Genomic DNA, 57,239 nt, shown 5'->3' with positions numbered 1-57,239 from the left:
AAATATTTGCTCAAAATCTCATATGTCACTCTTCTTATAAAATTTGTAAGAAATAAATATTGATAAATAGGACTTACACATAGCCCCCTACCCCCCTTAATCCCCCCTTATAAAGGGGGGAAATTGAATTTACAATTCCCGAACAGTTGGATTACCCCCCTTAATCCCCCCTTATAAAGGGGGAAACAAGAAATCTAGTTCCCTCCCCTTTATAAGGGGAGGGCTAGGGTGGGGTAAGAAAATCAGGTGTATGCAATTATTATTTTGACTCAGTGGCTCAAATCAGTTCGGATTGGCGTCTTTTGTCCTGTTGACGCTGATGCGAACGCGAAAAACAAGTAGACCTATACACACGGATATTAGCTGATGACACCGGATACCCTCATGACCCCGGATAAAATTGTTCTGGACGGAAAAACCTTTGTTCCTGCTGACCAAGTCCCTATTTCAGAGTGGCCCTGCGTAATCAGTGAAAAACCGCAGCCAACGTTGACGGTTAAAGACGATGATTTATTTTTTATAACAGACACTCTTGGAAATGTCTCTGGTTGCGGGTTAAATGACGGTCCGAGTTTGGGGCTGTTTTGCAGTGATACGCGATTCCTCAGCCGTTTGGAATTGCAAATTGAAGGACATTCCCCCGTACTCCTGAGCAGTACAGCCGACAAAGGATTTTCACTGTCAGTCTTATGTACCAACCCCAGAATAGACGATCGCTTGAGACCAGACACATTAGGGATTCGTCGGGAATTTGTACTGAATGGCGCTCTCTTTGAAGAATTGGAAGTTTCAAATTATAGCACAACTTCTATTTCTGTTGAACTCAGTATCAGCTTTGAAGCAGATTTTGCCGATCTCTTTGAAGTCCGTGGCTATAGCCGCGACAATAGGGGAAAACTTTTGCGGCAGGTAGAGGACGCACAGGAGGAAACATCGTCTCTTGAAGGCGTTCTTGCACAAACTCAAAACCCAACGCATAAGGAACAATCACTCTCACTTGCCTATCAAGGTCTTGACAATTTGGTGATGGAATCCCGCATTCAATTCCAGCATCGGCAACCAGACACTTTCAAAGGGTATACTGCTATTTGGAGATTGGAATTGGCTTCCCACGAAACCCAAAAGTTGGGCTATCGAGTGAATTTATTAACCAACAACCAATCGAGTTCTACAGTCAGTGCTGCTATCACCTTAGGACAGGCAAAAGCTTCTGAGTTGATGGAAGAGCAAAACTGGGTGCATCAAATTACACAAATTCGCTCGGATAAAAGCTATTTTAATCGAATTATTGAGCGTGCCGAACAGGATATGTATTTATTACGCCAATCTTTTGGTAAATACAAGACTGTTTCCGCAGGCGTACCTTGGTTCTCCGCGCTGTTTGGCAGAGACTCCATCATTACGGCTTCTCAAACCTTGATGTTGAATCCTCAGATTGCTAAGGAAACTCTATACATACTGGCAAATTACCAAGGAAAAGTACACGACGATCGCCGAGACGAAGAACCGGGTAAGATGTTACACGAGTTGCGTTTTGGAGAATTGGCACGCTGTCAGGAAATTCCTCACACACCTTACTACGGTACGGTGGATGCCACTCCCCTGTGGTTGATGCTATATGCTGAGTATTACGCTTGGACTCATGATGGAGAGACTTTAGAACAGCTTTGGTCAAATGCACTCCAGGCAATGGATTGGGTTGACCGCAGTATGAAAAACACGGGTTATCTCAGCTACTATCGCAAATCTAAAAAGGGGCTTGCCAACCAAGGGTGGAAAGATTCTGGAGATTGTATTGTTAACCGCAAAGGAGAGTTGGCTAACGGACCGATTTCCCTTTGTGAAGTACAAGCTTATGTTTATGCTGCCAAAATACGCTTAGCAGAAATTGCTAGGATGAAGAAGCGCATAGATTTATCAGATCGATGGATGGAAGAAGCCAGAAATCTCAAGCTTCGCTTCAACAGAGACTTTTGGATGGAAGACCAAGATTTTTGTGCTTTGGCTTTGGATGGGGATGGCATTCATGTAGATAGCATCACCTCAAATCCCGGTCACTGCTTGCATTTAGGAATATTTACTCACGAAAAAGCATACAGTGTTGCCGAACGATTGCGCGGTCCGGATATGTTTAATGGTTGGGGTATTCGTACTTTAAGTAGCTTATCACCTGCTTACAATCCCATGGGCTATCATATTGGTTCGGTTTGGCCCCACGATAATTCCCTCATTGCCATGGGTTTGCGTTCCCTCGGTTTGATTGACCAAGCCTTGGAACTTTTTGAGGGCTTATTCGACATGACTAACCAGCAGCCCTATGGTCGTCCTCCAGAGTTATTCTGCGGCTACGAGCGCAACGGGGATAATGCCCCAGTGCAGTATCCTGTTGCTTGTACGCCTCAGGCTTGGGCTACTGGCAGCATTTTCCAACTGCTGCAAATGATAGTCAACTTAGTGCCGGATGCTCCCAACAATTGCTTGCGAATTATCGACCCTGCCTTACCGGAGTCGATAAATCGTCTGTCCCTACACAATTTGCGCGTTGGTGGTACAATCCTCGATCTAGAATTTGAGCGTTCCGGAAGTACAACAGCTTGCCGCGTTGCTAAGAAACGCGGTAACCTTCGAGTCGTAATTGAAGCCTAAAGAATTATGAATGATAAATTATGAATTATGAATTTTCAAAAATTTCATAATTCATAATTCATAATTCATAACTTATTCTTCTTTCTCAATTTTTTGTCCTGGGGATGCTTCGTAAAGTGCATCAAGTTTTTGACGGGCGTCGTCAACGTTGATCGATCGCATGACTAACAATGGTTCTCTGATTAAGTTACCTGACGCATCCAGTAATTCTGGGTGCGGTGTAAAGGATTTATGAGTGTTCCGCTCTCCTAAAGATACTGATTTTGGTGGATACACTCGCTCTCTATCAAAACTAAATAAAATCAAATTGCGAATTAAATTTGCAACCGCTATGAAAGCTAGTAAGGTAAAAGCAAAAATGTAAAGTAGGTGCAACATTGTTTTTCCTCCAGAAGTAGCTAATTTTAATGATGAGTTTTTAAATGCAGTCCGTGAATGCCAAAGATGCCAAATGCTTGACGCACTTTAGGTGCGCTAGTATTCATAAAAATGAGAATTTTTAACTCAGAAAAAAGAAAAGTAGCATAATATACACATTGCCTTGACCAAAATGTTAAGGAATCTTGACTTATATGCTGTCTCTATGCTGTTCATTATCTCGCATTTGACGGAAGCGCATGGCTACATTCCAGCATTGCGAGACCAATTGATGCCAAGGTACTAACGTTGCCATATCAATTCCTACTTTGCTGTCAGTTGCTGTAAATAACATCTTAGCCGTGTTTACTTCCGCTTGTGCTTGCTTGACTTTCATCAGTAAGTCTGATTGTTCAGTTGGACTCATAAATGAAAGCTGCTCTGTTTCCAAAAAGTTGCGCGATCGCGCAAACCAATACTGAAAATCTTCTAATAGTGGTTGCAAAACCGTTTTGAGCAACTCCGATTCCGATAGATTAGAGTCTTGCATAAATGAGAAGCATATTCTTAACTTTCATACTAATATTAACTCTATTTAAGATTCTTAACATTTTTTAAATCTCTTTCATAAGTCGGAGATTTTCCAGAATCTGTAACATTAGCTACAGTTGTTCTATTATATAAAGTCTTAAAGGCAGTTGTACAGATTCCGCAGGGGGATCTTAAAAAAACCATGAATACTCCGGGCAAGATTGCCAGCAATTGCCGCATATACCTATCTCATAAAATACACAGTATCAGTTCTTTAAGGGTTTTAAAAGTTTGAAAATATTTTACTAATTCTCAGAAAACTGAGAGTTGCGGGTTAGTCAAAACCCTGGCTTCCTTAAAAAGTTGGGGGTTTGACAGCTAGATCTTGCCGCCATTTCTCCCCAGCCCTGAGTCTCAGCCCCCTAATACGGGGATAAATAGCCTTATAATTATTAGTTAACAATAAGTTAAGTTAAACTTATATATAAACGATGAAAACTTACCAGAACCGAGAGGGCAGTTGAGTGGTTGACTCCTGTTAATAGTAAAATGTTGTAAAAATCTAAAATTAGTCAGAACCATTACTTATAACATTGTGTTAACTCTTTATTAAAAATCAATCAAGCAGTTGGGTTTATAAAAATAAACCCACAGCTATTCAACCAGTCATATTTAGCTTGCAAGCTTACAAATCAGGAGAGTGCATAGCATACTTATCAAGTTGAGCCAGCTCGATAGGGGCTGTGTTGATAATGGGAAAACTAGAACATCTACCCCACTATTATCAGAGTCACGAGCGAAAAGCAACTATATAGGGTTAGATTCTATGAATGACTTAATAGTTGTTAAACAATGAATGAAAGCACTCAAAAATGGTTATATTGAGATACTAAGGTTCGCAACTGACAACAAATAAAAGCTGACAAGAGGAAAATAAAAGTGTATTATAATTAGTAATATTTGTTATAAATTTAACTCATAAGTTAACAGTTCGATCGTTTCGCCAATTATTTTATAGCCGATGCCGCCAGAATCATCTAATAAACTGGAAAAACCTGAGAAGATAGTATATTTGCCGCGTACCAGCGAGTCAGAAACTCTCAAAAAAATTCGCCACACTGCCTCTCACGTTATGGCAATGGCTGTACAAAAGCTGTTTCCTAAGGCGCAAGTTACAATCGGTCCTTGGATTGAGAACGGCTTTTATTATGACTTCGACAACCCCGATCCCTTCTCAGAACAGGATTTGAAAGCCATTTATAAAGAAATGGTAAAGTTAATTAATAAAAAGTTACCAGTTATTCGGGAAGAAGTTAGCCGAGAAGAAGCTGAACGCCGTATTAAAGAAATTAACGAACCATATAAGTTGGAAATCTTAGCAGACATTAAAGAGGAACCGATTACAATTTACCATCTAGGAAATGAATGGTGGGATTTGTGCGCCGGACCTCACGTGGAAAATACAAAGGAGCTTAACCCAAAAGCAATTGAATTGGAAAGTGTTGCAGGTGCTTATTGGCGTGGAGATGAAAATAGAGCACAGTTACAACGGATATACGCGACAGCTTGGGAAACACCAGAACAACTCGCCGAATATAAGCGGCGTAAGGAAGAAGCACTACGACGAGATCACCGGAGACTGGGTAAAGAACTGGGATTATTTATCTTTTCTGACTTGGTGGGACCGGGGTTACCATTATGGACGCCAAAGGGAACCTTGTTGAGGAGTCTTTTAGAAGAGTTCCTGAAACAAGAGCAACTAAAACGCGGGTATTTGCCAGTAGTGACTCCTCACATCGCTAGAGTTGACTTATTTAAAACCTCCGGGCACTGGCAGAAGTATAAAGAAGATATGTTCCCTTTGATGGCGGAGGATGAAGAAGCCGAACAACAAGAGCAAGGTTTCGTCCTCAAGCCGATGAATTGTCCGTTTCACATCCAAATCTATAAGAGCGATTTGCGTTCTTATAGAGAACTCCCAATGCGGTTGGCAGAGTTTGGAACGGTTTACCGTTACGAACAATCTGGGGAATTGGGTGGTTTGACAAGGGTGAGGGGTTTCACGGTTGATGATTCTCACTTATTTGTAACGCCAGAACAGTTGGATAGTGAGTTTCTCAATGTTGTGGATTTGATTTTGTCTGTCTTTAACAAACTGCAACTGAAAAACTTTAAAGCTAGACTGAGTTTCCGCGATCCGGCGAGCGATAAATATATTGGTTCGGATGATGTTTGGGAAAAAGCAGAAGGTGCCATTCAGCGTGCTGTGGAACAGTTAGGAATGGAGCATTTTTTGGGAATTGGAGAAGCGGCTTTTTACGGTCCCAAGCTTGACTTTATTTTCAGTGACGCTTTGGAACGAGAGTGGCAGTTGGGAACGGTGCAAGTAGATTATAACCTGCCAGAAAGGTTTGATTTGGAATATGTGGCAGAAGATGGAGTCCGCAAACGCCCAGTTATGATTCACCGTGCGCCTTTCGGTTCCCTAGAACGGCTGATCGGTATCTTGATTGAAGAGTATGCAGGCGATTTTCCTTTGTGGTTGTCCCCAATACAAGCTAGATTGTTGCCAGTGGGAGAAGGACAACTGGATTATGCAAAGGATGTGGCAGCAAAAATGAAAATGTTGGGTATTCGTGCAGAAGTGGATACCACTGGCGATCGCCTTGGTAAACTGATTCGCAATGCTGAGAAAGAAAAAATTCCCGTCATGGCAGTGGTGGGAGCAAAAGAGGTAGAAACTAATACTCTCAGTATCCGTACTAGAGCTTCAGGAGAATTAGGTAGTATGCCTATGCCAGAAGTATTAGACAAGATGAAGGATGCCATTGCGAAGTACGAAAACTTTTAACAGAATGTAGATTGAGGGTAGGTTCTTTGCCTACCCTTAAAAAATAATTCATATAAATTTACTAAAAAAAATGCTATGAGTACTACAAAGGAAAAAGTCCAATCTCTGCTGAGCAAACTACCAGACGATTGTTCTGTTGAGGATGTTCAGTACCACCTGTACGTACTTGAAAAAGTGCGTCAGGGGTTGTTGGCAGCTGACAGTAAGGACACTATTTCTCAAGAGGAAGCCGAGGCGCTTTTACGTAAATGGCTTATCGAGTAGTTTGGTCTCCCAAAGCGCTTGAAGATGTAGACGCGATCGCGGCATACATATTTCGGGACTCCGCTTCCTACGCTGCCACAGTAGTTCAGAGAATACTTGATTCTTCTCGTAAGTTAGGCAAACTCCCAAATTCTGAACCAATTGTTCCAGAATTTAATGACGGTAGCATTAGGGAACTGTTTGCTTATACCTATCGAATTATTTATCAGATTCAAGGTAACACTGTGACGATTGCGGCAGTTATTCATGGCAAAAGGCTCTTACCACAAGCACATTTGGAAACGGATTAACAAGATGACAGAAGATGATAGACCATCAAAAAAGTATGAAGCATAAAGGATAAGGTACCAAAAAATTTCATTCTTTATCCTTTTTCTTCATCCATTCTTTACATATCACTTTCAAACCCGGCGCGTCTGTCGTCGGGTTTGCTCATTATTTTCATTAAACAAGGAAATAATTAACAGTAGGTAGCTTATACCAATTTAATATAAAGTTGCACATTATTTTTACCCCTCCTAACCTCCCCTTATAAAAGGGAGGAAAATTTATTTCCTGTTTCCCCCCTTTATAAGGGGGGGATTAAGGGGGGTAAGGAGAGATGCTACAGATGGTGGAGGTTTTTTCTATGCATCTTCATCTGAAAACGGTATTAATAGTAGGTAGGGCTAAAGCCCACCAATAGCTACAAGATCCCCGACTAGCTTTTTCTTATGATACAAACTGAGAATAAAGTGATGTTGCATGATATGCAAGTCATCACTACGTAGCTAATGCACCTACAGTCACACCTCACCAGCTCAAGAATTCTCCATCTGGATGTAAAGTATCACTTGCACGCAAGAACTGAAACTCAAGATTTAGTCACAGTGTGGTTACGCCAAGCTTGGACGCAACTCGTTTCAGTCCTTCATCAAGAGTTGCAAGAGGTAATCCTTCACGGAGCGCAAGTTCTAAATATGCTGCATCGTAGGAAGTTAGTTTATGGGTTCGTGCAAGAGTCAGGATGTCGGTAAATGCTTTCTCTTCAGTTTTTGTATCAACTGTGATGGGAAGACTATTTAAGAGTCCGAGAAATTGAGAAATCTTTGCTTGATTGCTTCGCCCTTTTCGTTCGGCGATCGCAAGAACATTTGCAACTTCAAGAAACCAGATGGAGGGAACTTTTGTACTTCCTTCTGCTAGTTCCTCTAGTAATGAATCGGTAAATTCTGTTGCTTCATCCTCAAAGCACCACGCCATTGCTATTGAACAGTCAAGAACAAATTTCATTTTCTACCCTCATCAATCATCTCTCGTACTGAAAGACCCCCTAGGGTATGTCCTTTTCGGAACTTCTTTAACTCTTCAATGACCGATCTAATATCACGCTGTTGCTCTTTTTCTACAGGAACGAGTCGTGCAATCGGAACTCCATGCTTTGTAATCGTAAATTCCTCTCCTTTTGCCACTCGTTCAAGAAGGCTGGGAAGGTGTGTCTTTGCTTCGTATGAGCCGATTGATTCCATAAAGTTTTAGTCTAGTTTTAGACTAGTCTAAATATTTTTGTGTGAATTTTCCAGTGTTCGACCGCTTCTAAAAGTTTGGACAAAGTTACCCACAACCAATATGCATATTTGTTGCTCAAATAGGATTGCTATATCAATTCTTGCAATTTAGCTAGTACCGTCGCCCCATGCCCCTTAGCTTTGACTTTTGCCCAAGTATATGCAATGGTTCGATCGGGTGCAATCAAAAAGGTTGAACGTTCCACACCCATATACTCTTTCCCCATAAATTTTTTCAATCGCCATGCACCGTATGCATCAGCAACTTGATGTTCGGGGTCGCTTAATAATGTAATTGACAAATTATGCTTGTTGATAAACTTACAATGAGATTTTTCTGAGTCTACACTGACACCTAGGATTTTTGCATTCAATTTGCTAAAGTCTTGACTTAATTCAGTGAAGTCCTTGGCTTCTGTCGTACAACCAGGGGTATCATCTTTTGGGTAGAAGTAAAGAACAATCCACTGACCGGAAAAATCGCCCAAACTCACTTGATGACTATCTTGGTCTGGTGCGGAAAAATCAGGCGCTTTTTGTCCTACTTCAGGTATACTATATGACATAAGGTTGTTTAGTTAAGATATATCGAGTCACGAAAACTCGTTCTTCTCTCTCAGTATATTGTAGTAAAGTAACCATAGCGCTGAATTTTTGGAACAGTATTGGGTAAAAATTTACCATTTGCTCAAGTTCAGTGATATTTAGTCTTAGTCGATATTGTTGGAACCAAAAGTTACAATGGAATTTCAATAAAAAACTCTGTACCTTCGCCCAAAACAGAGTTACACTTCAATTTACCATTATGAGTTTCTTCAACAATTTGACGAGCGATCGCCAACCCCAAGCCCGTTCCTTTTCCCACACCTTTAGTGGTAAATAAATGGTCAAAAATCCTTTGTTGGACTTCTTTGCTCATACCGATTCCATTATCAGCAATAATAATTGTTATCCATTTCTTGTCCGATTTCGTTTTGATTATAATTCGATTAGGTAAGGCTTGAATTTCTGCAAAACTCCGTCCAGTATTTGACTCATCCAATGCATCAATGGCATTCGCCAATATATTCATAAAAACCTGATTTAATTGTCCGGGAAAACAAGATATTTGAGGTAAGTTACCATAGTCAGTTATCACTTCAATAGCTGGACGTTGTTCGTTAGCCTTGAGACGATGTTTTAGAATTAAGATTGTACTATCAATACCTTCATGGATGTGAAATGGCACTTTATAGTCTCGATCGGCACGGGAAAAAGTCCGAATACTAGTACTGATGTTCTTAAGCTTGTTGCACGCCATTGTCATGGAATCAATTATCTTGGGCAAATCTTCTAAGGTATAATCCAAATCAATTTCCTCAGCATGGTCAAGAATTTCCTCACTGGGTGATGGTAAGTTTTCTTGATACAATTTCAGATGTTTAACAAGATCGGCAATAGTGGGCTTAGCTTGTTGGAGACTTGCCGAAATAAAACCGAGGGGATTATTCATTTCATGAGCGATACCAGCTACCAAATTCCCCAGTGCAGACATCTTTTCACTTTGGACGATTTGTAATTGTGCCTGTTGAAGTTCTTGTAAAGCAGTTTCTAGCTCCTCTGCCTTTTGTTGAAGTTGGGCTTCGGCAACTTTTTGCTTGGTAATATCATCTGCTAGCGAAGCAACTCCAATTAACTCGCCATCCGTACTCACAAGCGGATTGTTATACCAAGCACAAATAATAGTTTTGCCATCTTTTGTCACATTTTCATTGATACTGTAATTGCCACCTTGGTGTGATAAAATATTAATGCCAATTTGCTTCATTTGTGCTTGAATTCTTTCAGGAATGAGAAATTGGAAGTGACGACCCAAAGCCTCCTGTTTAGTGTAGCCAAAGATTCTTTCTGCCGCAGGGTTCCAGTCAGTAACCTGAATATTGGTATCCCATTCTACAACCGCTAATGGAGTTTGTTGAACCAATAGCTGTAGTCGTTGTTGGGATGCCTGTAGCTGTTTGGCATACTCTAACGAACGCTTGTAAAGTTGGGCATTTTCTAGAGAAATTGCTGCCTGAGCACATAGCAAGTTGAGCAGCTCGACGCGATCGCTAGTAAACACTCCAGTTGCAAGACTATTTTCCAAATATAAAATACCAATCAACTTACCTTGATGTAAAATTGGGCTACACAGAATGCTCTGAGGCTGTTGCCGTTGAATATAGGGGTCATGGAGAAATTGCGGATTTATACTGGTATCGCTAATCACCATTAGTTGTAAGCTACGTTTAACAGTGTTAATTAAACTGACTGGTACATGCGGGCTGTCTTCAAGCAATTGTGGCTTCAGCAGTACAGGGCAAAAATCTTTATAGGTAACAGCTTGAACCATCAAGTGCTCCTCCTCTGCCAAAAGCAGTACGCATTTTTCAGCTCCGGCATTTTCGATGACAACTTGCAACAGAATGTAGAGAAGTTTGTCTAATTCGATTTCGCTAGAAATGGTTTGCGAGAATTTGAGAATGGCTGCTAAGTCGATTGAATTGGAGATATCGCTGCTAGAATTGTTTACAGTAACACCACTTAATTTGAAGAGAGTTTCTTTTACGGAGATAGGAGAATAGGTTTGTTGAAGGATAGGGGCGAGAAGTTTGGGGTAGCAAGTTTCTAAGTTAGCGATTTTGGCTTTTGCTCCCCAACGAGCATAGCCATAGTAAGCTTCTGTGATATATTCCTGGGCAATGCGTTCTTTGTTCCATTTGAGATAAAATTTAGCCGCTAGTTCGTTGGCTAGTGCGGCTTCTTGGATGTAGTTATTTGCTTTGGCTTCAGTGATGGCGCGATCGTATAAATCTGTTGCTTCCATACGTTTGCCAGAAATTTTTGCCATTTCAGCAGATAGCAACAAATATCGATGTAGAAAGTTGGCTGGGCAATAATGCGCCCATTGTTGGGTTATTTGCTGATGCTGTTGCAACACCTCCCAATACTGGTTTTTTTCTTCTGCTGTAGCATTGTCATAGAGTGCTGCCAAACTGAGTGGATAATAGAAATGGTATTGAATAATTGGGAAAAAACCAGCGTTGGATGCCAGTGTTTTTTGTGCTTCCTCTGCTGCCATCACAGCATCAGCATAGTTACCATAAAGGTACGAAAGTTGTAGTTTGAGAAAGCAGTACCAATTAATTCCATGTTCAAAGTTGTTCTTTTGTCGCCAAATGTCTATGTATGAAATTTCACCGTTATGGCGATCGCCTAATAAATCCGTTTTTTTAGATGGCTCTTGCAAATGCAAGAGAAACTCTCGCTGTAACGTAAATGCATAGAGCATATTCACATCGTTCACTTGCTGAACATAGCTGAAATATTTTTCGGTTTCTGCATAGACATCAGCTAAACGATCGCCTTTAATTAACATTGCCCAAATCAGAAACGAAACTGCCCAAACACCAAACACCACATCTCCTGCTTCTTGACTGGTTTGAAACGACTGCTGAGACAGAGATAAATTGGTATTCAAATGCTGATTATAGGGGTTAATTGTGTGTGCAAAAATATTATTAGTTTTATAAATAAATTTAGTGCTATTGAAATGGCGGTCAAGTTTTAAAGCTAATATTCCGAACTCATAAGCTGTTTGATAATCTCCTTGATTTGCCAAACTCATTCCATAGAGACAGTAAGCAAAACCAGAGCTTTCAGCATTACCATATTTCAACGATAAATCGAGCATCAGTAGAGAACTCAAACCTGCAAGGTATTGGTGACCTGCCATATATGCCACTGCCCAAAGGTCAACTAGAAGGCTCATACAGATTTTCTTTGATGGCTCTGTCATTTCAGGTAGTTCAAATAAATCAGATGGGCTAACTGTTGCTAGTTTAGTTTTCAATTCTTCCAATTTAGTTTTAATGGCGGTTTGCTGCTCTTCTTCTGTCAGTGGTAGTTGCATCCCCATAATACTCAACCCTTGCAAGCCAGCTTCGCAACCCGCTTGGATATTCTCACCCTGAGTCATTTTTAGATACATTTGAATAGCATAAATATCTGCTTTTTCAAATTGATTGTGAGCGTGCTCTAATGCCACATTAAACAATTCTTCTGCCTGTTCTAAATGACCAGTTAAATATTCGCACTCAGCCCGTTCTCGATATAATCCAAAGGTAAGCTCGTAGGTTGTTTCCCAGTTCTTCTGTATCAACAATTTCATGCCTGAGGCTAAGTATTTAACTGCTGCTTTATATGCTGTAGAAGCTTTAGCTTTCCTGCCAGCCATTAAATTGAGTTGAGCGATTTCATCTTTTTCCCTACGCGTGGTAATAATGTCAATTCCCTTATTGAATTGATTGACAATATCAAAAATCTTAATTTCAAGAAGATCGAGTGACGTATTTTTTAGCAGCAATCGTCCAATTTTGAGATGTGTTGCTTTTTTCTGAGATTCCGGAATTAGGGAGTAAGCAGCTTGTTGAATGCGATCGTGCAAAAACTTGTAATAAACTGTGCTTTGTCCTTTGTCATTGGTCATTTTTTGTTGAGCACTTATCAATGGCAAATGACCAATGACGAATGACGAATCCTGAGAAAACTTATAAACTTCACTTTGTGGCAAAATTAACCCTGACTGTAAAGCATTCCATAAATCCGATGCAGTATCCACCTGAGATTGTTCGCTGACAATCGCTAATGTTTCTAAATCAAATTGATTGCCAATACACGCTGCTAACTGCAAAACTACCTGAGTTTGAGGTGATATTTTTTGTAGTTGTAATGCCATAAATTCAACTACATCATCAGTGAGAGCAAGCGCTCGCACTTGAGACACATCGCACTGCCAAAACCGGGCATCAACATCAAAGGTAATCAATCTATCTTCGTAGAGTGCTTTGAGAAATTGAGTTGTGAAAAAAGGATTTCCTTGAGCTTTTTGATAAACTAATTCAGTCAAGGGCAAGGCGCTTACTAGGGTACAACTCAATGTGTCTGCAATTAGATAATTTACATCTGTTGGTGTTAGGGGAGCTAGTGTAAGGGTGTTGACAACTGCCTTTGTTTTGTAAATTTCCTCCAAAGTCAGCATCAACGGATGAGTAGGAGAGACTTCGTTATCGCGGTAAGCGCCAATGATGAATAAATAACTCGTTTCTGTTTCACTTATCAACAGTTTCATTAAATTCAAGGATGCTAAATCTGCCCACTGCAAATCATCCAAGAAGATTGCCAGAGTATGCTCCACTGTCGCGAATACCTGAATAAACTTTTGGAACAGCAAATGGAAGCGATTTTGGGCAGCAGTTCCTGATAATTTCACGACCGCCGACTGTTTGCCAATAATAGATTCAAGTTCGGGAATCACTTCAATTATCGCTTGCCCGTTTTCTCCCAACGCCTCCAAAATCCTGGTTTTCCACTGTTGTAATTGACTATCAGTTTCACTGAGCAATTGTGTCATTAAATTCCGGAATGCCTGTACAAAAGCACTAAAGGGAATATTTCGTTGAAATTGATCGTATTTGCCTTTGATAAAGTAGCCGCGCTGACGGACAATGGGTTTGTGGAGTTCGTTAACAACTGCCGTTTTGCCAATCCCAGAGAAGCCAGCAATCAGCATGAGTTCGCTACGCGGCGAAGAATCTAACCCGATTCCGGAGCCACTAACACGCTCAAACGCTGCTAACAAAGCAGCAACTTCTTTTTCCCGTCCATAAAGCTTTTCGGGAATGAGAAAGCGATCGCTGATATCCTTTTGTCCGAGTTGAAAGTTGACAAGAGTTCCTGTTTGGCTTAGTAGCATCTGGCATTTCTCTAAATCGTATTTGAGTCCGATGGCACTCTGATAGCGGTCTTCAGCATTTTTCGCCATTAATTTAATGAGAATGCTTTTAATCACAGGCTCCATCCCCAGCCCCGACTCCCCAATCAAAGGAGGTTGCTTGGCAATATGGCAGTATACCAATTCCATCGGATCGTTCGACTCAAAGGGTAGTTTCCCTGTCAGTAGTTCAAAAAAAGTTACCCCTAGGGAATAGAAGTCGCTACGGTAGTCAATACCTCGGTTCATCCGTCCGGTTTGTTCTGGGGAGAGGTATGCTAAAGTTCCTTCTAAGGTATTGAGGCTTTGAATTTGCTGAATTTCTTTGGGGAGCAGTGTTGAGATGGAAAAGTCAATCAGCTTAATTTGGTATGTGTCAGGATGAATCAGGACGTTGGCAGGTTTAATATCCTTGTGAATGACTCTCTGTTGATGCAGTTGGTGCAAGGTTTGCGTGAGTTGAATCGCAATCAAGAGAAATTGATCTAATGGCAGTGGTTTTCCTTGAGTAAATTGTTGCAAGGAAATACCACCAAAGTCTTCCATCACTAGGGCATAGCCATTTTGATAGAGTTCTAGGCTGTAAGGTCTAACTATACTAGCTATCTCCAGGTTTTTGGCAATAATGTACTGATTGCGAAACTGCAATAGTTCGCTGAAAGTGGGATAGGGATTTTTCAGTAGTTTGATTGCCACCGCCATGGAGTCAGTTTCTCGGTACCCGCGATAAACAAGGGTTCTAGAACCGTTATAAATCTGTTCGCTGACTTGATAGCCGGGAATGTTGATTTGGGGAGTGACCATACTGCTGAACTTTTGAAACTGCCAGATTTAGTGTTCCCAGAGATATGCAGTTGTTTACCAACAACAGAAGAATGGAAAACAGAATTACAGCAAATAGCCCAAAAATACCCCTCAAGCTACCAAAAAAACCGACGCTGCTGAATAAAAATTTACATTGGTATTTTTGGATGGGGATGATGAAGCGATCGCACACATCCCATCTGGCAATGTTAAAACTCTGAATTTCACCAGTTTCTTTTAGCTGAGCCAAACAATTTTATAAGTCAAATATCAAACCTAATGCACTTAGAAAACTTTTAAAACCTTTGTAAAGACGCGCTATGGCGTGTCTTTACATTGTTCGATTATTACTTCAAGCGAACTTTTTCATTTTCGCCAACTTTGGCTTTCTCACCTGTGGCGATCGCTTTCACCAGACCAATCGTGTGTGCGACAAAACCTGAGGGCGCATCCCAGTACTCCGCTTTTTCGACATTCACTTTTAGTAAAGCAAGATCGGGTTCTTCTAATTCTTTAGGAAACCAAGCTTTGAGCTGGGGTTTCCATAGCTGCTGGATTTTGTTGCGATCGCGCACCAACCGAGCTGTACCTGACATGGAAACATAGGTTTGCGCTTTAGGGTCAGAAAAGCTCACGTTAACCTGTTGGTGCTGCTCAATTTCTAGAACTTTGTGAGAACTGGCGTAAGTGAAGAACCAGAGATCGCCATCAAATTCTACTTCAGAGTTAGTTGACATGGGACGGCTGTGCAACGTTCCGTCGTCATCGATTGTAGTCAGCATTCCAATGTCCATATCCTTTATGAGTTCGCGCAGCTTCTGAATTTTTTGATTGCGGTCTTGAGAATCTGTCATTTTCTTACTCTCTACATCATGAACAGTGACCAGCGATCGGTGACCAGTGACCAGTGACCGATAATAACTGGCTCCTGCTATTAGTGTTAGCGTCTCTACATATTGGATGCTTGAGTCCAGAGATGGAGTTACACCTTATTTATTACCACTGACGTATACGAGTCGTCATTGTCATTTTGGTAGTGCATAAATACAACAGGAATTCTTATAAGCCTCTTCCCCAGTTGTGATACACCAAACTTTCGTTTGATGGATGGCGGTAAATTCTCAAAAGCGACTGGAGTAAAGCCAAAGCGGCTGTAAAACTGGGCTAATTGCTGACCCAAGCATTCCAAATAAAGTGGTAAAGTTGCTTGATGAATCAGATATTGTGTTAACGCACTTCCCAAACCGCGACCTCTCCACGCTGGTAAAACGACTAAACTCCCAAGTTCTTGTACTCCAGAAAAGTTGCGGAGTTGTCCGCATGCCACTATTTGCCCGTCGCATTCTATGACCCAAAATTGCTCCCATCTGATTTGAGTAGGATCGAGTGCTGCTCTCAGTACCAGTAACCGGATAGACCAAATATCTTCAGATGTTGCTTTGCGAAGAACACATTCTGCTGGTAAAGGAATCATAGTGGTTAGTGGTTAGTTGTTGGTTGTTAGTGGTTAGTGGTTAGTTGTTGGTTGTTAGTGGTTAGTGGTTAGTTGTTGGTTGTTAGTTGTTAGTAGCTAGTGGTCACTGGTTAGTGGTTATTTTAACTAATAACGGCATTGAAATATTAAAGAATGTAAAAATTGTCGGACAATGTCATAAAAGGTCATAGCCTTGTCAATCTTACTTTAACCTTTGCGAAACGGTTCTACTTGCAGATGAATTCAGGTATAGAGCCAAATCGAAACAGAAAATTCCAAACAAATCAAAGAACAAGTCAAGAATTTAATTTGGAATTCATAAAAATTAAATTTATCTGGCAAGGAGATGAGTATCATGAAATTGAATGAATATTTATATTACAAAGCGACTCCTCAGGTTAATGAAAGCATTGAAGAGGTCTTTGCTCAAAATGCAAGCACTTCAAATCTCAATTCTGCTGATACCAAGAGCAAGAGACCTACTGTCGTTGCTAGATGGTATAGAGAGAATGGCAAAATGATTTGTCAGTGGGAACTTATTTAGAAAGGTCAATGAGTTTGTAGTTGGAATGCATGCGCTAAAGCGCTACTACAAACAGAATATAAAAATTTTACCTTTTGTTAAAAAGTTTATATTTTCTTTACTAAGATTGCACGGGAGACTTATCTTATGCGCCTCAATTATCGTGGTTTATCATACACTTCTACTTCCCAAAATATCGAAACTGTGAATTCTCAAATTTCAGCCCAATTTCTCGGACAAAGTTATCAAATTCGTCGTGTAGTTCAACCTTCTAGTTTTCAATCGAGAGTAAGTCTTCAGTTTCGTGGTTCGTTATATTTCAGATCTGAATCATGAAAGTGGGAAATGGGCAATGTAAATTGAATAACTTTTAACAATACTCATTGCCCGATTCCCTACCCCCTACTCCCTACTCCCTACCCCCTATTGATGAAACCACAGGAATTGCGTGTTTGGTATACTAGCGATCGCTTGGGGAAACATTTGGTGGAGTGCTTACGATCCCACAACAGATCGCTCTATCCACAATATATCTGAGGAGGAAATTTTGGTTTGGATAGAGCACCTTTATAGCCGAAAGGAAGGATTTTAAGAGGTTTTAATGAAGAAAAAATTTATTTTATTTACCTTGTCTCTGCTCATCATAATTGGGTTGTTAACATACCCTACTAAGCTGTATGGTCAAGCGATGGCAAACGAGCCTGGTAGCATTTCTGCTCAAAGAACTCATCCCTCAGTACCTCTTCTCAACAATATTGGCAATCACCACCATCCCATATCAACTAGCTCAAAACTTGCCCAACGCTACTTTGACCAGGGGCTTGTTCTAGCTTATGGATTCAATCATGCTCTGGCAGTACGCTCTTTTCAAGAAGCAACAAAGTTAGATCCTAATTGTGCGATGTGTTACTGGGGACTTGCACTTGTTCAAGGACCGAATATTAACGCACCGATGGATGCAGAAGCTATCCCATCAGCATCTCAAGCGTTGCAAAAAGCAGTTGAGTTGAGCAAAAATGCCAGTGAGAAAGAACAGGCTTACATTAACGCCCTAACAAAACGTTACTCGTCACAACCCATTGAAGACCGCAAGCCTTTGGATCTTGCTTATGCTGATGCAATGCGAGAGGTACAAAAACGCTATCCAGATGATTTGGACGCTGCAACTCTGTTTGCTGAAGCTTTAATGGACACAATGCCTTGGAATTACTGGACTAGGGATGGAAAACCCAACACGGGAACAGATGTACTTCTTGCCACTTTAGAGTCTATCTTAAAGCGCAATCCCAATCATCCTGGTGCTCTCCACTTACATATTCATGCTGTTGAAGCATCTGCCCATCCAGAACGTGGGGTTACGAGTGCAGATCGTCTCCGCAATTTAGTTCCAGGTGCTGGACATTTAGTACATATGCCCGGTCATATTTATATCCGAGTTGGGAGATACCATGATGCTGTTGTAGCGAACCAAAAAGCTATTGCTGCTGACAAACAATTTATGTCCTTGGCTCCATGCCATATCAAAGGACTTTACGAACTGGGTTACGTACCCCATAACTATCACTTCCTTTTAGCAGGGGCTGTGATGGGAGGAGAAGGTACATTAGCAATTCAAACAGCCCGTGAAACATCGGCAATTGCAGATCGCAAAGTGATGCGGCAACCCGGATTTGGAACTTTACAGCATTATTACGCATTACCACTGTATGCTTTAACAAAGTTTGGTAAGTGGGATGAAATTCTGAACGAGCCAGCACCAGATGCAGATCTGACCTATCCCAACGGGGTTTGGCATTATGCAAGGGGAATGGCGTTTACTGCAAAAGGTCAACTGAAGCAAGCTGTAGAGGAATTGGAAAAGGTAAGAGCTATCGCAGCCGATCCTGCTTTGGAAAAGGTGACAGTTTGGGATATTAATTCCACTGTCAGTTTAATGAAAATTGCCTCCGAGGTTTTAGCTGGTGAACTCGCAGCAAAACAAAAGGACTATACACAAGCGATCGCTCACTTGAAAACTGCTGTTTCATTAGAAGATAATCTCAGATACGATGAACCTGCAAGTTGGTCTTCTCCTGTTCGGCAATCATTAGGAGCCGTTTTGCTAGAGGCTAACCGCATACAAGAAGCTGAAACTATATACCGGGAAGATTTAGAACGCTATCCTGAAAATGGTTGGTCGCTTCTGGGGCTGGCAAAAAGCTTAGATGCACAAGGTAAGACAAAAGAAGCTCGCTTGGTGCAAAAGCGATTTGAGAAAGCTTGGAAGTATGCTGATATCAAGCTTATTGCTTCACGAGTTTGAGTTTTGAAAGAGACTTTGTACCGCCTCGTACCCAGCCTCCACCTGACCACCTCGTACCCAGGCTCCGCCTGACCACCTCGTACCCAGGCTCCGCCTGGGAATGCCTTACGGGAGGCTCCGCCTCCTCCATGCAGTTAGCCCAGCGAGACTCAGCCTTGCATAGCAATCCTATCGGTTTAACTTTCCATGAACAAGCTAGATAGTACACAACACCTTAACGGATTTTATTATTCAGCACTTAACCCTGACTTTGTTTGTATAGCTGCTAGCTGAATTTTGAGGATTTTATTTTGTTCCCTAAGTACTCCAGGTGAATCAATCTGACAATCGTCAAAAGTCACAGAGTCCACATCTAGGAATTGAGCGATCGCCAACTCAATCACTAATTCTGGGGAAAGTTGGTTTTGTTTGGAGTATTCCTCTATTGCCTGCCTAATGCGCTCTGGCAAGTAGTCTAAGATATTTTTAAGTGAGTTTGTTTCGGTTCTTTGCATAGTACTTACTTTAAAGAACGTAGGAACTAGGGAGTAAATTAAGCTGTATATCTCGCATTACCACCAGCAGCAACATCAAGAACTGCACCAGAAATATACTGAGCATCATCTTTTGCAAGGAAAGCGATCGCAGTCGCAACATCACTGGGTTCAAGAGCTGGTATTGGCAGGGCATGATAACTCAGAGTAGCCTTATCTTGGTCTTGGACGGTGTTCGCGGAAGTCGAGCGACGTTGTCCTTCACTCCGATAAAGCGGTGTGTTAACAGCACCAGGCGCAACGGCATTCACTGTAATGTTATCTTGCCCCAGTTCCAGAGCGACAGATTTAACCAAACCTATGACACCCCACTTTGTAGCCGAATAGTTAGCCACTCCAGCAACACCCATGCGACCACCAATTGATGACACGGCGATGATTCTACCACGCTTCTGCTTTTGCATTTGTGGAATAACCGCCCACATGGAATTAGCTACGCCTGTCAAGTTAACATCAATAACATCGCTCCACTGTTGAGAAGTCATTTCATCAAAAGGACTCCAGATGGCAATGCCAGCATTAGCCACAAGAATATCAAGCCCATCGAGTTCTCTCACGGTCGTTTCAGCGGCTTGCTTCATGGCTGCCAGGTCCCGAACATCTGCCACAATTGGCAATGCTCTGCGACCTTCAGCTTGAACAAGGCGCACTGCTTCTTCTAGTTCTGTACGATTTGCCAACCGATAGCTGTGGATATTCTTAACACCTTGTGGTTGCGCGATATCAAGCAACGCGACATCTGCACCTTGCCGTGCTAACTCAACAGCTGTTGCAAGACCAATTCCTCTCGCCGCACCTGTCACTAAAGCTACCTTACCAGAAAGTGGGAGGGAGGATGGTGCGGGTGATTTTGCAGTTGCTGGTTTTTGTGGTTGTGCCTCTGCTTTTTTAGGAGATAATCCCGCACCGACTCCCACTCCTGCAACTGCCAATGCTGCGTTTTTAATCAAGTTACGACGGGTTTGATTAACTTTTTTGCTCCTCATCATTTTGCCCTCAGAGAAATCTACCGTTGAAACGCTTATCTGATACAAAATTACGATGGGAGCCACTGGGCAAAATTGTAAATTCTTGCTCTTGTTGTGGAATTAAGAAGCGAGAGGCATAAATGAGTATGCGTGTAGTTTTGAAAAGCTTTTTGGTAAAACACCAACAATTTGCTTAAAAGCTTTCGTGAAATGTGCTTGGTCGTAAAAACCGACTTGTAGACCAATATCTGTTAAATTGGGGTATGGAGAGACGGAAATTAGTTGCTTGGCTCGCTCTACTCGATTTTGTAGCACGTACTGGTGAGGGGATAATCCAAGCGATCGCTTAAACAAGCGAGCAAAGTGATACGGGCTGAGATTGACTTGGTCTGCCAAAGCAACAAGGCTCAAATCCTCGCTGAGATGGTCGTGGATATACTCAATAGCTTGTCTCAATTGTAATCCCGATAGCTTCCCCTTTGGTTCAAGAGGCTTTTTACTGCTAACTCCATGCTGTGCCAACAAATGTAGTGCAAATGCCAGCCCCAAAGATTCACCATACAGTCCTCCAGCATAACTTCTGGATTTCAACTCTGTTTGAAAACGCAAAGCAAAGTGGGCAATAATGGGGTCGTGTTCGCAGCGTCGTTCCTGAAAAGCGATTTTTTCAGTTGCAACAGTATCTTGAAAAACTTGGGTGACAAATTCTGGTTCCAGAGATATTGCGACAAACTCAAATTTTTCTCTCCAACGGGGTGCATTCATATCCCCGTGAGTTTGAAGGCAGAAGTCACCAGGTTTGAGAAGCTTTTGCCGCCAACGGCTACCATCTTTCCATTCATAATGGATTGGTTTGCCAGTATGGACAATGAGACGGTGTCCTTCAATGTAGTGTTCGGGGAGTTCAAGTGGTGCGATTTGGTGAAGTTCTACCGTAATTCCGCGCCAACCCGCATTCATACTTGAGAGTAACACAGTTCCATCAGGCGCAGCCGGGAAAATTTCCTTAGTTGTGCTGTCAATCAGTTGAATCTGGCTTTTAAGCATAGTTGGGCGAAAATAGTTGACGGGCTTTCACCAAATTAAGATTACCACTACTGATAATCATAATAACCCTTGATGCTTTAATTAAGAGAATTGGTATAAAAAGGTTGCAAAAATGCCTTATTCTTTAGACAACTGGACAAACAGGATTGCATCACGTTCGGATCTAACTGGACACCTCATACACTTGACTAGAGCTTCAGATATAGGTGGCAAAACACTGGACTCTGTTGAAATTCTGATAAAAATCCTTTTAGAAGAATGTTTACTTGGTAGTTCAACAAAATCAGGGTTTATCTGTGGAGATAGAAAAGCAGTTTGCTTTCAAGATACGCCACTTTATCAATTAGCGCAAAATATTTATTCAGAACAAGAGTATCGAAAAAAGAATTCTCAAGCCAAGCTACGTTATGTAGGTACAGGTTTAATGTTTCAAAAACCATATATATATGGTAAGGGTGGAAGACCAGTCATTTATGACAAGACTGAAGAAGCAAAAAGCTATTTACCTCCTCATGAGTGGTGGCGCATTGTTAAACTCGAACTTAACGATAATAGTAACATTATTGACTGGACGCATGAGCGTGAATGGCGAGTTCCCGATGATTTAAAGTTTGAATTAAAAGAAGTTATTGTAATTTTGCCTAATACAAATGCGTACAAAAAGTTTATTACAAAATGTAGGTTGATAGATACAGTCGATCTGCTGACAGTAATTCGAGGAATAGTGACGTTAAACGCGGTGTTTTTTTAGTGTTATAACCAGCAAAGCTTTACTTACCAAATATTATATAAGCTTCTGCATAAAATTTGTTTGGCTTTTCTACATGAAATGCTAAAATGCTAGTCTGGAACAACTCTGCCATAACAAAATATTGCCTGAATGTCTATCCAGTAAACTGCTTACGGCAAAGATCTGGTTGAATATTTTCAGTACAAATTCGGTTGGTAATTAAATCTACTAAGTGCTAGTTTGAACTGGCTGGACTATATTGGTTCTCATTCGTTCTGTTTAAAACATAAACAGAAGGAGAATAACAGTTAAGCATTTTTGGCAATATTTGGCAAAAATTAGCACTTAAACTTAAGCAGACAACAATTTACTATATAAATGAGTAGATTTAATCAGTTTACTGTCCCTGTAGCTAGACGAATGCCTGTCATAATCCTTGCTGATGTCAGTGGGAGTATGAGTGTTGAGGGCAAAATCGAGACTCTGAATAGAGCGATCGCTGAAACGATCGCCTCTTTTGCAGAAGAAGAAGATGTTCGCGCAGAAATTTATGTTGCAGTAATTACCTTTGGGAAAGATGGCGCTAAAATCCATCAACCTCTCACGGCTGCATCTGTGATTCAATGGACTAATATGGAAGCAATTGGTTCTACTCCAATGGCGGCAGCATTTGAACTAGCGACTACTGTCGTCGAAGACAAAAACCAAATTGCCAGTCGAGATTACTATCCCACCATTGTCCTGGTTTCCGATGGTCAGCCAACCGATGAAAGGGGTCATCTCACAGATAATTGGAAACAACCGTTACAGCAATTACTAAACTCGCCACGAGCATCTAAAGCCTTGCGCTTATCAATGGCAATTGGTGCAGATGCTGACTATGAGGTACTCAAGGAATTTTTGCAGGGTCAGCCGCAGGATATTCCTGTGTTCCGCGCTGACGAAGCCACTCAAATTCGGCAGTTCTTCCGGTGGGTAACGATGACCGTCACTAACCGTTCTAAAAGTGCTAACCCCCAGAGTATGCCCATCATAGACTACAGTAATGAAGATTTGGTGTTTTGATGGCGAAGAAACTTCAGAGTCAGGTGCAATGCTTCGGTGCTTCTGTTAGAGGACGACTCCACCAACATGAGGGGCGTCCAAACGAGGATGCGTGGGAAAGTATTTGCAGTAGCTTTGGTACCGCCATTGTGGTAAGTGATGGCATGGGTTCCAAACCAAACGCTTGCACAGGAGCACGTAAGGCTTGCAAGGCAGTTCAGGATGCACTACGCTCCTGGAGTAAATTTAATGGCGCATCACCAGTAGTACTGCTGCGGTTAATTCATATCCTATGGGGACTTCAAGTATTGCCTGCTAGTGAAGAAGATAGCGCTGCTACTTGCTTGTTTGCTGTTGTCCTTTCTTCTGGTGAACTACTTGTAGCAAAGCTCGGAGATGGGATTGCTGCAATTCGGGAAACAGATGGAAAGGTTATTGTACTGGGGGATGAGCGTTCTGGGTTTTGCAACGAAACGACAGCTTTGGGAATAGTACGCTCAACCAAAGAATGGTCTGTCATCACTAGACCCAGTTTTCCTCCTGGTACTGCTGTACTGTTGGCAACCGATGGGATAGCAGATGATTTGGTGAGTGATCGCGTGGGAGATTTTATCAATCTCCTGACTGAAGAGTTTGCCTGTATGCAACCAGCACTTAGATGGAGAACGCTTTGCCAAGAATTGCGAAACTGGTCTACACCCAAGCACCTGGATGATAAAACTTTGGCGATTCTTTGGCATCAAAAAGATGATTTTGGGAGTGCAAGCTAATGACAGGAGCTAAAAAACGAGTAGTAGATGTACTCGGTCATGTGTATGAACTAGAAAAAGAACTTGGTCGTGGAGGACAAGGTGCTGTCTTTGCTGTCAAAAATGGCAACTTAGCAGTGAAAGTCCTTTTTGATCGCTCCCCTGTACGTCGCACTCATTTAAGAAAGCAACTGACACAAGTGAGGAAGCTTGATATAGAGAAACTTCCGATTGCACGTCCTTTAGAGATATTAAACCCCCCACATCTTGGCTATGTCATGGAACTCCTTACTGACATGGTTCCTATTAGTAAACTTATCAATGCCCCAAAGAATGTAGATTGTTTGGTTGAATGGTATTTAGAGGGTGGGGGACTCCGTCGCCGCTTATTGCTACTAGCACGTTGTGCGGAAACTTTAGCTCAGTTACACGGTAAAGGACTTGTTTATACTGACCCTTCACCTAATAATATCTTTGTTTCTTCAGATGTTAACGACCATAAAATTATTCGGTTGATTGATGCTGATAATCTTCACTATGAAAGCTCGTCATCTTCAATAAATCTTTATACTCCTGGACATGGCGCACCTGAATTAGTTACAGGAAAGTTTGGAGCCAATACCCTTACTGATGCTCATGCTTTCGCCGTCATAGCATTCCAAACTTTATCCCTTGTTCATCCGTTAATGGGGAATATGGTTAATGAAGGAGAACCTGAACTAGAAACCCAAGCCTTGGAAGGAAAGCTACCTTGGATTGATGAACCTGAAGATAATAGCAATTCGACTACTCAAGGATTTCCAAGAGATATAGTCCTCTCTCCAAATCTTAAAGAATTGTGTCAACGTTGTTTTGGATCTGGTCTTAGAGAACCAACAAAAAGACCAGGTATTGGAGAATGGAGAGAGAAATTATATTCAGCAGCAGACTTCACGATCCATTGTCCAGAATGCAATAGCACATACTACGCAAATAAAAAATCCTGTCCTTGGTGCAACTATCCTCGACCTACTTATGTTCAAGTTAGAATCCAACGCTGGGAACCACTGCAAGGATGTTTTAGAGAACAGAAACCTTTACAAGGTTTTGCATTAACATCCTCTGAGTCTTTAATTTTAACAAGTCGTGTTGTTAGTAGCAGAACAGGTACAGATAGCCACAATCCTAATATTGAACTTGTGTTGGAAGGAGAAAATATTAAAGTTCGCAGTCTTAATGGTCAATGTTTCTGGCTTACATCTGAGGGAACTCAAAGAGTAGAGAAAGAAATGCAAGATAGATGGATTCGTTTCCCTGTTCAATCAGAACGGTATGGTTCTTGGCTGTTACATTTTGGCAATCTTGATTCTCCGCATCGTCTAGCTACTTTTACTTTGGTATCTGGAGAAAATGTATGAGAGTAAGTGATACTCAAAGTGGACGGGTGTACACAGTTGAGGTTGAGCAATGCGATCGCACTCCTTTTCAAGGGAGAGATGTACTAGCTGTCAATAACGAAGTTTTTTTCTACCAATCAGAAAAAACAGGTGAAATTCTTCTGCGTCATGCTACAGAAGATGTTTGGGATATCAGAGGCACTGATAAAAAGAATAAAAGTATTTTGCAAGGAATTATAGAACGAAATCTACCCCGTCTATCTTGGGTGGCTTCAGTACGTCCTAAGAAATCACCTGAAATCCTCATGATACAGGTACATGAATTTCCTCAACGCCTTCAGTTAACTGAGGAGTTTCAGATAGGCGTTGATGACAAAATCATTGAAGATATTCGAGAAAAGCACATTCGCAAGAATGTACCTGTTGATAAAATCATAGAATGGCTTAATGGACAATTTCTGTTACCAGTCTTGAATGAAAATCATGCTAGACGATCTCTACTTCAGGCAGGTACAAGTTTCCAAAATGGACTAGAAAATACATTTCTTTTATGTGGTAAAGAAAGGGTTATTAATATACGCTGTCAGTTAGACAATAAGCTCATTATTGAAAAAATAGAGAAAGCAAGATCGCCAAAGAAGGATGAGCAACACCGTCCTGTTGTCCTATTTGAAGCAAAGCTTTCTTTCTGCGATATCTCCTTAGCAGGAACTTTACGACAACCAGCCCGAACTGAAATTGATTTGATAGTTGAAAAATCTAACAGTTATTTGAAGCTTTGGAAAGAGTACAACAACCTTGAATTAGAGAGTATTGTGCAGAAAATTCAACAATTTGGCTGGGTACGATACAATTATTGTCAGATATTACATAATGGAAATTACCGATTTCAGTTACTATCAGAAGATAACTTAGAAGAAAGACTGAAAATGCTGGCAGAGTCTCAAGAATTTTCATTAGAAGCAAGCGAGCAACAACCACAATTCAGCACTAGTGAAAGCAGAAAAACTAAGAATAAATCATTTGTTGGGCAGCTAGAAGACATAGATTTATATAGTCTTAACGTTGAGATTCGTTCTGCAAATCCAGATGATGATTTATCTCCACCGCCAAAAGGTTTCTTGTTCATCTCCCTTCAAGGAGATCTTACCCGTTTAGCACGTCGTCAAAAGGCTGAACAACTTATCAGAACAGCTACTTGTCCGATGCCACAACTAGGGTTAATTTTAGAAAATCAGCGCGTCCCTACACGTCGTACCCGTCAGCACAAAGCCCTTTCTCCAGATACAAAAAAAGTTTTCAATGGTTCTCCTACTCTCCGTCAAGAAGAAGCTTTGAAAGTAGCTCTCAATACTCCTGATATTGCTCTGATTCAAGGACCACCTGGAACGGGAAAAACTAAAGTCATTAGCGCTCTACAAGTTAGATTAGCAGAAATTAGTGAAGATTCGGGTAACAGTGTATCTCATAGGTTACTGCTGACTAGCTATCAGCATGATGCAGTGGAAAATGCAGCAGAAAAGTCTGTTGTGTTTGGACTTCCAGCAGTAAGGATAGGTGGAAGAGCAAAAGATGATGTAAAGCAAGATAATGTAGACCGTTGGCTGCGATCGCGCATAGAAGCTTTGGAGGCAAAACTTGCTACATTTTCAGACTCACCAGAAAGCGCTAACTTGCGTCAAGTGCGGAATCTGGTAGCAAGTTATATTCTCACTCCAGGTAATAGACAAGAAACAGCAGCACTGCTCAAACAAATTTTTGAACTTACAAAAGGCAAGATAAAGGGTGATTTAAGCGATCGGCTGTTGGAATACAGCCACAAACTTGCTAGGGGACAAAATCTTCTAGACACAGAGAACTTAGAAGAACGAGAATCAGCACTTAGAGCGGTAAAAGGAATTAGAACTGACCCTGTGACATTTTCTGATGATGGTCCGCGCACTGCAATGAAAGCACTCCGCCGTTTGGATTCATTGCAGGTGCTAGAAACGTCTGAACGTCAACTCTTGCAAAATGCAGCCGAGTGGATCGAGGAAGAAGCACCTCCATTTTTGGAGGAATTGGCATTATTGCGCGATCGCTTACTCGAAAAACTCATCCCGCAAGCAGTTCCTGTGACTACTGTTGTTGCCGATCCAGAAATCGAAGTATTACTCAACAACGTTAGAGAGGCAATGTACGAACGAGTTCGCCAATCTTCAGAAGGTGTAGAAGCAGTTTTATCAGAGTATTTAGAAGATTTGAGCACCGATCCCCAAGGAGTCAGAGAAATGCTGCGTGATTACACTGTGGTTCTCGCAGCCACTTGTCAGCAGTCATCAAGTAAACAAATGCAGCGAGTAACGGGAGATGATGACACAGTCTTTGAGACAGTCATTGTCGATGAAGCTGCAAGAGCAAACCCTCTAGACCTATTTATTCCCATGTCCAAAGCAGAGAGGCGAATTATTCTTGTCGGCGATCACCGCCAACTTCCTCAGATTCTTGAAGAAGATATAGAACGTCAACTGAGTCAATCCACAGAAGCGACTAAAAAGGCGCTGAAAAAAAGTCTCTTTGAACGTCTGTTTGTCCAGATGAAAGAGCTAGAAAAACTTGATGGTATCAAACGGACAGTTACTTTAGATACTCAATACCGAATGCACCCTATTTTAGGTGATTTCGTCAGTCGAACTTTTTACGAATTTCATGGTGAGCCACCTATCGGTGCAGGTAGACCTGAAGAAGAATTTATTCATAACCTACCTGGTTATGAAAATGTTGTTGCAGCTTGGATAAATGTGCCGCTAAGCGCTGGTAAGGAAACCAAAGGACGGAGTAAATCTCGTCCTATAGAAGCAAAACGAATTGCTCAAGAATTGAAAAAGCTAATTGAGCATGATACGCGGTTTACATTTGGTATTATTGCCTTCTATTCAGCGCAGGTGACAGAAATTTGGAAAGCACTTTGTGAAGTTGGTATAGCAGAGCAAACAGATGATGGAATTTACCAAATTGCCACTGCTTACCGAGAAACAAGAAACCACGAAGGCAAAATTATAGAAAGGCTGAGAGTCGGAACAGTAGATGCTTTTCAAGGAAAAGAATTTGATATAGTTTTTCTCTCAATGACTCGCAGTAATAATATTAACGCAAATAGTGAAGACCTTTATCACAAGAAATACGGTTTCCTGATGTTAGAAAACCGCCTTTGCGTAGCTATGAGTCGTCAGCAACGTTTGTTAATTACAGTTGGAGACTTAGAAATGGTGAAAGCAGAAGCTGCTCCAACAGCAATTCGAGAATTAGTAGCTTTTTACGAACTTTGCCAAAAATCGCTCGGTAAAATTATCTAAAATTGCCCTCGTATGTCTTTTAAAAAAGAAACATCAGTACTCCTATATTCTGACCTCCGTTCCTCTACACACTGGAGTAAGCGCCAGTATTTACTATTCCCGGCTTGGTGTTACCGAGTGGTTGCGCCACGAATTCACGCTCGCAAAGTGAATATTTTAGAAAAAGCTGTTTTAGGAATGTGTCAAGTTGGGGCTTTTTCGGCTAAAGAGATTGGTGAAAAATTGGAGATCGGCACTGATTTAGCAGCACTTATTATACAGCAATTATCAGAGCAAAATTTGATTAATAATAAAGGGTTCCTGACTGAGCAAGGATTGGGCATTTTAGAGCATGAAACCTTAGCTTCTCAAGATATGGTAGCAGGGTTTATTTTTCAAGACCCTTGGACACGAGAGTTATTTCCTCGTTTTGTGGAACGTCAAGAATATGCTGAGGTTAATTTCAATCAAGGTGGTTATCCAGACCTTTTATTTGGAACAACAGGGAAACCAGATTACCGAAGAGCTTATATGCCTTTACCTATAGAAGATGTTGTGAAAACTCAACCATCGCCGCAAGATATTTTACAAGCTGTGAGAAAGCATGAAAAAGCATTACGCTATCGAACTTTTTCAGAAGAGTTGGACGGTGATGACGATGTATGGACTTTTAACCAAGTTCCAAATATACAACGCATATCTTTTGTTGAAGAAGAACCTGTACCAGTCTGGCTAACTACTTTTCTCTATCTACCTAAAAATTCATCCAGCACTACAAGCTGGTATATTTGTGACCCTTTTGGACTTGGAGATAGTCCTTGGCTGCGTCGTAAATTGGAAATTCAAATCAAGAAAAATCCAAGCTTCAGGGGTTTACAAAAACTGATTTTAGAAATCATTGATGAATATAAAGATGAAGAAGAAATAGATAGAAAATTTACGAATTTGATTCAACAGGCTAATGAAGAAGCTGAAATGAGAGTTGAGCATAAATTAACGATAGAGATTAGGCGATGGGATAGAGTGTTCAATAACTTGGTAGGTATGGAAAGAACTTATATAGAAGCTCAGGCATTAGTAGATTTAAAAAATATACCAGATAAATTAGATGATATCCTTGTGAAAGCGCAAAAAGTTGTTGAAAGTCTTTTTTTAACTATTCGGGAAATTTATCCTACAGCTAAGGCTTGGCAATTACTCTCACCACAAGACCGAGAGCATAATAGAAATCTCCTGAATGGACTAGCTAATAAATTGGGTTTTATCACCCCTCTACCCAGTTCTTTAGTTGATGTTAAGCAGGGGAAAGTCAGATTTGCTGCTGATTCTGGTAGAGGTTCTTTACGTTCTTATATCCTCGCTGGTTTGTTAACTGCTCGACATGGTAGTCATCATCCACTGCAATTGGTAGCTCAAAAAGCACCAGATATGCTCATCCGATTAGATAAGCTTGCGGGAATGCGCGATCGAAGCAGTCATTCCAGCAACCAACAATTGGAAATTCCAGAAGTCTTGCAGCAAATCTCAACAGTTTATGAGGTTGTTGCCAGTACATTAGAACTTAACTATCAACCGTAAGAGATTATTACTATAAATATAGGATTTGACAATGAGTAAACCAAAAAATCAGCGTACAAAAGGAAATTTACCTTTTGTACCTAAATCTTCTACATCATCAACTTCTGCTAAAACTCCATCTATTCAAGAAAACCTTTCTCCAGCACAGGTTAGCAGTCTAGCAGATAAAGCTATAGAAAAAATCAGTGATGAACAGTTAACATCTATTATTTCTTCAACACCTCCTCATGACTTTAAAGTAGAAGAGTGCTGGCAAAAAGCAAAATTATTTGAAGCAGCTATAGAAAAGATTACGACAGAACTCAAGCAGGTAGAAAATCGCCAAAAAGAATTAGAAATTCAGAAAATACAGAGAGAGGTTTTAAAAAAGGAGTTAGAGGAACAAAGACAGAAAATAACCGAACAACAAGAGGATTTAAAGAAACAGCAAACTCGGAGCAACGCTCGTATAGCAACGCTAGCAGAGTTAGAAAGACAACTCAGAGAAAGGGAATTGAATGCTGAGGCTAGTTTCCTAGAGCAAAATCGTGCTGCTTTAGCTGAACTAGAAACCCAAACTCAAGAGTTACGTAAAACACGAGAGCAACTTTATAAGGATATTGCCCAGAGGCAGAAACAGTTTGATATTCAAATTGCTCAAAAACTTACAGAAATAGAGCAGGAAATCAGTACAAAACGTCAACAAATAGAGAACGAACAGCAGCAAGTAGATACAGTCAGAAAACATTTACGTATTGAACAAAGAAAACTAGAAACCGAAAGGGAATTGCTCGAAGAAGATAAAGTGGCTTTGTTCGAGAAGATAGAACAAAAAGCAGCTGCAAGGATAGAGCAACAACAGGTAAAAATTCAAGAACTAGAGGAAAGGTTAAAAGTATCTCAACAAGTACGAGAAGAATTTCAGGAGAAACTTATTCAGAGAACCGAAGCAGATCGGAGATTTGGACAAAAGACTCCAGAAGAAGTTCTTGAAGATTTAGAAACTTTGCGACGTGACAACGCTGAACTTGAACAAAAACTTGCCTTAAGACTTAGTGAAAGTGCTGTTGCCAGATTACAAGACTTAGAGGTTCAGAAGGAACAATGGGAAACGGAACACTTCCGGCTTAGTACCAGGGTACAAGAACTAGAGAGGAACATAATTTATAACCGCATTGCGGTAATAGAACTCGAAACTCTACGAGATGAAAAAGAAGCTTTAGAAGCAAGTAATAACCGTCTAAAAGCAGCTCTTTTGGAACTGAAAACAGACGTTAATGAAGCCGTTACTCAATCCAAAGACAAGAGTCCTTTCCCTGAATGTTCCCGCATGGACGTTGAGCCAAGCTTGCAAGGAGAAATTCCACTTTGTGAACACATTCCTGACTTACGACAATTTGCCGAAGATTTGCGTTACCGCATTGCCTTATCTCCCCTAATGCTGGATGACAATAGTGAGAAGCGGCTTTATTACTCAGAACGTGATATTAGAGTATTTTTAGGTGGTTTAGCAATGAGTCACCTGCACATTCTCCAAGGCATCAGTGGTACAGGAAAAACTAGCCTACCTATCGCTTTTTCTCGTGCTATCGGAGGTGAGTACGAACTAGTGGAAGTACAAGCAGGGTGGCGCGATCGCCCAGATCTCATTGGTTACTGTAACACTTTTGAAGGTAAATTTTACGAAACAAAATTTCTCAAAGCTATCTACAAAGCTCAGTGTCCGGCAAACAAAGACCGAACCTTTATCATTATTCTTGATGAAATGAACCTTTCCCGACCCGAGCAATACTTTGCTGATTTTCTTTCCAAACTAGAACAAGATACTCCCGCAATCGACTTAACACCTGATTTAAAACCTTCTCCAAAGTTGTTTCAACAGGGAAATACACTTCCTATTCCCCCGAATGTCTGGTTTATCGGAACTGCTAACCAAGATGAAACAACTTTGGAATTTGCAGACAAAACCTATGACCGCTCTCATATCATGGAATTACAACGCAATCATGAAACTTTTCGCATTCCAGCACAACTAGAGCCAAGGCACCCTATTTCTTATGATGCCTTGACAAAATCCTTTAAAAATGCACAGAGAAGGTATGCAGATAAAGCCTCTGAGGCTTATCAATTTTTAAATGAAACGCTAGCAGAATTTCTAGAACGCCGATTTAAAGTTGGTTGGGGAAATCGGTTAGAACGACAAATCAAAGATTTTGTGCCTGTGGTGATTGCCGCAGGGGGTTCATTGGGTGAAGCTACTGACCATATTCTAGCGACTAAAATTTTGCGGAAGATACGCGATCGCCACGACACACCTACCAGTGACTTGAGAAAACTCAAAGAAGAACTCCTAGCTGGTTGGAATTTACATCATTTTAAACCAGAACCAAAACAATCAATAGAAATTATTGACACAGAAATCCGTCGATTGGAACCAGGGGAAGATTAATCATGCAATTTTGGAACCGCCTGACAAGAAGCATTGCCAAGGAACTTCCCGACCAAGTTGTTCTGGGTCAATGGCAATTTATTACCGAGTCGGAAAGGGTGCTTATCAATACCCTTGAACTCCCATCCAATTCCAGAGAATATATTTTTCCTGACTCTGGATATTGTTGGTCATTGCGTTCTGCCGACACCAAGCTACACTATGAGAAACACTTTTCCAAGTGGCAACTTCCTTCAAATATACTATCTGAAAGTTTGCGGTTTTTTGAGTGCGAGCTACAAAATTTAGTATCTAACTCAGCCACATGGTTAGACTGGGTTAAGGTACCGTCCCTAGTACCAGAAATAGAGCAAAAGATTAATATCCAGCCGCTAGAGGTAATAACAAAGCAAAACCTGGGACACATTGAGGAAGTTTGCCATCGTCCCCGAACTTACCTCAAACTGGAAACTGAAAGATTGCCAGTATCCCGCGCTCAACGCATCTCTCCTCATGCTGCTGAATTTCTGGCTGCACATACAGAAGATTGGGAACGACGTACTTTTCGCTCCGTTGTGCCTAAGCGAGTTCTTTGCATGGTAAGAGAAGAGTTATGGGACATTTACGAAAATAAAGTTACCGTTCGGCTAATTGACAACCTACTAGAGTATGTACGCCAGCGCCTTCAGCAGGTGCAAACTCTCAAACAAGAACTTGAGGAAGCCGAGTACTTATCTGGAACAATCAATGATATTCACTTTAGAAATCATCAACGTATTTGTACACTATGGGGAAATTATTTTGATGCTACAACAGTAGTGAAAAAAGCAAATTCAACCCTGAGAGAGTTGCAGCAATTGCAGTATAAGTTGCGAAGTTTGATAGATACAGATTTATATAAAGCTATTGGGCTACGTGCATCTGTGGGAACAACTCTCAAACGAACAAACATTTTAGTCAATGACCAGCACTATCGTTATGTAGATTTGTTGTGGAGAGAATGGAGTCGTTGTCAGAGTGGACAGGCTAAAAACTCTCGCCAAGTCTTTGAGGAGAATCAAGAGCTTTTTCGCGGGTTTGAATCCTTTTGTCTGCTATTAATAGGACTGGCTTTGACAGGAAGCGGGAATGATGATGATAAGGGATTAGGTTTTCAGGCGATTTCCAATCTAATTCCTACACGCGGTAGTCAATCCATCAAATTTCAGGGAGCGTTAGGGGAAATATCCGTAACCTGGCAAGAAGATGGTTCGTTTTTAATTCAATCTCATGGAATTAAAGACTTGCACGTTATTCCCATCATAGCAACTCTCACTGCTACTAATAATTCTGAGATAATTACTACCACCGTCGAAACATTACTTTATAGCCTGACACCCAAAACTGACAATCAAACTTTAATTCTCTATCCAGGTACAGAGGAAGAGAGAAAGAAACTATCATTCCACATTCAACGAAAGATAAATACCCTTGGCAACGACTGTCTTCTTGGAGAGTTGTCTACAGCTATTCTGCCAATCAGTCCACTCGATATTATTAGCGTTGAAAGAGTTGCTCGTGCAATTCAATGGTGGCTAAACAGTCAGCGATATCTATCTTACCCACCTACTCTCGCAAGAGCTATTCCAGAACCTTTGCTCCAAAATGCTGACTGGTTAGAAGAAAATCAATCCAATCAAGTCCGAGTATTGCGATCGCCCCAATCAGCACAAGAGCAGTCGTTTAACACACAACTTCAAAGCCTTATCAATCAGTTACAAGCCCGTGGTTCTCAAGGAAGAGGACAACTTATTCAGCTACAACAACTGGAAAATTTACCCTCTCAAGCTAAGAACCTTATACAGCCATTTCAAGTATGCCCTGTTTGCCATTCTACAGGTAGCTTCACAGCGCGAGACCGTCAATGCTTTTTTTGTGAATGTAGTGAATGTGGAAGCAATTGGGGGACTCGAACTTGTGGGAGTTGTGGTAAAAAGTATCCATACATACAAATACAAAGAACAGGAATAAACAGTCAAAATCGCCAACAAGGGTGGGTCGAAAGGACTTTAGGTAGAGAAGTTCTTGCTGTTCCTTGCTGGATAGAACACAATTATGGTACTTTTATTTGTTCCAATTGTGGACGATGCAGCCAAGCCGAACAGGGATATCTTAGGGGTTGTCTTCGCTGTCAAAACTAATCTACCAACCCTAGCTTTGTTTGTGCAGCCTCTAGCTGAATTTTTAGGATTTTATTTTGTTCCCTAAGTACTCAAGCGTGAATCAATCTGACAATCGTCAAAAGTCACAGAGTCCACATCTAGGAACTGAGCGCTCGCGCTTCTCAATGACTAATTCTGAGGAAAGTTGGCTTTGTTGGGAGTATTCCTCTATTGCCTGCCTAATACGCTCCGGCAAGTAGTCCAAGATATTTTTAAGTGCGTTTGTTTCAGTTCTTTGCATAGTACTTGCTCTTGTGAATTGATTCCTTGACAGTTAAGTAGGAATTATAATTCATAAAATATACTTATATAGTATAAGTAGTGATATTTTACAAAATTATCTTTAAACTGCTTAATAGTAGTTTAAAGATACACAACAATGCTTAACTTCACCAGAAACAATCCTTACCAGAATGACTGTATCAACTTCCAATTGAACAGCCTCGATTTACTTCAACCGATTCGTCATTGGCTCGATCGCATTGAAATAACCAGCCCCAAAATTGCCCATTTTCTTTGCAGGGTGATTCCAGTTCAATGTCCTTTTGAGCGAGATATCTATCTTTTTGGTCAAAAAGTAGCCCATATCCCGCCTCTTTGTAAACTCAATCCCTTTTACGAGCAAGTTTCCAGTTTGCGGTTTCGCGCCCTTTGCTACCTTGCTGATGAGTGTGGGGAAGATGTGCGTTGCTACTGTTAAACTCACCAGTTCCCTAACCAGAGCAAAACCAAATTAGAAAAGCTGAACCAAGAAAAACTCATGAGCACACAGCAAGCTAATGACTTCGACAAAATTAGCCTCACGGCTTTCATGGTAAGTTTAGCCAGACAGTTTACAGATATTCCCCATGCTCGAGAGTTGGCACAATTGGTAGAAGCGCAAAGATTCGTAGAGCTATCTTTACCGAAACACCAAGACAAGAGCGTTTTGCTAACTGCACGTGTGGAAGCTCGCTACAAAGCCATTAACCAAGTCATGGCTCAATATCAAATAACACAAGTTCTGGAACTTGCATCTGGGTTGCTACCGCGTGGTATAAACTTATCTTGTGACCCTAACATCACTTTTGTTGAAACCGATTTGCCTGCAATGATTCGCTGCAAGCAGCAACTGGTTCAGCAACTTATTGGAGAACGCCCCAATCTGCACTTTGTAGAAATTGATGCTACCAGCAGTCCCAGCGATTTTTTTAAAAGTACCGTGCATTTGAAATCAGGACAACCAGTCACGGTTTTGTGTGAGGGGCTTCTGACACACCTTACACTTCCAGAAAAACAACGAGTGTGCGCCAACGTCCGAGAAATGCTTCGGGCTTACGGTGGAGTCTGGATTACCCCTGATTTCATTGACACAGCTAGCCTTTCCTTGTCGTTACAAAAAGACCCAGATTTACAGAAGCTCATACAAACAGGAACCAACTTTACAGGCAGATCTTTAGTAGATAATAATTTTACCACTCCTGACCAAGCGCGAGAATTCGCCTGCGAACAAGGCTTCCGCGTGGTGGAGTATAGTATGATGAATGCAATAAACGAGTTAAGCTCCTTGAAAATTTTAGGTGTTGATGCAGAAGTGGTTGAGAAAATGCTTGCCACTCAGTCTGTCTTTGCCCTGACTCTTGATATTGCTAATTGAAGCATTTACTGATTTCCTAGCCCTCTTGATGGGGGAAGTATTTGATTGGGTGTTGTTCGCAATCCTCCATTCGTGCTATTTGGACTGAGATACACTCCACCTGGTTTCATCTTATCTTTCCTAAGAATGACACGAGTTCCGTTACGGTAATAGAAAGTTTTTGTACCATTACCGTTATCAATTATATTGGATGGATAAAGTGTACCATTAGTTGGTGTAGTAATTCTACCATTAGGAGCTAGGCGAGTTCCAGCAGGATAGCTGAGAAAATTACCAGTTCCTTGCGAGCCATAGGAATTAGGATCGCTTTGCGCCCACGCTAGTTGAGGTGTTAAAGAAACCAAGACTGCTACACCAGTTATAAGGAGTTGTTGGAATGCCTTATTTCCAGAAATCATAGAATCTCTCCTATATAGTCTGCATCTACTATTATGTACCTAATTGTTGACAATATTTTCTATCTATCTACTGATAACAAAGTAAATCTTTGTACATTTCAAAAATTAAATAGGAGTGCTATATGATTTTAGAAGTTGCCATTCTCCAGGTAAAACCCGGACAATCGCCAGAATTTGAGAAAGCTTTCAAGCTAGCTTCATCAATTATTTCTTCAATGAATGGCTATATTAGTCACGAGCTACAACGATGCTTGGAAGTTGAAAATAGGTACATTTTACTAGTGCGTTGGGAAAAATTAGAAGATCATACAGTCGGTTTTCGCAAATCGTCAGAGTATGAACAATGGCGTCAATTGTTACACCATTTTTATGAGCCATTTCCAACGGTGGAACACTATGAGATGGTAGTCAGTAACAAAATCTATAAAACTTGAATATGACCGATTTACAAGAATAAAAGCAGTGATGAGAACAAAGAAGGAACCCGTGCTTTTTAGTCTGAATTCCTTCTCAAGTCTACCTTTTATTAAAATTAAAACAACCGAAAAATAAACGGATAACGGAAGGGTTCATCGGGGTTGCTAAAACAATGTAACAATGCCCAAATTGTCAGTCCCCAGTGTAGTAGAAAGCCAAACGCAACAACTGGAAAGAACAAAATTCCACCCAGCCCAAAGGTAAGCCAAGATAAAATTCCTAGGGGAACTCCAATGAGAGTTGCCCAGAACCAAACATTAAAGTGAAAATTAATGGATTCTTTCGCGTTACTTTTAACAACTGGGTCATCCGACAGCAAGTTAATCACAATTGGAACCCCAATCGAAAACAACGCCGTGCTGAAGAATATTGCACCATGAGACAGAGATGATAGCAATTTGCGCTTATCAGAATTGTATGTAACTTGCATCCAGAAAGCTCCTTTATTCTCTTTATAGTTTCAATTTTAATGGGGAATTGGCAGCTTTCGCATTACAGATTACCGTACTGAAAAAAATCTAGGTGTACACACAAGTCTATTTACCCCCCTTAATCCCCCCTTATAAAGGGGGGAAATTGAATTTCTCCTTTATAAGGGGGGAAATTCAATTTCCAGTTCCCTCCCCTTTCCAAGGGGAGGGTTAGGGTGGGGTAGCCCTCTTTCCGATCAACGCTTTTTGTAATTTCGGATTTCTTTATGAATCTTCTTCCATCGTTCTTTCTCCAATAAATTCAACCTTTGGTCTTGCTTTCTTTCCAGATAATTCAGTTCTTTTTGCAACTTTTGATAGTTCAAGAACCTTCGATAGTCGAGCGTTCCTTCATCCAATGCTTGTTGCACTGCACAACCTGGTTCGCGATCGTGCTGACAATTTCGGAAACGACACTGTTGGACAAACATTTCAATATCTGCAAATGTTTCCTGCAACCCCTCGTCCCCAGACCAAACTTGGAGTTCCCGCATACCTGGTGTATCTACAATCAAACCACCTGTTGGCAGTAAAATTAACTCTCGATGGGTAGTGGTGTGCTTTCCTCGATCGTCTCCTTTTCTGACCGCTTGAACAGTTTGAATGTCTTTTCCTATCAATTGATTGGTAATGGTGGATTTGCCAACACCAGATGACCCCAATAAAGCCACTGTTTGTCCGGGTTGGAGGTAGGGTTTTAAGCCATCCAATCCTTGAGAAGTGCTCGCACTTAAAACTACAATGGGTACACCCAGTGCGATTGCTTCCACTTCAGCCACACACTGTTCCACGCGATGCTCCGGAGGAGCCACTTCGTGAACGCACAAGTCTGCTTTATTAAGAACAATAACAGGATTTGCCCCGCTATCCCAAGCTGTCATCAGGTAACGCTCGATTCTTCTGGGGTTAAAGTCTCCATCCAATCCTGAGACTAAAAACACCGTGTCAACATTGGTAGCAACAATTTGTTCTTCCGTTTTAGCGCCTACAGTCTTGCGGGAAAATTTACTTTTTCTGGGCAAAATTGCCTGGATAGTTGCTCGCCTTTCAGAATCCCTCACACGAACAACAACCCAATCCCCTACAGCAGGAAAATCTGTTGATTCAGTAGCTTGGTATCTCAGTTTACCTGTAACTTCTGCTGAAAGTTCTCCGCGATCGCTATAAAGGACATAGGTATTTCTATGCTCAATAGCAACCCTACCAACAGTAAATCCTTGTTGGCGTAATGGTTCAAAGCTAGAAGCAAAAAAATCGCTCCAGCCCAAACAATTCAAATTCATTTGTATTTCCTCGGTGCGTGCTAATTTTTTTGCACAAGGTTCACAGAGGAATTGCGAGTTTCATTCCTGCCTTATTGAGGACTGAACGATAATCTCTGTGCCTTGTGTCGGATGTTTTGAAAAACCCAAAGTGACCTTGACGGCTACAAATACAGTCATCGTTTGTCCTCCCTATAGAGCTAATAATGTTATCAACAAGCTCACTCGTGTGAATTCCGGACATGTTCAATCCTGTTAACTTTAAAAAACTAGTGAAGATATATACTAACAGTGACTGTCTGTGATACTTTCTCAGATAAGTACTCTGCATACTGATAAATACAATTACTTATTTCCTCTGTTGAAAAGGTTAGTTTTTTATAGAGCAGTAAGGATTTGGGCTAAACCAGTGCTATCCCCGGTTACTCAGTTTAAAAAGTCATAAAAAATACAAAGAACAAAGTAGGCATGAAAAAAGAAATCTTAACAGCAGGATTTGTCCTCTTCTCTTTGAGTCTACCACTAAAAGCTTCTGCGGCCTTTAGCCAATTTAACGTATTTGGTGATAGCCTGTCAGATACTGGTAATGTATTTACTTTCACTCAGCAAGGCTCACCCACAGGTGTGATTCCTCCAAGCCCGCCTTACTTTCAAGGACGTTTTTCCAACGATAAGATTTGGGTAGACTACTTTGGAGACGCTGTAGGATTAACGCCCACTTTATTTGCCAATCTTGGTAGTACGGTTCCAACCCAAGGTATCAACTTTGCTTTTGGGGGGTCTAAGTCCGGTCAAGACAATGCTTTTATTCCTGGCGCACCAGGAGTGCTAGCTCAAGTTAGCGGGTTTTTAGCCACTAACCAAAAGGTAGATGCGAATGGACTCTATGCTGTGTGGGGAGGTGGAAACGATTACCTGTTCGGTCAAAATCCCGATGTTGTTGAAACAGTCGAGAATATATCAAATTCAGTAGGGTTACTTGCCCAAGCTGGGGCCAAAAATATTTTGGTATTTAATTTGCCCGATTTAGGCAGAACTCCAATTGCATTAAGATCTGGAAATTCCCCTATTTTAACAGCTGCAACAAACGCTCATAATCAGGCATTAGCAACATCTGTAGCTCAATTAAGCAATAATATTCCAGGCGTTAATATCATCCCTGTCGATATTAATTCATTATTTAACAGGGCGATCGCTAATCCAGAGGAATTTGGTTTCAAAGATGTTACCACCTCTTGCGTAGTGTATAACATTGTAACAAATCAAGTTTTGAAAACCTGTAATAATCCAAACGACTTTCTGTTCTTTGATGAAGTTCATCCTACTACAAACGCTCACAAGTTGGTAGCAGAAACAGCATTAGCCGCAATTAGAGGTAAGTCCGTACCCGAACCTTCAACAACATTCGGTATGTTAACATTTGGTGCTTTGGGTGCAGCAATGTTTAAGTATAAACGAAAACAACTTGCCGTGACTCGCACTAAGTCCAATCTCTAGAAATCTCATTCTTACCTCTGCGTACTCTGCGCCTCTGCGGTTTAAAAGTAATTTATTTAACCGATCCAGACGCAGAGAGCATAGAGAAAAAACACGAGGAATTGCTACTGCTTGAATCAAAACTTGATGAGTCACCTTGGCAAGGCTTAGCATTTCCGAGCATAAATCCATAGGTAATATTCTGGCAGGAAGGAATTATGACTAAAGTATTAAAGTGAGCCATATTATTTTTAATAATTCTGTTATACCAGTTTACGAAAATGATGATACAAATCGATAATGTAGAGACTAGCATAGCTAATCTTTACAGAATTTCAATATGTCGCAATTAAAGTTAAATGGTACTGTAGGGTGGGTATAATCTACTGCTGTCGCCAATTTACCTTTCGTCCTACCAAGTAAAAGGTGAAGAGCGAAAAGCCTAGCAAAACAACTATATCTATAAGCAATTTTTGAGTTATATCGGTTGGAAGAAGAGTTTGCCTCAAAGCATCAGCAGCATAGGTTGCAGGGCTTAAATGTCCTAAAAGCAGCACAATCTCTGGTAAACGACTTGCTGGAATTAGCACGGGGCCAATAAATAACATAACCATTGTGAACAGCAAACTCAAAGAACCGCTTTCTTCTGGAGTGCGAACATATGTTCCTATAATTGCACCAACACCTGACAAAGGTAACACGCACAGGGGAATCACAAGCAGAACGAGTGGGTTGAATTTCAGAGGAAGTTGAAGGTAAAAAACACCAAATCCAAGACTTACTAACAATGATGGTAGCGATAGCAGGAAGAACGACACAACAGTTGCTAAAATCAGAGCTTCGCGGCGAATGGGTAATGTTGCATAATAGTCCAAAGTTCCTGCAAATCTCATGTAGGTAAATCGAGACGATACATTGCCCAAATTACCGAACATGAGGGACATAACGAGATTACCTATCAAAATATATACCTGTGCTTCCTGTCCCGTACCTTGGGCAAAGCTACCAAGAGCAACAATTCCGAGTATGGGAGTGACTGTACTATTAAGAATTATTGTTGGCCAAGACCAACGCCAGTTGGTCAGTTCCATTAGAAATAAGTCCAAAATTTGTACAAATAGAGAGGGATTACGCTTTGGTGGCATAGTGCAGGTATAAATCTTCTAGAGTTGCTGAGTAAAGTCGAAAGTCGTCTATCTTATCTAAATTAAGGCTATTAAGAGTTGAAGTAACTTGGCTCCAATCCAATAACACCTGCCAATGTCCTGGTTCTAGTGGAATGTGAGTTAAACTAGGTGGCAACTCTGGCGGAGAGTCCGGTGAAAAAAATAATTCCAAACGCAACATCCGATCCACTTGTTGCTTGAGTTCGCTGGGACGCCCTACTGCTACCAATTCTCCTGCACGCATAATCCCAACTCTTTGAATCGCTTTTTCTGCTTCGATCGCGTCATGAGTAATCAAAATAATCGTCGTACCTTGTTCCTGATTAATTTGACGTAGATTATCCCAAACAAGTTTGCGACGTTGGGGATCGAGATCGTTCGTTGGTTCATCTAGAATAAGTACAGGTGGCAAACCTGCCATTGCGACTGCTAAGCGCAACAGTCGCTTTTGCCCGCCAGACAGACGCGAACTTGGTTTATGCCGTAGTTCTCGAATTTGCCAAAAATCCAGCAAATGATTGCATTCTTTTTGTGCGTTAGCGCGACTTAATCCTCGAAGATGAGAGGTAAAGTATAAAGCTTCCCCTACAGTTAAATTATTCAGAGCACCGCTTTCTTGAGGCATATAACCTACATTCATTTGAACTAAATAGGGAGCCTCAACAATATTTTTTCCCAGTAGAGAAATCGAGCCAGAATCGCTTGCCAGTAAATTTACCATCTGGCGCACCAAAGTACTTTTACCAGCGCCATTATCGCCCAAAATCCCAAAAATTTCCGCTTCAAGAATTTGGAGGGAGATGTTCTTGTTAGCAGGTTGGGTTTGACTGGGATAAGTTTTAACTATATTTTGAATGTCGTAGATAATCACATTGACTCCAAGACTTTTCTGTCTTAAGAGTAACCGCGTTCTACTGGTTTTTGATTATCTTGCGGGACTATCAAAGCTCTTGACATCTGTTGGAAGGCACATACCGAGGGAAGAAGTGGATTGAGAATAGATTGTCCTCACTTGAGGGTTACTCCACATGACAGTGGTACCAAGAGCAAAAAATGCCCCTAATGATATACCAGCCAGACATCTTACCTCTGAACGGAGACGCTTAATCTCGTCTTGACTAGTATTGTCTATTTTTGGTAAGGAATCTAGTTGGGCTTCTGGAACTATGGGTGTAGGAACAGGTTGCGGTTGTACAACTGTGAAAGTTGCTTGTAAGTACAGCCACTCAGCAATCAATTGGGGACAATTTTTTTGAAACCAACGCAGTGCAAAGATTTTAAAGACTGGTTTGGACATTCTCGCAACTGATTTTGCTACGGAGTTGAGAGAGCGATTCCGAAGCTTTTTGTTAATTAAGTTCACTGAAACCACATCGTACAGAGCATCCAATATAAGCTTTACGGTGGCTTCCTCATTTTTAGCTAAATGATTGAGCAACAGAAGAACATCATGCATTCGCTCTTGTTGCATTTGTTCCTCTGCCAAGTGTTGCGGAATTTTTACTAACTTTGGGCTAGACACTGTCTTAAACTAACCAACGGGTGGGGTTAATGATGGATAACCCAAAGCATAACACTTGGTTTTAAAAGTTGTCTTCCATCCGAAGTCAATACATTATTATTAACTATCTATCTCCGTAGATTTACAGTGAAGAAAGCTATAGCACAACTTTGCCGAATGAATTTAAAAAAATTAAATGACTACTTCAGAACCTGCGATCGCTCTTTGATACGAATAGAGAAACCAACTAAATAGAATTGCGTAAGTAAGATCGATGAGACCTGGAATTAGGTAAATTGGGTGAACATTTCCTATTAAGGTGTGATAAGCATAGTTCCTTCTACCTAAGGGATGACATATTAGGGTGTTGTAGTTGCAAGAACTAACAACTAAAAATCCCCAATCTCTCATCCCTATAACTAATATTTAGTAAACGTAAATCCCGCCTGTTTGCTGCAAGTTGATTGTTGTATCTCCCGCACCCGATCCTGCTTGTCGAATTGCCACAGTTACGACATTGCCATTCACTGTAACGTCATAGTTTAATCTTACCAGTGGTTCCATCGCATTAATTAAGAGGAAATCAGGAAGAATAACACCTTTACGTACAGTGTTGCTTCCAGGAGGTAACTTCCCATTAAAACCTAGGTCTGTTAAACCATATTCCAACATTAATCCTGTTTTATTGACTAATTGGAGTTCCACAGGGGCTTTGGGGCTAGCAACTCGTGCCACAGGTTGCCAGTCACCAGGGGTATATGTCCTGGCTGGGGGTGTTTGTGCTTTAAGAGCAGAAGTTGTCACTAAACCCATTATGAAAAAGGATGCAGCAGTTGAAAGAATCTTTAGTTTCATTGGTATCACCTAATAAGTATCAAATCTAGAAAAATGAGAACTTACTTACAGCAAATTTCAACTTGGTGAGGTACAAAATACCCCCCTCTGTCCCCCCTTAGTAAGGGGGGATGAAAGGGGGGTGTACCTCATTAGACTGAGAAAGGCTATAACTGAAATCATATTGCTGTCTGGAACCCGGTTGACTAACATATTCAACGGATCGACACCAACTATTTTAGGCTCTGTATCTACCAAAACTGTTATAGTATTTTCCCCAGTCTTTAATCTGTGTTTTTGCCGATAGAGAATCTCACCGTTCTTTCCCAAGACACCAATATCAATCTTTTCATCCATTGCGATCGTATGCATATGCCCTTTTTCATCAAAACGCAGTTTCTCCGCTAACACAGTCAGCTTCACTTCATACTTTCTATCAGGGCGTTTGATCGTGCCAAACCATTTCACCACCTAAAAAGACAATCACCAACTTAAAGAGATCCGCATACAAAGAAGCGGCTTGCTGAACTAACAGGTGAGTTAGGGGAAACATTGGCGTATTGTACAACTCCTGAGTGCTAACACCTACTGTACGATCGCTGTCTTGACACTCAGATTGCCCTCATCAGACGTAAAATACTGTTGCATAAAAAAATAAACGTCTTCCAAGCTAGGCGATACTCTAATACAGTGGATATCATTTTTAGGGAGCAGTGGTAGGTAACATATGGGACAGTATTACAAGTTTATAAATACTACTAAAAAAGTGGAGTCAACTATTCCACTTCCATTTAATTTTGGGATGCCTTGGGCTAAGAGTTTAGAATCTTACTCTCAAGAAGAATTGAAAGAAAAATTTGATTATGTCAAAATAAATAACAATTGGAGTGAAAATGATGAAGTTATAGCTGTGGGTGATTATGGAAATATTGTCTATTACCCAAACTCGTAAAATCTACTATAGCTGATTTCCATTTCTGTTGAAGCCAAGCCTCAATTCGTCCAGTAGCGATCGCTATCCCCAGAAGTTGGGATTGGGATTGTGCGATATCCTTGATTGAAGAATGAAAAGTTGACCTGATATGACTGAAAATTTATCGAACAAACATCTGCCTAATACTGAGAGTGCTGATAAGGAGCAACAAGAAATTTCAGAAGAAGTCAGACAATCTTCTGAAGAAGTTAGGCAATCTGCTGAAAAAGTTAGGCAATTTCAAGAAGAGCAACGACAATCAGCAGAAAAAGATCGTCAGTCAGAGGAAAAGTATAGGCAGCTTAGTGAAGAAGTGCGGCAAGAAAAAGAGAAAGCACGAGAATTCGCTGAAGAAGCCCGAAAATTCGCTGAAGAAGCCCGAAAATTCGCTGAAATTGCACGGCAAGAACGAGAGCAGCAACAGGTAATTTTAGATGAGATTAAACAGACTATTAAAGAAATGCAAAATAGAAATAGTAATAGTTTTGATGGATTGGTATGAAAGTTAACTCATAATTTCTATAGTACTTTTGAACTGTAAAAATATCAAAATTTGATTGCGGACACGGCTGCTTTTTTCTGCTCGTCAGTAACTTCTAGATATCGTTGCAACACGCTCACATCCGTGTGACCGCTAATCTCTTGAATGTGTCTCATTTGTCCAAAGTCCAAAAACAGGATTCCCATATCTAATTATTTTGCTTCCTGCTTAACCGCTAACCGACCATCTTCCATGTAAACAATGCGATCGGCTATATCAAGAATGCGATTGTCATGGGTGACTAACAAAATGGTACAATTCTTTTCTTTGGCAAGATGTTGCATGAGTTCTACAACGTCGCGACCGGATTTTTTATCTAGTGCTGCGGTTGGTTCGTCAGCTAGCACAATTTTAGGTTCTGCTACTAGGGCGCGTGCTATGGCGACTCTTTGTTTTTGCCCTCCTGAAAGGTCATCGGGATAGTAATTGATTCGCTGACCCAATCCTACTTGTTCTAGCATCGCGATCGCACGACTGGTCATTTGTTCGGAAGTTACATTTTCATGCAGTTCCAAACCCATTTTGACGTTCTGCAATGCTGTGAGGCTACCGTGGAGATTGTGGGCTTGAAAGATATAACCATTGTTGCGCCTTGCTAATGTCAGTTCTCTCGCACTTGCACCGCATAATTCTCGTTCTAAAACACGCATACTGCCAACTTGAGCGGAACGCAGTCCTCCTACAAGTGTCAAAAGAGTTGTTTTTCCAGATCCTGAGGGACCTGTCATAATCACAATTTCACCTGGGTTGATTTCTAAGTTAATGTCGAATAAGACTTGTTTGCGGAGTTGACCGTGACCAAAATAATGGTTGAGATTTTTAATGGAGATGACTGGTTTCATAATGTTAGTTGTTAGTGGTTAGTTGTTAGTTGTTAGTGGTTAGTGGTTAGTTGTTAGTTGTTAGCCATTAGCCATTAGCCATTAGCCATTAGCTATTAGCTAAAACATATCTGCTGGATCGGCTGATTGCAGTTTTCGAGTGGCGATCGCTCCTGATATGAGACACATAATTATGGTTAGGATGAGGACTAATACAGCTCGTGTTAGGGTCATGTATATGGGTAAGTTAGTGGCATTTCTGGTTAGAGAGTAAAGACCAAGGGGTACTATGGCTCCTGGGATAAAGCCTAGAAATGCTAGAATAATGACTTCTTCAAAGATGACTCCTAGTAAGTAGAGATTTTGATATCCCATTGCTTTGAAGGTAGCGTATTCTTTAATATGGGCATTTACATCTGTGGAAAGGACTTGATACACAATAATAATGCCGACTATAAACCCCATTGATACTCCCAATCCAAAGATGAAGCCAATGGGGCTTTCTGTTTGCCAAAAGTTTTGCTCGAATTGAATAAATTCTTCGTGGGTTAAGGCTTTGACATCATCTGGTAGGTAATTTTGTAATGCTTCTGCTACCTGTTTTGGATTGTAGCCTGATTCAATATAAATTAACCCTAGACTAATACTTACTGCTTCTCGTCTGGGAAATAATCGTAAAAAGTTTTGATCGCTGGTAATGAGGTTCCCATCAGCCCCAAAGGAACTTCCTATTTTGAATAAGCCAGCAAGTGTAATGGTGCGATTTTCTATTTCAGTTGTTACCGTTTTACCTTGTTCAATTTTGGCAATGGCTTCTTTATACTCTCCTTTGGTATCGCGATCGAATAAAAAATTATCTGTCAGCTTTATCTTATCTAACTGTTGGTTGACTTCTGGTAGCTTAAAAGCCGAATGGTCGGGATTGATACCCATAACCTGAATTGATGTTTCGCTGCGAGTTTGAGGATTTTTCCAAGTAATGACGTTAACGTACATTGCTTCTGCGGCTTTCACTCCTGAAACAGAAGATGCTTGGTACAATCGCCGCCGGGAAAATGTAGACAAGTTTTGCATATTACGAGCTTTTGGGCTGATTAAAACAATATCTGCATCCAAAACTCGGTTGAGGCGTGTATTACTGTCATACAAAGCACTTTGAAAACCCAGCTGCATGAACATAAGAACATCAGCAAAGGCAATACCTGATAATGCTACCAGCAGACGGCTTTTTTCGCGGCTCAGTTGTAGCCATCCTAGAGGGGTTCGTCGTTGTAATTGTTGGATGAATCCGATCAAATCTCAATCACCGCCTTGACTTGTAAATTGGTTAACTTAGCAGCTTTTTTGCTGGAAGCATTATTGAGTCGTACATGGACTTCCACAACTCTGGCATCAATATTGCTACTGGGATCGGTGTTAACGACGCTTTGACGCCGTACTTGTAACCCTATTGAATCAACTTTTCCAAGCAATTCTTCTGGTAAAGAATCACTCACAACTCTCACTTGCTGCCCTTGACGGACTTTGTTAATATCACTTTGATACACTTCTACAACAACATACATTTGGCTTGTTTGTCCAATTTCAACAATTCCGTCTTCCGATACGATTTCACCTGCACGTGTGTGTATATCTAAAACTTGACCGTTTTGTGGCGATCGCACGTAGGCTTGTTCTAAATTTTTCTTAGCTTGATTCACTTCTGCTATGGCATCGTTGACTTCTGCTTTTGCCACGTTGATATCAACTGGACGAACTTCGGCTATCTTTTGCAGTGTGGCTTGAGCTTCACTAATTTGTCGGCTACTCGTGGTATTGATGCGGGAAAGAACAGCTTGGGCTTCGCTCAGTTGTCTGCGACTCGTACTATTGATGCGCTCTAGAACTGCTTTGGCTTCGTTGAGTTGCTGTGTTGCTGTATCTAAGCTCAGGCGTTTGCTGTCAAAAGAAGACTTGGAAATTGCACCTTCTATCGAGAGCTGTTGATAGCGGTTGTATTCAGATCGAGCATTGTTAAGTTCTGCTTCTAGTTTTCTAATGGTTGCTTTTTGTGCTGTTTTATCTCCTTCCCATTGCGCTTTGATTCTGGCGATGGTTTCTTCTTGAGCTATTTTGTCACCTTCCCACTGCGCTTTGAGTCTGTCAATCTGTGCTTTTTGTGCATCAATTTCACCCTGTTTTGCACCCGCTTGAACTTTAATAAGGTTTGCTTGCTTGATTTTGACTTGTTCTTGTGCCCTAATTAAGCTGGCTTGAAGTCGCTCTTTGCTGTCAAGAATGGCGATCGCTTCTCCTGCTTTGACTTGTTGTCCCTCTTTTACCAAGAGTTGCTCAACTCGATTTTCTTGCGAGGATGTGGGTGCTGAAACTTTGATGACTTCTCCCTGTGGTTCTAGCCTTCCCAAAGCAGCAACCTTTGTGACTTTAGGTGCGATCGCTTGAGGTATTTGGGGCTTACTAGATTCTTGGGCTTGAAACTGCTGAAGTTGGTAGATTGTCGCTCCACCAATAACGAGAGTTGTGGCAATTCCTAAGACGAACACTGGGCGGCGCTTCTGTCTAAAGGATACAGAACTTTTAGATGTTGTATTTGTTGCATCGCTCACCATAAGTGACTTGCCTCTTATGACATTAACTAAACTAAACAGTTTAGTTGTTTTTTTTATAAACTAGACTGTACAGTATATAAATGTCAAGAGAATCTCCCATGCATAAAATATAATTATTGGAAAGCTGTAGGATATAAAAACCCCGTATCTCCTAGATAACAAATGGCTAATTGCTAATTGCTAATGGCTAATGGCTAATTGCTAATTGCTAATGACAAATGACAAATGACACTTGACAAATGACACTTGACAACAATCCAGAGCGCAAGCTTTCAGAAGAGAAGGTCGAAGCTATTCTCTCAGGTGCAATACAAGAGTTCTTAACACATGGATATGCTGCTACAACCATGGATCGGGTAACAGCAGCAGCAGGTGTATCTAAAGCAACTGTTTATAGTTATTTTCAGGATAAGGAGGGATTATTTACTGCCCTCATACAGCAATTGATAATCAAGCAGTATCAGGCTGCATTTAATCCTCAAAAAGCTCTCTCAGCAGAGGGTGAAGCGTCGGATCTCCTTCGTCAACTAGCAGTTTCAGTACTGGAAAGTGCTACAAAAGATGAACGGGTTTTGGGATTAATCCGTTTAGTGGTGGGTGAGTCGGGACGCTTTCCAGAATTAGCACGAGCTTTTGTTCGTAACATGGAAAAACCAGCTTTAGACGATCTCAGTAAATTCTTGGCTTGCAGTCATCTCAATCTACCCGATCCAGAAGCATCTGCACGCATTTTTTTGGGGACATTGGTTCATTTCATTCTGATTCAGGAAATATGCCATGGCAGAGACATTCTACCTATGGAACGCGATCGCCTGATTGACAATTTGGTTGACTTGTTAACTTCCAAACAAACTGCAAAGCCTTTATCGTCGGATCGATTTTCCAGAACGAGACAGAAGGCTCAGAGGCGCAATCGTAAGGATTCGGGTAAATTTGAGCGAGATTATTCCGAACCCAAACGTCTGAGATCTATCCGACTAACAGATACAGCTTGGGAAAACTTGGCTGCGATCGCAGCTAAAAATCAACTGACTCGTAGTGAAATTATTGAAATTATTGCTCGTAATGAGGATGTGTTGTAGAAATGGTCTACGCGATTATTTGTATATACATGGATGGAGCGTGATTACAGTACTTCTCGGTTGCATGGAATACGTAAATGTAAATCCGTACCTTACTACCAATTCCTTAAATCTTTGAAACAAATGCGATCGAATTACCCCCCTTAATCCCCCCTTATCAAGGGGGGAAATGGAAAATCAAGTTCCCTACCCCTTTAACTGTATATACATGGTTGATGCTGACTTGTGCGATTGTCAACACGCTCGGCGGAGCCTCTAGTAAGTAATTCCCAGCCTCAGGCTGGGAACGAGGTGGGGGTCTGATAAGAAGGGCTTAGCAAAAATTAACAATACTGGGAATGGTAAACTCTAAGCGAATATACAGAGGAGAAACAAATCAAGCAAGTGGTATTGCCAAATTCATGAAGGATGTTGAGCAGAATTCCAAAGCTTTGAGTCCAACTCCCTTTTCCTCCAAGGATCGGGGCTGAGGATAAAAGCCACTTTATTATCTCTTGTTTTGATACTTTGCACACTAGGGATAGAATATAGCATGACCTTTGTGCCTTTATTAACTTAATCAGTAGAACTTGCTACAAAATGTAGTAAATTCTACAAAATAAGGCTCAATCAAATCTCTGTTAAGGGCAAAGGTCTCGCATCTAACCCCAACTCTAAACTTTTATGGATTCCCGGATTCGCTTTTTGATGTGCTCCCCCGACCACTATGATGTGGACTATGTTATTAATCCTTGGATGGAAGGGAACATCCACAAGTCATCTCAAGAACGTGCTGTAGAACAGTGGGAAAAACTACACCATATCCTTAAAGAATATGCAATTGTGGACTTGGTGCCACCTCAGAAAGGTTGGCCTGATATGGTGTTTACAGCTAATGCTGGCTTGTTACTGGGGAAGAACGTTGTCCTAAGTCGTTTTTTACACAAAGAGCGTCAGGGGGAGGAACCTTACTTCAAGCAATGGTTTGAAGATAATGGGTATAATGTTTACGAACTGCCGAAAGATTTACCTTTTGAGGGTGCTGGAGACGCACTCCTGGATCGGGAAGGACGCTGGCTGTGGGCTGGATATGGTTTCCGGACAGAGTTAGATTCTCACCCCTACCTGGCAAAATGGCTGGATATTGAGGTGCTGTCTTTGCGCTTGACTGACGATCGCTTTTACCATCTCGATACTTGCTTCTGTCCTTTAAGTAATGGCTATCTGTTATACTATCCTCCCGCTTTTGATTCTTACTCCAATCGTTTGATAGAAATGCGGGTTCACAGAGATAAGCGCATAGCTATTTCAGAAGCGGATGCGGTTAACTTCTCTTGCAATGCGGTGAATGTTGACCACATTGTTGTTATGAATAAAGCTTCGGATGCTTTGAAAGCACGTCTGGCACAAGTCGGGTTTCAAGTCATTGAAACTCCACTGTCTGAGTTCTTGAAAGCAGGTGGTGCAGCTAAGTGCTTGACGCTAAGGGTGACCGAACCAGTGCGGGAAGAAGTTCATGCCAATGTGTTGGTAGAAAGTCGCATCTTCCGTATTGAAGGGCATTTGCTGGATTCTGGTTTGATTAATCGTGCTTTGGATTTAATTGTAGATAATGGTGGTAGTTTCCAAGTCCTGAATTTTTCGTTGGGAGAACAACGCCAAAGTACTTCGGCTGCGGAGGTGCGAGTTTCAGCGCCTTCTCATGAGGTGATGGAAACTATCCTTTCTCTTCTGATCGATCTGGGGGCAGTAGATTTACCTCAGGATGAGCGGGATGCTAAGCTCGAACCTGTGACGCTACCGGGCGTTGCACCTGATGATTTTTATGTCACCACAATTTATCCGACTGAGGTGCGGATTGATGGCGATTGGGTGAAGGTACACAATCAGCGCATGGATGGGGCGATCGCAATTTCTCAAACTCCCAATGGCTTGTTGGCGCAGTGTAAAATCTTACGAGATTTGGAAGTAGGGGAACGGGTTGTTGTTGACGTGCAAGGTATCCGTACTATCCGTAAAACGGAATCGCGGGAACAACGGAATACTCAAGAGTTTAGCTTTATGTCGGCTGGAGTTTCTAGCGAACGGCGGGTGGAACTGGTTGTTGAGCAGGTGGCTTGGGAATTACGTAAAATCCGCGATGCTGGTGGTAAAGTTGCTGTAACGGCTGGACCTGTAGTGATTCATACGGGTGGTGGCGAACACCTGTCGCATTTGATTAGGGAAGGATACATTCAGGCATTGCTTGGTGGAAATGCGATCGCAGTTCATGACATTGAGCAAGCGATGATGGGGACTTCTCTGGGTGTGGATATGAAGCGGGGTGTTGCTGTACGTGGAGGACATCGGCATCACTTGAAGGCGATCAACACGATCCGCCGCCATGGTAGTATTGCTAAGGCGGTTGAGGCTGGTGTCATCAACACTGGCGTGATGTATGAATGTGTACGCAATGGTGTACCGTTCTGTCTAGCTGGCTCGATTCGGGATGATGGTCCTTTGCCGGATACGGAAATGGATTTGATTAAGGCGCAAACTGAGTACGCTAGGTTGCTCAAAGGTGCGGATATGATTTTAATGCTGTCATCGATGCTGCATTCTATTGGCGTGGGGAATATGACTCCTGCTGGGGTGAAGATGGTTTGTGTGGATATTAATCCGGCGGTGGTGACGAAGTTGAGCGATCGCGGTTCGATAGAGTCTGTTGGTGTGGTGACGGATGTGGGATTGTTCCTGAGTCTGTTGGTACAGCAATTGGATAAGTTGACGAGTCCTTATACTGTTAAGGTAAGTTAAGTAGTAGGGTGGGCTTCAGCCCACCACTTAACTTTTTATGAATGAACCGCTAAGACGCGCTCGCGAAGCGTGCCGACGCAGGAGGCATAGAACGCTAAGGTAAGAAAGGAAGAGATATGGAAGGAGTTTTAGTTAAGAAGAGGTGGCAAATTCGTTGGGTTAGTTTTATTGCGGATTTCTTACTATCTGGGATGGTGGTTGGACCTCTGGTTGCTCCTTTTCTCGCGGCGTCTGGGTTACCTTTGTTACCTGTTATTGCGGATATTATTTATTTTATGGGACGTCATGTGTGTCCCCAGCCTGATATGGGGGTGGTTTTAGCGTCACCTCACATTATGGCGGTTTGTATGCGTTGTTACGGAACTGTAACGGGTTTGCTCGTGACTCGTTTGCTGTATGGGGTAACGGGTGGTAAGGGTTTTTACTGGTTGAGTCAGTATGGTTGGAGTGGTGTTGCGGTTGCTATTGTTTTGATGATGGCTTATCCGTTGGAATTGGCGGCTCAGGTTTTGGGTTTGTGGAGTTTTCACAATTATGTTGTGACTCCTTTTGGGTTTATGACGGGTTTGGCATGGGGTTTATTGACTATGCCGATTTTGCATGGAGGATACAGATCCCCGACTTCTTGAAGGATGCTGTTGGCGAACTCACTTCGTTCCCAGCCAGAGACTGGGAACGAGAGAATGTCGGAGTACTAGGACGCGATGCCGCTGATTGTTAATCTTCTGCCATCACGTGAAAGTGTTGTGGACACTGTTTGACTGGTAAAGTTTTTGCTTGCTGTGACTTCGTAGTCTCCAAGGAATCCCCTGACTTTGTATTCCCCATTGGCATCTGTTTTACCTAGTGTGTTAGTCCACCACTGATTGAAAACTAAGTCTAGGTAAACCTGTCCGCTAGGCTTTAAGTTCCAGTTTGGATCGTAAATTGGTGCATTGTTAAGCCAATGTTTGCTGTCCCAAAAACCCCACATCAAAAAGCCTACTGTTGCTGGATGGCTGAAAACAGCTGTCATAACGTCACGCATTACCTCGGCTTGCAATTGTTTGTCACCTGTTATCGCATCAAACTCGGTAATTTTAATGGGAAGGTTAAATTTAGCAAAGCGATCGAGGGTACTGATAAATTTTGGTATTGAAATAGGGATGTTATCGATGAGATGACCTTCTATACCAATTCCTTCAAGAGGCGCTCCGTTATTAAGTAGGTACTGAATTACACTTTCATACTCATCTGCCTTGAGGTCGCTCTCGTATAAGTTCTGGTTAACATAGAGAACAGCATTTGGATCTGCCCGATCGGCAGTCTTATACCAATCGACGAGAATGGATTGACCTAAAATTGTCTGAAAATCCGTATTGTCACAAGGCTCATTGACAACATCCCAATCGTGAAGTTGACCTCTCAAATAACTCACTTGTTCGGTGATGTGGGAAATAGTACGAGTCCGTAAAAAGTCATCTGCGGCTGCTTTTCCTTGTAGCGCTAGTGTATTGTTGTAACGTGTTTCCAACTCGGGTGGCGAACTACGCCAACTAGGCCAAATAAGACTGTGTCCCCTCACTTTCAAGTTTCTATTTTTTAGCCAGTTAAGAGCTTCTAGAACTTGCGGACGTAATTGCAAGTTCTCCCAACTATCCCATTTAAGACCATTTTCACTCACTGCTTCATTAAATAAGCGTAAGACGTTGTCTCGATAGCGCTCGCCATCAGGGTTGTTTGAGCTCAATAGCAATACATCGTCAATTGCACTTCCAAAGCTGTAGGCATGGCGCTTCATGGCAACACGTACATCTGCATTAGGGATGGGATTACCATTAGCATCAGTGACTACAACTGTCAAATCACCTTTACGGTATTTTTCAATATTTTGGGCTGCTGTCTGACGCCAAGCAGTGTCAGAGGAAATTTGTGCTATTAAATGCTCACCTTTTGCCTGTCGATTTAGGAGATTTGTTTCCCCCGCTAACGTCAGTGCATTGTGAAGACAAAATGTTGTAAGAAACCCGAACAAAGCAGCGAGCAATGTAATAGTTGTTTGCTTTCCGAGTTGGCATTGCTGCCTTTTAAAATTGGGAATATTCATTGTTTCTAACTTCTTGATTTTTACACAAATACTTTTGCTTTAAACAGAGCTTCATCTCAATTAGCAATCACTGTCAGCATATCATAATAGCTCAAATTTTATCTAGCATTTCTGATGATATTGAAAATTAAATAACTGCAAAAAATATTTGATAGAACCGCTTTTTAAATTATAACAATCCACCGAGTATAAGATTTTTTCATAATTGTTATACAGCCTATCATTGAGATTTTTATTATTATTTTTTTTATTTATTTTAGTAAAAATATACTTTTTTCTAAAAAATTTAGAATAATCAACACAAATTTCACTCATCCTACTTTTTAAATGACTTAGGAACCGCTCTAAAATCACCGCTCTTTGTAGGGTAAGCAGTGCCCACCAATAGCGAATGGTGGGCACTGCCCAAAGCCACTCCTCTCAAAGCGCATAAAGACGCACTTTTCGGGTGACTCCTCTATGTGTTTGGGTATTATAGCTGGCAGTTTGGAAGTCATTCTTAGTTTTCTTACTTTCTTAGTGGACTTAAGTGAGAAAACAATTGTTTGTCAAAGCGGACTAAACAAAGCTCATTTTTTTAACTGGGCTGCCATATCTAGAGGTAATTTCCATGGCTAAATATTCAACATATTTGCCTTGATTGTACTGCTTTTGTACTAGTTCATAACCTCTCTGAGCCTGCATTTGCGCTTTGTGCCGATCGTCCAAAAGATTCTGTATTGCTTGTTTCATTTCATGAGAGTCATAGGGACTAACACCAGTAACAACACCTTCATCAATCAGTTTGCTAATTATTCCTGGTAGGCGTGTAACCACAACCGGTCTTCGACAAGCCATTGCTTCAAACAAAGTACTCAGTCCGGCTTCTTGGGTATTCTCAACCAAAGAGACGACAACTATGTCAGAATCACGGTATAATTGTAATAATTCTGCCCAAGCGTAAAAGCGGAATGACATATTGTTTGGAATAGTTTCTGGGAACGAGCGCTTTAATTTTTTCGCATTCTTTGAGAAAGCACAAATTTTCACATCAACATCTAAATCTTTGGTAGCATCTGCAAGAGTTCGATAGTCTCGTTTTTCTAAACCTCCACTTCCTATAATCGGGCGGTTCTTTTCATGTGAGGTAGGTCCTGGGGTAAAAAAAGATATGTCTGTTGGTTGTGCTTTCAATTGGTAAATTTGATTGTTGGGCAATTGCAAATATTGACTCAGAAAAGCAATTTGTGAAGGAACCGTAGAGACAAATAAATCAATTTTATTTGCTATTTGAAATAACTTCAATGCTAGATGACCGCGTGGTCGATTTATGTTATGGAAATAGACAATAAATTTGGGTCGCTTCTTTTTCAGCCCACAGATGGTTGCCAAAGGAATGCCTATATTTTCACAAGTGCAATAAATGACATCATTTTCATGACACTCAAAAGACAATTTACGTGCTAAAGCCCAGTGTTCTGGACTACCTATAATCTTCGCAAGTACTCTATCTATAGGTAAGACTTGTCCTTCTCCTGGTTGATGAACTTTTGCGCCCAAAAGCTGACTGAGTTCCCAGATAGCGTGAGAGGGAGTGATTCCTTGTTGGGCATTGCGTACCATGCCTTCCATATCACACGGAGGGCTTAAAGCTATGTGGTAATTCAAATTTTCCTCCTTTTACAATTTATTATTAAGTTTTCGCAAGACATTTTAATTTACCTAACAAACAAAAAACATTGCCTTAATGAGAGAAAATGTTTTTAGCTTGTAATTTGTATGATTATCACAATAATATCAAACCTATATGTACGAAATATCACTATTCTTTGTCAATCTTTTGTATTTTCTATAAAGTTATTATGTAGGAAATGCTACAAATTCTCTCAAAAAAAATAAATATAGGGCTAAGTAAATTTTCATTGCTAACACTTATCTTCTGTAGCAATCCTGTTTGATGTGTAAACATGTAGGTAGGGCTGCAATACTACGTAGGTTTTGGGAAATAGTAGGTTGGGTTGCAATACTGCTCGGATAAGGAAATTGTAGGTTGGGTTGAGCACAAGCGTTACCCAACAAATGCTGATAAATGTTGGGTTTCGTTCCTCAACCCAAC

At 41.2% G+C, this 57,239-nt stretch carries 52 protein-coding genes; 25 read left to right on the top strand and 27 right to left on the bottom strand.

All coding sequences use genetic code 11. From position 1 onward, the window contains the following. The first annotated feature begins 366 nt into the window (after positions 1-366). A complete protein-coding gene (locus F7734_RS30130) occupies positions 367-2,646 on the top strand; it encodes an amylo-alpha-1,6-glucosidase (protein WP_155748253.1) in 2,280 nt (759 codons plus the stop codon). Positions 2,647-2,718: 72 nt separating this feature from the next. On the opposite strand, the gene F7734_RS30125 is transcribed toward F7734_RS30130, so the two are convergent. Both F7734_RS30125 and F7734_RS30120 read right to left on the bottom strand, forming a co-directional pair. Then, entirely contained in the window at positions 2,719-3,024 is a 306-nt protein-coding gene (locus tag F7734_RS30125; protein WP_155748252.1) for a DUF2973 domain-containing protein, read from the bottom strand. A 190-nt stretch (positions 3,025-3,214) separates the two neighbouring features. Beyond that, positions 3,215-3,553, bottom strand: a complete 339-nt coding sequence (locus F7734_RS30120) for a DUF2605 domain-containing protein (RefSeq protein ID WP_155748251.1) — start codon at positions 3,551-3,553, stop codon at positions 3,215-3,217. A 1,002-nt stretch (positions 3,554-4,555) separates the two neighbouring features. Here F7734_RS30120 and thrS point away from each other — a divergent pair. The 3 genes from thrS (at position 4,556) to F7734_RS30105 (ending at position 6,939) form a co-directional block, all read left to right on the top strand. Continuing rightward, positions 4,556-6,385, top strand: a complete 1,830-nt coding sequence (thrS, locus tag F7734_RS30115; RefSeq protein ID WP_155748250.1) for a threonine--tRNA ligase — start codon at positions 4,556-4,558, stop codon at positions 6,383-6,385. 75 nt (positions 6,386-6,460) lie between these two features. Continuing rightward, positions 6,461-6,649 (top strand): hypothetical protein, encoded by a 189-nt coding sequence (locus F7734_RS30110; RefSeq protein ID WP_017744636.1) that lies wholly within the window; start codon positions 6,461-6,463, stop codon positions 6,647-6,649. After that, positions 6,634-6,939 (top strand): type II toxin-antitoxin system RelE/ParE family toxin, encoded by a 306-nt coding sequence (locus tag F7734_RS30105; RefSeq protein WP_155748249.1) that lies wholly within the window; start codon positions 6,634-6,636, stop codon positions 6,937-6,939. The genes F7734_RS30110 and F7734_RS30105 overlap by 16 nt, the downstream gene beginning before the upstream one ends. Before the next feature lie 574 nt (positions 6,940-7,513). Here F7734_RS30105 and F7734_RS30100 read toward each other — a convergent pair. The 4 genes from F7734_RS30100 to F7734_RS30085 all read right to left on the bottom strand — a co-directional run bounded on the left by F7734_RS30100 (position 7,514) and on the right by F7734_RS30085 (position 14,791). After that, the gene (locus tag F7734_RS30100; RefSeq protein WP_155748248.1) at positions 7,514-7,921 is read right to left on the bottom strand and encodes a type II toxin-antitoxin system VapC family toxin; all 408 of its coding nucleotides are present in this window, start codon (positions 7,919-7,921) and stop codon (positions 7,514-7,516) included. Next, positions 7,918-8,157, bottom strand: a complete 240-nt coding sequence (locus F7734_RS30095) for a type II toxin-antitoxin system prevent-host-death family antitoxin (RefSeq protein WP_155748247.1) — start codon at positions 8,155-8,157, stop codon at positions 7,918-7,920. The genes F7734_RS30100 and F7734_RS30095 overlap by 4 nt, the downstream gene beginning before the upstream one ends. Positions 8,158-8,285: 128 nt before the next feature. Then, positions 8,286-8,762, bottom strand: coding sequence for a thioredoxin-dependent thiol peroxidase (gene bcp, locus F7734_RS30090; protein ID WP_155748246.1), 477 nt, complete (start codon positions 8,760-8,762; stop codon positions 8,286-8,288). A gap of 170 nt (positions 8,763-8,932) precedes the next feature. After that, positions 8,933-14,791: an ATP-binding sensor histidine kinase gene (locus F7734_RS30085; RefSeq protein WP_155748245.1), complete on the bottom strand. Its 5,859-nt coding sequence runs from the start codon at positions 14,789-14,791 to the stop codon at positions 8,933-8,935. Positions 14,792-14,862: 71 nt separating this feature from the next. Here F7734_RS30085 and F7734_RS30080 point away from each other — a divergent pair, with 71 nt between their 5' ends. Further along, entirely contained in the window at positions 14,863-15,012 is a 150-nt protein-coding gene (locus F7734_RS30080; protein ID WP_155748244.1) for a hypothetical protein, read from the top strand. A 126-nt stretch (positions 15,013-15,138) separates the two neighbouring features. On the opposite strand, the gene F7734_RS30075 is transcribed toward F7734_RS30080, so the two are convergent. After that, positions 15,139-15,645 carry a pyridoxamine 5'-phosphate oxidase family protein gene (locus F7734_RS30075; protein WP_155748243.1) on the bottom strand — a complete coding sequence of 169 codons (507 nt, stop codon included), beginning with the start codon at positions 15,643-15,645 and terminating at the stop codon, positions 15,139-15,141. A 128-nt stretch (positions 15,646-15,773) separates the two neighbouring features. Continuing rightward, positions 15,774-16,265 (bottom strand): GNAT family N-acetyltransferase, encoded by a 492-nt coding sequence (locus F7734_RS30070; RefSeq protein WP_155748242.1) that lies wholly within the window; start codon positions 16,263-16,265, stop codon positions 15,774-15,776. 355 nt (positions 16,266-16,620) lie between these two features. On the opposite strand from F7734_RS30070, the gene F7734_RS30065 reads away from it, so the two are divergent. From F7734_RS30065 to F7734_RS30050, 3 genes are all read left to right on the top strand, one after another. Continuing rightward, positions 16,621-16,809, top strand: coding sequence for a hypothetical protein (locus F7734_RS30065; protein WP_155748241.1), 189 nt, complete (start codon positions 16,621-16,623; stop codon positions 16,807-16,809). Between the two features lie 427 nt (positions 16,810-17,236). Next, positions 17,237-17,380, top strand: a complete 144-nt coding sequence (locus F7734_RS30055) for a hypothetical protein (protein WP_155748239.1) — start codon at positions 17,237-17,239, stop codon at positions 17,378-17,380. Positions 17,381-17,389: 9 nt separating this feature from the next. Then, the gene (locus F7734_RS30050) at positions 17,390-19,090 is read left to right on the top strand and encodes a tetratricopeptide repeat protein (RefSeq protein WP_155748238.1); all 1,701 of its coding nucleotides are present in this window, start codon (positions 17,390-17,392) and stop codon (positions 19,088-19,090) included. Between the two features lie 227 nt (positions 19,091-19,317). Here the strand turns inward: F7734_RS30050 and F7734_RS30045 are convergent, their stop codons facing one another. From F7734_RS30045 to F7734_RS30035, 3 genes are all read right to left on the bottom strand, one after another. Then, positions 19,318-19,584: a hypothetical protein gene (locus F7734_RS30045; protein ID WP_155748237.1), complete on the bottom strand. Its 267-nt coding sequence runs from the start codon at positions 19,582-19,584 to the stop codon at positions 19,318-19,320. A 38-nt stretch (positions 19,585-19,622) separates the two neighbouring features. Next, a complete protein-coding gene (locus F7734_RS30040) occupies positions 19,623-20,612 on the bottom strand; it encodes a mycofactocin-coupled SDR family oxidoreductase (protein WP_155748255.1) in 990 nt (329 codons plus the stop codon). Between the two features lie 99 nt (positions 20,613-20,711). Then, complete coding sequence (locus tag F7734_RS30035; protein ID WP_155748236.1) at positions 20,712-21,638, bottom strand: AraC family transcriptional regulator; 927 nt, start codon at positions 21,636-21,638, stop codon at positions 20,712-20,714. A gap of 112 nt (positions 21,639-21,750) precedes the next feature. Between F7734_RS30035 and F7734_RS30030 the strand changes: the two genes are divergently transcribed. From F7734_RS30030 to F7734_RS29995, 8 genes are all read left to right on the top strand, one after another. Beyond that, on the top strand, positions 21,751-22,389 hold the full coding sequence (locus F7734_RS30030) for a DUF2971 domain-containing protein (protein WP_155748235.1): 639 nt from the start codon (positions 21,751-21,753) through the stop codon (positions 22,387-22,389). A 357-nt stretch (positions 22,390-22,746) separates the two neighbouring features. Continuing rightward, positions 22,747-23,433: a VWA domain-containing protein gene (locus F7734_RS30025; RefSeq protein ID WP_155748234.1), complete on the top strand. Its 687-nt coding sequence runs from the start codon at positions 22,747-22,749 to the stop codon at positions 23,431-23,433. Continuing rightward, positions 23,433-24,182, top strand: coding sequence for a PP2C family serine/threonine-protein phosphatase (locus F7734_RS30020; RefSeq protein ID WP_155748233.1), 750 nt, complete (start codon positions 23,433-23,435; stop codon positions 24,180-24,182). The genes F7734_RS30025 and F7734_RS30020 overlap by 1 nt, the downstream gene beginning before the upstream one ends. After that, positions 24,182-25,558: a serine/threonine protein kinase gene (locus F7734_RS30015; RefSeq protein ID WP_155748232.1), complete on the top strand. Its 1,377-nt coding sequence runs from the start codon at positions 24,182-24,184 to the stop codon at positions 25,556-25,558. The genes F7734_RS30020 and F7734_RS30015 overlap by 1 nt, the downstream gene beginning before the upstream one ends. Further along, a complete protein-coding gene (locus tag F7734_RS30010) occupies positions 25,555-28,872 on the top strand; it encodes an AAA domain-containing protein (protein ID WP_155748231.1) in 3,318 nt (1,105 codons plus the stop codon). The genes F7734_RS30015 and F7734_RS30010 overlap by 4 nt, the downstream gene beginning before the upstream one ends. Before the next feature lie 12 nt (positions 28,873-28,884). Further along, positions 28,885-30,429 carry a hypothetical protein gene (locus tag F7734_RS30005; RefSeq protein ID WP_155748230.1) on the top strand — a complete coding sequence of 515 codons (1,545 nt, stop codon included), beginning with the start codon at positions 28,885-28,887 and terminating at the stop codon, positions 30,427-30,429. A gap of 31 nt (positions 30,430-30,460) precedes the next feature. Beyond that, positions 30,461-32,857, top strand: a complete 2,397-nt coding sequence (locus F7734_RS30000) for a hypothetical protein (RefSeq protein ID WP_155748229.1) — start codon at positions 30,461-30,463, stop codon at positions 32,855-32,857. Between the two features lie 2 nt (positions 32,858-32,859). Continuing rightward, positions 32,860-35,016, top strand: coding sequence for a hypothetical protein (locus F7734_RS29995; RefSeq protein ID WP_155748228.1), 2,157 nt, complete (start codon positions 32,860-32,862; stop codon positions 35,014-35,016). Between the two features lie 97 nt (positions 35,017-35,113). Here F7734_RS29995 and F7734_RS29990 read toward each other — a convergent pair whose 3' ends face one another. Next, a complete protein-coding gene (locus F7734_RS29990; RefSeq protein ID WP_155748227.1) occupies positions 35,114-35,278 on the bottom strand; it encodes a hypothetical protein in 165 nt (54 codons plus the stop codon). A gap of 138 nt (positions 35,279-35,416) precedes the next feature. Between F7734_RS29990 and F7734_RS29985 the strand changes: the two genes are divergently transcribed. Beyond that, positions 35,417-35,737, top strand: a complete 321-nt coding sequence (locus tag F7734_RS29985) for a Mo-dependent nitrogenase C-terminal domain-containing protein (RefSeq protein ID WP_155748226.1) — start codon at positions 35,417-35,419, stop codon at positions 35,735-35,737. Between the two features lie 60 nt (positions 35,738-35,797). Further along, on the top strand, positions 35,798-36,673 hold the full coding sequence (locus F7734_RS29980) for a class I SAM-dependent methyltransferase (RefSeq protein ID WP_155748225.1): 876 nt from the start codon (positions 35,798-35,800) through the stop codon (positions 36,671-36,673). A 5-nt stretch (positions 36,674-36,678) separates the two neighbouring features. Here the strand turns inward: F7734_RS29980 and F7734_RS29975 are convergent, their stop codons facing one another. Next, positions 36,679-37,071, bottom strand: coding sequence for a hypothetical protein (locus F7734_RS29975; protein ID WP_155748224.1), 393 nt, complete (start codon positions 37,069-37,071; stop codon positions 36,679-36,681). 122 nt (positions 37,072-37,193) lie between these two features. Here F7734_RS29975 and F7734_RS29970 point away from each other — a divergent pair, with 122 nt between their 5' ends. Beyond that, entirely contained in the window at positions 37,194-37,505 is a 312-nt protein-coding gene (locus tag F7734_RS29970) for an antibiotic biosynthesis monooxygenase (protein WP_155748223.1), read from the top strand. A 98-nt stretch (positions 37,506-37,603) separates the two neighbouring features. Here the strand turns inward: F7734_RS29970 and F7734_RS29965 are convergent, their stop codons facing one another. After that, positions 37,604-37,978 (bottom strand): DUF4870 domain-containing protein, encoded by a 375-nt coding sequence (locus F7734_RS29965; protein ID WP_155748222.1) that lies wholly within the window; start codon positions 37,976-37,978, stop codon positions 37,604-37,606. A gap of 237 nt (positions 37,979-38,215) precedes the next feature. Then, positions 38,216-39,301: a ribosome small subunit-dependent GTPase A gene (gene rsgA, locus F7734_RS29960; RefSeq protein ID WP_155748221.1), complete on the bottom strand. Its 1,086-nt coding sequence runs from the start codon at positions 39,299-39,301 to the stop codon at positions 38,216-38,218. Between the two features lie 447 nt (positions 39,302-39,748). Here rsgA and F7734_RS29955 point away from each other — a divergent pair, with 447 nt between their 5' ends. Then, positions 39,749-40,777 carry an SGNH/GDSL hydrolase family protein gene (locus F7734_RS29955; RefSeq protein WP_155748220.1) on the top strand — a complete coding sequence of 343 codons (1,029 nt, stop codon included), beginning with the start codon at positions 39,749-39,751 and terminating at the stop codon, positions 40,775-40,777. A 362-nt stretch (positions 40,778-41,139) separates the two neighbouring features. Here F7734_RS29955 and F7734_RS29950 read toward each other — a convergent pair whose 3' ends face one another. The 5 genes from F7734_RS29950 to F7734_RS29930 form a co-directional block, all read right to left on the bottom strand. Continuing rightward, a complete protein-coding gene (locus F7734_RS29950; RefSeq protein WP_155748219.1) occupies positions 41,140-41,901 on the bottom strand; it encodes an ABC transporter permease in 762 nt (253 codons plus the stop codon). Then, on the bottom strand, positions 41,885-42,793 hold the full coding sequence (locus F7734_RS29945; RefSeq protein WP_166482240.1) for an ABC transporter ATP-binding protein: 909 nt from the start codon (positions 42,791-42,793) through the stop codon (positions 41,885-41,887). The genes F7734_RS29950 and F7734_RS29945 overlap by 17 nt, the downstream gene beginning before the upstream one ends. Before the next feature lie 54 nt (positions 42,794-42,847). Further along, positions 42,848-43,444 (bottom strand): hypothetical protein, encoded by a 597-nt coding sequence (locus F7734_RS29940; protein WP_347566307.1) that lies wholly within the window; start codon positions 43,442-43,444, stop codon positions 42,848-42,850. A gap of 405 nt (positions 43,445-43,849) precedes the next feature. Next, positions 43,850-44,278 (bottom strand): hypothetical protein, encoded by a 429-nt coding sequence (locus tag F7734_RS29935; RefSeq protein WP_155748218.1) that lies wholly within the window; start codon positions 44,276-44,278, stop codon positions 43,850-43,852. A gap of 57 nt (positions 44,279-44,335) precedes the next feature. Further along, positions 44,336-44,728 (bottom strand): hypothetical protein, encoded by a 393-nt coding sequence (locus F7734_RS29930; protein ID WP_155748217.1) that lies wholly within the window; start codon positions 44,726-44,728, stop codon positions 44,336-44,338. 256 nt (positions 44,729-44,984) lie between these two features. On the opposite strand from F7734_RS29930, the gene F7734_RS29925 reads away from it, so the two are divergent. Continuing rightward, on the top strand, positions 44,985-45,209 hold the full coding sequence (locus F7734_RS29925; RefSeq protein WP_155748216.1) for a hypothetical protein: 225 nt from the start codon (positions 44,985-44,987) through the stop codon (positions 45,207-45,209). A 130-nt stretch (positions 45,210-45,339) separates the two neighbouring features. Further along, positions 45,340-45,732, top strand: a complete 393-nt coding sequence (locus F7734_RS29920) for a hypothetical protein (RefSeq protein ID WP_155748215.1) — start codon at positions 45,340-45,342, stop codon at positions 45,730-45,732. Between the two features lie 44 nt (positions 45,733-45,776). Here the strand turns inward: F7734_RS29920 and F7734_RS29915 are convergent, their stop codons facing one another. The 4 genes from F7734_RS29915 to F7734_RS29900 form a co-directional block, all read right to left on the bottom strand. Further along, on the bottom strand, positions 45,777-45,887 hold the full coding sequence (locus F7734_RS29915) for an integrase (RefSeq protein WP_155748214.1): 111 nt from the start codon (positions 45,885-45,887) through the stop codon (positions 45,777-45,779). 36 nt (positions 45,888-45,923) lie between these two features. Continuing rightward, positions 45,924-46,613: a DevA family ABC transporter ATP-binding protein gene (locus F7734_RS29910; RefSeq protein ID WP_155748213.1), complete on the bottom strand. Its 690-nt coding sequence runs from the start codon at positions 46,611-46,613 to the stop codon at positions 45,924-45,926. Between the two features lie 99 nt (positions 46,614-46,712). Next, positions 46,713-47,888, bottom strand: a complete 1,176-nt coding sequence (gene devC / locus F7734_RS29905) for an ABC transporter permease DevC (protein WP_155748212.1) — start codon at positions 47,886-47,888, stop codon at positions 46,713-46,715. After that, the gene (locus tag F7734_RS29900; RefSeq protein ID WP_155748211.1) at positions 47,885-49,201 is read right to left on the bottom strand and encodes an ABC exporter membrane fusion protein; all 1,317 of its coding nucleotides are present in this window, start codon (positions 49,199-49,201) and stop codon (positions 47,885-47,887) included. Before F7734_RS29900 ends, devC begins: the two co-directional genes overlap by 4 nt. Before the next feature lie 239 nt (positions 49,202-49,440). Here F7734_RS29900 and F7734_RS29895 point away from each other — a divergent pair, with 239 nt between their 5' ends. The 3 genes from F7734_RS29895 to F7734_RS29885 all read left to right on the top strand — a co-directional run bounded on the left by F7734_RS29895 (position 49,441) and on the right by F7734_RS29885 (position 53,687). Next, a complete protein-coding gene (locus F7734_RS29895) occupies positions 49,441-50,283 on the top strand; it encodes a TetR/AcrR family transcriptional regulator (protein WP_155748210.1) in 843 nt (280 codons plus the stop codon). A 663-nt stretch (positions 50,284-50,946) separates the two neighbouring features. Then, positions 50,947-53,058, top strand: coding sequence for a TIGR00300 family protein (locus F7734_RS29890; protein WP_155748209.1), 2,112 nt, complete (start codon positions 50,947-50,949; stop codon positions 53,056-53,058). A gap of 116 nt (positions 53,059-53,174) precedes the next feature. Continuing rightward, complete coding sequence (locus F7734_RS29885; protein WP_155748208.1) at positions 53,175-53,687, top strand: DUF2085 domain-containing protein; 513 nt, start codon at positions 53,175-53,177, stop codon at positions 53,685-53,687. A gap of 65 nt (positions 53,688-53,752) precedes the next feature. Here F7734_RS29885 and F7734_RS29880 read toward each other — a convergent pair whose 3' ends face one another. From F7734_RS29880 to F7734_RS62290, 3 genes are all read right to left on the bottom strand, one after another. Next, a complete protein-coding gene (locus F7734_RS29880) occupies positions 53,753-55,144 on the bottom strand; it encodes an endo-1,4-beta-xylanase (RefSeq protein WP_155748207.1) in 1,392 nt (463 codons plus the stop codon). Between the two features lie 558 nt (positions 55,145-55,702). After that, positions 55,703-56,791, bottom strand: a complete 1,089-nt coding sequence (locus F7734_RS29875) for a glycosyltransferase family 4 protein (protein ID WP_155748206.1) — start codon at positions 56,789-56,791, stop codon at positions 55,703-55,705. Positions 56,792-57,048: 257 nt separating this feature from the next. Continuing rightward, positions 57,049-57,239 (bottom strand): hypothetical protein (locus tag F7734_RS62290; protein WP_207714247.1); only part of this gene is annotated, 191 nt, incomplete at its 5' end.

The sequence above is a fragment of the Scytonema sp. UIC 10036 genome (assembly GCF_009725235.1).
This window is presented reverse-complemented; position numbering and strand designations above follow the sequence as displayed.

What these genes read in the sequence shown, in the direction of transcription:
- F7734_RS30130 (WP_155748253.1), top strand. Translation starts at nt 367, where the DNA reads ATGACACCGGATACCCTCATGACCCCGGATAAAATTGTTCTGGACGGA.
- F7734_RS30125 (WP_155748252.1), bottom strand. Translation starts at nt 3,024, where the DNA reads ATGTTGCACCTACTTTACATTTTTGCTTTTACCTTACTAGCTTTCATA.
- F7734_RS30120 (WP_155748251.1), bottom strand. Translation starts at nt 3,553, where the DNA reads ATGCAAGACTCTAATCTATCGGAATCGGAGTTGCTCAAAACGGTTTTG.
- thrS (WP_155748250.1), top strand. Translation starts at nt 4,556, where the DNA reads ATGCCGCCAGAATCATCTAATAAACTGGAAAAACCTGAGAAGATAGTA.
- F7734_RS30110 (WP_017744636.1), top strand. Translation starts at nt 6,461, where the DNA reads ATGAGTACTACAAAGGAAAAAGTCCAATCTCTGCTGAGCAAACTACCA.
- F7734_RS30105 (WP_155748249.1), top strand. Translation starts at nt 6,634, where the DNA reads ATGGCTTATCGAGTAGTTTGGTCTCCCAAAGCGCTTGAAGATGTAGAC.
- F7734_RS30100 (WP_155748248.1), bottom strand. Translation starts at nt 7,921, where the DNA reads ATGAAATTTGTTCTTGACTGTTCAATAGCAATGGCGTGGTGCTTTGAG.
- F7734_RS30095 (WP_155748247.1), bottom strand. Translation starts at nt 8,157, where the DNA reads ATGGAATCAATCGGCTCATACGAAGCAAAGACACACCTTCCCAGCCTT.
- bcp (WP_155748246.1), bottom strand. Translation starts at nt 8,762, where the DNA reads ATGTCATATAGTATACCTGAAGTAGGACAAAAAGCGCCTGATTTTTCC.
- F7734_RS30085 (WP_155748245.1), bottom strand. Translation starts at nt 14,791, where the DNA reads ATGGTCACTCCCCAAATCAACATTCCCGGCTATCAAGTCAGCGAACAG.
- F7734_RS30080 (WP_155748244.1), top strand. Translation starts at nt 14,863, where the DNA reads ATGGAAAACAGAATTACAGCAAATAGCCCAAAAATACCCCTCAAGCTA.
- F7734_RS30075 (WP_155748243.1), bottom strand. Translation starts at nt 15,645, where the DNA reads ATGACAGATTCTCAAGACCGCAATCAAAAAATTCAGAAGCTGCGCGAA.
- F7734_RS30070 (WP_155748242.1), bottom strand. Translation starts at nt 16,265, where the DNA reads ATGATTCCTTTACCAGCAGAATGTGTTCTTCGCAAAGCAACATCTGAA.
- F7734_RS30065 (WP_155748241.1), top strand. Translation starts at nt 16,621, where the DNA reads ATGAAATTGAATGAATATTTATATTACAAAGCGACTCCTCAGGTTAAT.
- F7734_RS30050 (WP_155748238.1), top strand. Translation starts at nt 17,390, where the DNA reads ATGAAGAAAAAATTTATTTTATTTACCTTGTCTCTGCTCATCATAATT.
- F7734_RS30045 (WP_155748237.1), bottom strand. Translation starts at nt 19,584, where the DNA reads ATGCAAAGAACCGAAACAAACTCACTTAAAAATATCTTAGACTACTTG.
- F7734_RS30040 (WP_155748255.1), bottom strand. Translation starts at nt 20,612, where the DNA reads ATGATGAGGAGCAAAAAAGTTAATCAAACCCGTCGTAACTTGATTAAA.
- F7734_RS30035 (WP_155748236.1), bottom strand. Translation starts at nt 21,638, where the DNA reads ATGCTTAAAAGCCAGATTCAACTGATTGACAGCACAACTAAGGAAATT.
- F7734_RS30030 (WP_155748235.1), top strand. Translation starts at nt 21,751, where the DNA reads ATGCCTTATTCTTTAGACAACTGGACAAACAGGATTGCATCACGTTCG.
- F7734_RS30025 (WP_155748234.1), top strand. Translation starts at nt 22,747, where the DNA reads ATGAGTAGATTTAATCAGTTTACTGTCCCTGTAGCTAGACGAATGCCT.
- F7734_RS30020 (WP_155748233.1), top strand. Translation starts at nt 23,433, where the DNA reads ATGGCGAAGAAACTTCAGAGTCAGGTGCAATGCTTCGGTGCTTCTGTT.
- F7734_RS30015 (WP_155748232.1), top strand. Translation starts at nt 24,182, where the DNA reads ATGACAGGAGCTAAAAAACGAGTAGTAGATGTACTCGGTCATGTGTAT.
- F7734_RS30010 (WP_155748231.1), top strand. Translation starts at nt 25,555, where the DNA reads ATGAGAGTAAGTGATACTCAAAGTGGACGGGTGTACACAGTTGAGGTT.
- F7734_RS30005 (WP_155748230.1), top strand. Translation starts at nt 28,885, where the DNA reads ATGTCTTTTAAAAAAGAAACATCAGTACTCCTATATTCTGACCTCCGT.
- F7734_RS30000 (WP_155748229.1), top strand. Translation starts at nt 30,461, where the DNA reads ATGAGTAAACCAAAAAATCAGCGTACAAAAGGAAATTTACCTTTTGTA.
- F7734_RS29995 (WP_155748228.1), top strand. Translation starts at nt 32,860, where the DNA reads ATGCAATTTTGGAACCGCCTGACAAGAAGCATTGCCAAGGAACTTCCC.
- F7734_RS29990 (WP_155748227.1), bottom strand. Translation starts at nt 35,278, where the DNA reads ATGCAAAGAACTGAAACAAACGCACTTAAAAATATCTTGGACTACTTG.
- F7734_RS29985 (WP_155748226.1), top strand. Translation starts at nt 35,417, where the DNA reads ATGCTTAACTTCACCAGAAACAATCCTTACCAGAATGACTGTATCAAC.
- F7734_RS29980 (WP_155748225.1), top strand. Translation starts at nt 35,798, where the DNA reads ATGAGCACACAGCAAGCTAATGACTTCGACAAAATTAGCCTCACGGCT.
- F7734_RS29975 (WP_155748224.1), bottom strand. Translation starts at nt 37,071, where the DNA reads ATGATTTCTGGAAATAAGGCATTCCAACAACTCCTTATAACTGGTGTA.
- F7734_RS29970 (WP_155748223.1), top strand. Translation starts at nt 37,194, where the DNA reads ATGATTTTAGAAGTTGCCATTCTCCAGGTAAAACCCGGACAATCGCCA.
- F7734_RS29965 (WP_155748222.1), bottom strand. Translation starts at nt 37,978, where the DNA reads ATGCAAGTTACATACAATTCTGATAAGCGCAAATTGCTATCATCTCTG.
- rsgA (WP_155748221.1), bottom strand. Translation starts at nt 39,301, where the DNA reads ATGAATTTGAATTGTTTGGGCTGGAGCGATTTTTTTGCTTCTAGCTTT.
- F7734_RS29955 (WP_155748220.1), top strand. Translation starts at nt 39,749, where the DNA reads ATGAAAAAAGAAATCTTAACAGCAGGATTTGTCCTCTTCTCTTTGAGT.
- F7734_RS29950 (WP_155748219.1), bottom strand. Translation starts at nt 41,901, where the DNA reads ATGCCACCAAAGCGTAATCCCTCTCTATTTGTACAAATTTTGGACTTA.
- F7734_RS29935 (WP_155748218.1), bottom strand. Translation starts at nt 44,278, where the DNA reads ATGAAACTAAAGATTCTTTCAACTGCTGCATCCTTTTTCATAATGGGT.
- F7734_RS29925 (WP_155748216.1), top strand. Translation starts at nt 44,985, where the DNA reads ATGGGACAGTATTACAAGTTTATAAATACTACTAAAAAAGTGGAGTCA.
- F7734_RS29920 (WP_155748215.1), top strand. Translation starts at nt 45,340, where the DNA reads ATGACTGAAAATTTATCGAACAAACATCTGCCTAATACTGAGAGTGCT.
- F7734_RS29915 (WP_155748214.1), bottom strand. Translation starts at nt 45,887, where the DNA reads ATGAGACACATTCAAGAGATTAGCGGTCACACGGATGTGAGCGTGTTG.
- F7734_RS29910 (WP_155748213.1), bottom strand. Translation starts at nt 46,613, where the DNA reads ATGAAACCAGTCATCTCCATTAAAAATCTCAACCATTATTTTGGTCAC.
- F7734_RS29900 (WP_155748211.1), bottom strand. Translation starts at nt 49,201, where the DNA reads ATGGTGAGCGATGCAACAAATACAACATCTAAAAGTTCTGTATCCTTT.
- F7734_RS29895 (WP_155748210.1), top strand. Translation starts at nt 49,441, where the DNA reads ATGACACTTGACAACAATCCAGAGCGCAAGCTTTCAGAAGAGAAGGTC.
- F7734_RS29890 (WP_155748209.1), top strand. Translation starts at nt 50,947, where the DNA reads ATGGATTCCCGGATTCGCTTTTTGATGTGCTCCCCCGACCACTATGAT.
- F7734_RS29885 (WP_155748208.1), top strand. Translation starts at nt 53,175, where the DNA reads ATGGAAGGAGTTTTAGTTAAGAAGAGGTGGCAAATTCGTTGGGTTAGT.
- F7734_RS29880 (WP_155748207.1), bottom strand. Translation starts at nt 55,144, where the DNA reads ATGAATATTCCCAATTTTAAAAGGCAGCAATGCCAACTCGGAAAGCAA.